Source organism: Verrucomicrobiota bacterium (genome assembly GCA_037139415.1).
Taxonomy (GTDB): Bacteria; Verrucomicrobiota; Verrucomicrobiia; order Limisphaerales; family Fontisphaeraceae; genus JBAXGN01.
In genome coordinates this window covers 1-40,833 of sequence record JBAXGN010000052.1, presented here as the reverse complement: position 1 = coordinate 40,833, position 40,833 = coordinate 1, and the positions used below count along the sequence as shown (strand labels likewise).

Below are 40,833 nucleotides of genomic sequence, written 5' to 3'. Positions count from 1 at the left end.
TGCGGACGACCAACGCAACCCTGACCGTCCCGTCCGCCGGCTTCCTGCGCATCCGTTCTGCCAAGTAACCAAGAGGTTTTGTGGTGCTTGGGAGCAGGTTTGAAGTGTTATCGAGGGGTGGCTTCCGCTTTGTGCCATCGCCATCGGTTGACACGCGATGCGTTCATGCGCCTTACCCGATAACCTGTTTTTCCACAAAACGTCTGATGACAGAAAGCTCCGCCGCTCCTGCGATGGTGTGTTCCTTGGCGAACTCATGCCATTCCACGTTGATACCCGCCTGCTTCAGGCGCTGGACTTGGCTCTGTGAGGTATTAAACGGGATAACTGGATCAAACTTGCCGTGCGTGATCAAAAACTTTTGTTTATCCGCGACCGGTGAACGTTCTTTCAACAACTGCTCGTGGTTCCACACCGCGCCGCTGATGCCAATCAGCCCCGCGAATTTCTGCGGATACCGAAGGCCGGCTTCCCAAACCATCAGGCAACCCTGGGAAAAACCAAACAGGAACGTGGATTCCGTGGGGAAACCGGCGGCGCGCTGGACGTCCAGCAGTTGGCTCAGCAACTGGTAACTGCGCTGCACGCCGGGGGTGGCGTCACCGGGGAAATCAAACCAGGAATACCCGCCGTAATACGGATCGGGCGCGTTGACCAGCAGGTAATTCAGCCAGGGGAAATTCAATTCCTCCGGCAACCAGCGATAGCCATCCATGCTATCACCCAAGCCGTGCATTACCACCATCAGCCGTTTTGAGGCGCGTTCCCGCGCGGGAATAAGCTCGGTATCCAACATAATATCAGGTTTTAAAATAATGGTTTCAGGAAGGCTATAAGCCGATTTTTGTCTGCCCCGTGTTGCCACGGGGGAGAGAATCATTTGTCTAAGCAGCCAGTACCCGGGACCCGTCTCACCGAAGTGAGACTTGGAACGGGCCGCTCCGAGGTCCCCTATTTGGCCTTGCACCCGATGGGGTTTTCCATGCCGTCCCGCTTGCGCGTGACGCGGTGCGCTCTTACCGCACCTTTTCACCCTTACCAACCCGGTTACCCGGATTTCGGCGGTATATTCTCTGTGGCACTATCCGTCAGCCGGCGTCGCCGCCAAACTGCCCGCGTGTATCCCAGCCAGGCCGGGTTACGCGGCATCGCGCCCTATGGAGTTCGGACTTTCCTCCCCCGGCTTGCGCCAGGAGCGATTCTCCGCCCTCCTGAAACCGCCGTTAACCTACTCGAACTGCGCCGCGATAACAAGCGAACATCCGGAAAAAAACAGGGGAGCCAGGGGAAATCCGAACTCCGAAGACCGCAACTCCGTTGGAGTTGGAGCGCGCATCCCAGCAGGGATGCCATACAGTAGCCGGTGAGTCAGTAAGGGAAACAGGGGCTGACCACCGGTAACGCGCCCAATTACCCGACGCATCCTGAAGGGATGACAGAAAACTACGCTCCCGCACTCACGGAATTACGAAACGATTCGTGGCGATGCCGCTGAATTGAAGTTGGCGGTTTAAGTTTGTGATTGTTAATTGCTGAACACTGCCATCCGCAAAAGCGATGTTACCGCATTGCTCATGCAATCGGTTATCCCATGCCAGCTACTTCCTTTGTTTCGCACGTTAGGAACGCCCCATCTTTCCATCTAAGCTAAAATCCGCTCGCAACGAGAATGACCCGGCCGGTCACGGCGTCAGCAGCGGCGCCAGGGCATCCGCCCAAATCCGGTACGCTTTCGGCGTGAGGTGCAGGCGATCCGGCTGGTAAAGCTCGGTGATCCGGCTCCCGTCCGCGTTCAAGAACTTATCCCCGAAATCCAGGAACCGCACGCGCTGGCCATCCGCCAATTTGGCGATCTCCGCATTGATCGCCTTGATGGTGTTGCGCACGCCATCCTGCCGGTCAAAGATGGGCAGCACGCCCAGCAGCAGGATGCGGGTCTGCGGAAGCTTTTGTGCGATGGCCTGCACGCAGGCCGTGATGCCTTTCACCGTATCCGCCGCCGAGTATCCCGGCCAGGTGTTGTTGATGCCGATCATCAGCACCACGGTTTTGGGGGCAAGGCCGTCGAGGATGCCGTGCTCGATGCGGTACAGCACCTGGGGCGTGCCATCGCCGCCGACGCCAAAGTTCACCGCGCCCAACGGCTCGAAGCGCTCTTTCCAAAGCGCCTTATCCCAGCCTTGCGTGAGGGAATCACCAATAAACAACAGGTTGACGTTGCCCTGCTTGGCGCGGTCCAACTGCCCTTGCAACACCTGGCGCCACGCTTGCGGGTAATCCGGGTAGAAGCCTTCCCCGGGACTCCAGGCATTTGCCGGTTTGGGTGGGGCGACCACTTTGGGCTTGGCCGCCGTTGTGCCCGCGCCCGCCGCATCACCGGCTGCGCCTCCGGCGGGCTCGACCGCGACATCATCCAGCCAGACCTTGCCGTCGCCCTGGATCATCAGCAGGATGCCGAAGCGCGCGGTTTTGGCTGGCAGCGTGATTTCCCCTGAGACCCTTTGCCAATCGAGTCCCGCCATGGCATTGCCCACGGCTTTAAACTCGATGCCTTTCCAATCGGCGGTGTACGATTGAATGCCGACGAGGGCATTGGCTTTGCCCGTGGCCCGCGCCCAGGCGGTCAGCCGGAAGCGGGTGCCCGCGGGCGCTTCAATGAATTGCATCGCCTGCGCCTGCGCGGCGCCGCCGATGCTTTCCACCGCCAGCGCGGCGGGGGCGGACTTGAACACCTGCGCGTCGCGGCGGATGCTGATTTTTCCCGAGGCGATCCATTTATCCGTCCAATGCTTCGGCTGCGCCTCCCCTTCCGTCATGGATGGGTTCTTCACCTTGAAGGGCAGCGCGTTGGTTTCAGGGGCAGTCTCCTTTTCGGCGGCTGCGGCATTGGCCATCACCACCGCCGAGAGCAGGGGGCCGAGAATATTGCGTAATCGTTTCATGTCGTGACCTTGTTTTTCTCCATCCACTTATCCACCTGCGGCGGATGATAACCGGCCAGGCGCTGGCGGCCCAGCACGCGGCCCAGCTCACGCGCCGCCTCCAGATAGACGGGCGCAAAACCGGGATTCGAACCGCATTGCACACACACTCGCTTCATCGGACGTCCAATATTGCGAACCCCCGGCGATTAGTCGAGGGCCATCTATGTTGACTTTCTCTATGAATCCACCGGGGAATTCTGGTTAAAATGGTTAAAAGTTTCCAACCCGCTTATTTTCAACGGGTTCGAATAAAAGGATTGCGGACACGCCATATTTAGGCCGACTGAATCGGACTCCGTTTCACCCGAAACGGACCTCAATTCACCCGAATTGGACTCCGTTTCACCCGAATTGGAGGCCAATTCCCCCGAAATGGGCTTAAATTCCCCCGAATCGGAAGCCATTTCCCCCGGAATGGACGCCGATTCCCCCGGAATGGACGCCGATTCCCCCGAATTGGAGGCTAATTCCCCCGGAATGGACTCCGTTCTACCCGGAATGGAGCCCGTTCCACCCGGAAAGTTCCGGGCATCAGGCCGAAAATAAGAAGATTGGAGTGAAGTTCTGGAAGTGCTGCCGAACACGTCATGCCATCCTTGCCGAACAAAAACCAACCTCAGGGATAAAGAAATCAGCCAATCGCCCAGGTGGATCGGAAGAATCCCAAAGGGATTCCGGACTCCAGCCCAACACCTGAGCCTGGCTGCGCAAGGGAATTTGCATAAAAGTCACCATTATTTGTTTACCGCGTAAGGGCTCTTGCGTCGAGCTAAAGCCGCCAGGTAACGTGCTTCATCATAGGGCGTGCGGGTCTGCCAGCATTTCCAGAGAATGCGAATCCATTTGAAGGCGAGCGCACGCAAGATGACTTGGCGGCGTTTGCCGTGGGCCAGCATGTGGTCATAATAAGCTTTGGCCCACGCCGAATTCGCCACGGTGTGAACCGCCCACTCGATGAACGTTTGGCGCAGAAAACGGGGGGCCCGCCAGCGCCAGTGAATCCAACACTGTTTACCGCTCTTTTCCACGACGGGCGCGACCCCCACATATTTTTGCAACGCCGCGGGATCTGGATACAGCGTGCGGTCCTCCCCAAACGCCACCAACAACCGCGGCCGGAGCGCGGGGCCAGCCCCCGGCAGATGCCGGAACAGCTCGGCTTCGGGATGCTGACTGAACCGGGCGTCAATTTGCTTTTCCATGCCCGCAATATGTTTTTGAAACACCCGCAGTTGGGCCACCAACAGCGCCAACTGCATCCGCGCCGGCTCCAGGGTGGCCAGTTCCGTCGTCAGTGGCCGCAGATTTTTATGGACCGCCAGTCGTTCATCGACCAACGCTTCCGAACGCACCGCATGCTGGTAATAGAAACTTTTCAGCGTGCTGGGGCGGGCTATTTTAAGCGCCAAGGGATCGGGCCAACGGTCCAGAAAATCCAGGGCTAGTTTGGTGGACAACTCCGGTCCGATCAAGCACAGGGCCTGGGGATAATACGATTTCAACAGGCTGGTCAGTTGGTTGAGGACTTGGGTGCGCCGATCGACCGCGTCGCGGCGTAACTCCACCATGCCCGCCAGTTGACGGGTGGCTTCCTCCTGGGGTTGGAGCGGGCGCAGTTTGGCGCGATGGAGGCGCAGCAGTTCCAATTGGATGATCGCATCCGGACGGTCATCTTTGGCACCCGAGGGCTTGAATGCAGCCCGATACTTGGCGCTGGTAGCCGGGTGAATGGGATAGATCGTCAGCCAGGGATAGGCACAGAACACATGGATCAGTGGACCACGACTGGTTTCCACGGCCAGCGCCACCGGCTGTCCTTGGAACCGCTGGCCCAGTTCTTCCAACCAGGCATGCAGCGTTTCCGGAGTATTGCTGAGGGTGCGGCACTCCATGGGCTGTTGGCCAGCCACCAAGGCCAGCTCATGTTTTTCGTCACCCCAATCGAGGCCGATGAAAGCCACGAATTCGGGGTTTTCCGCTTGGGAGAGGTGAGCTATATTTAGGTCGTTCATACGATGCCTTTCTGAGTTTGGTCACGGGTCGCAGATCGTATAGTGCTAGACGTCGGGCGTCGGCACCTGAGGATGCGTATCCGTGTCCGAGTTCCGGCTCCGGTCGAGACTTTGGGCTGAGCGCGTCGGGCGCGCAGGGTCGAATGTTCGTACCGGAGCCGGAATAAAGTTAGCATAATAAAATCGGTTTCGCGGACGGACTTATTCACCGTCCGGGCTGGGGAATGCTCTGGACGTTTCCCGCCCAGCCGGTGAATAAGTCCGGAGCAGCTATACAGGGTCGAATTGGCAGGGGCAATGGGGCCAATTCCACCTTGAGTCCCCCGTCTCCCGTGCCCGGCCAACCCCGAAGGTGGTTGCGGCAATGGGTGCGCCGAGCAAGAGGTCTGCCGAATGAAACTAGAGCGCTATCGCGGCATTTGGTGCAGCCGCTTTGTTCGCCGTATTATCGGGAACTACTGTCAATGTATGCACGACTATCCTTGCGATCGTAGGTTACAGTCACACCACCGCCGTTTGCGGCTCTCTGCGAATAAACAAGTCCATCAGTGATTACTTTCTTGTCATTCGCCCGATCTTCATGGAAAGCCCTAGCTTGAAAGACAAATGTTGAACCAGATATTGGCTGAACAGGCCAATGCTTCTCAGCGGCGAAGGAACGAAAATCAGGCTCAGTGATCTTGAAATCTGCGACGAAAATACCGCTGATATTCTTGTTCTGGTAAACCGTGATGTCCGAGGCTTTGGGAGGTAAGCCCTCGTACTGGTCAAGCCCGGTCTGGAACGAGGCATGATCTCCAAACATGCCCCAGCCCAGTAGAAACAGGCCGGAAAGACCCAGCATAAAAACCACGATAATGGCGCGCTTCATTTTGTAGGTGACCAGTCTTCTTGAACGCCCTTCCCGTTCATGGTTGCCGTTGGCCAGTTGGTTATCATGGCGCTGACATTCCACCGGAACGCCCGACCGGTCAATCGGAAAAAGGCCTTGGCATTCCTGCTCATGCGTTGTCGGCTGCTGAAACATCTGGTCCGGCCATGGGGCTGGAAATAAATCGAATCTCGTCGTTAAAACTCCTCAAAGACCACTCGGGCCAGAAGTTCAAGCCACTCGTGGCAACGTCAATGACCAAGCCCGTCTCCTCGTGGCCCCATGCTGCCATCGCCTCTGTTGAGTCGATAATAGCATGGATAGTTCCAGACTCGCGGCCTCGGTTCATGAGAACCTTGTCGCCAATGCACACCATCCTTCCGTCCGGATATGTAATCATGATCGTTAGAATTTAACTGCACTCAGCCACAAGGCGAAAGCCGCACAGCGGAGCGCAGAGCGCAATCCGGCGTCGCCTGCACGCAGGGGTTAGATATCGGGCACCACAACTCCTTTTTTTTCAAAATCATTTGGCACAGGATGCCAAGGTCTTCGGAATAGGTCCCGTTCAGGAATACCTCGTACTTTTGATCTTTCGCCAATGAATTCAATGGTGCCAACTGCTGGACAGGCCGTGACTCAATCTCATCAATAATCATCTTGTTTCCTTCGCCATAGAGCACATAGGCGACCCCGCTTGGACAAGTGGGCGTTAATCTGGGATACAGCTTCATTGCTGAAATTAGATCGCTCACACTCATCCGCTTTAATGCAGGTTGAAGCTCGCGCAGCAATTCACGGCCAATGTCGAGCTCTCGCGTCTGGCGGGAATCATTCCAGTGCATGGGTCTAGCAGTGCCCACCCCGGCAGATTTGTAAACATCACCTGGCAAGTCGAGCTCGGCCTGCTTTACTCGTTCGCTGACGCTTGGACGCGACAGAAGGGTATCGAAGATCGAGTGGCCAGAAAGACTCGGCACCACCGGAGAACTATCCCGGCTGCAACTCGCGGTCACGAGCACAAGCGCTCCGAATGACAGGATGCGTTTCATGGATGCATAACAGTATTCCTGAACGCCCTGCTCGTTCATCGTTTTCTGCAGCCAGTTTATTATCATAGCACCGACCATCCATAAAAAGGCCCCTCCGGTCAATGGGAAAAAGCCGTGGCTCCCAGCTTCCATCTTCTGGCCATAATTTTTCTGCCCAGCAATATTTCTGCAAAAGTTTCCCCATTCGCAGGCTTAGCCCAGGCTCCAGCCGTCCCGGTATTTGCGCCGCAGGAATTCGTTGGCTTCGGGGAGGTTGGTGAATTGGAGTTTCTCGGAGTTCCACAGGAGCTTGGCGCGGGTGAGGTCTTCGCGCAGTTGCACGCGCAGGGCGACGTTGCCCAGCAGCACGGCTTCGGTCAGCGGTCCGGCCCAGTCGAAGTTGGAGCCGGCGGCAGGCCCGCCCTTGCAGGCGTTGATCCATTCCAGGTGATGGCCGGGGGAGCGCGGGATGGTCTTGGCCGGTTCGGGGTATTCGGCGCGGCGTTCGAGGGGGAAGAGTTTGTTGCCCAGGATGAAGCCTTTGTCGCCGATGATCATGCGGCCGTTGTCGCCCATGAATTCGCCTTCCGGCAAGCCGTGCGGGCGCGGGGGACGCAGGCCGCCATCGTACCAGATGAGTTTGAGCGCCGGGTATTCGCCCCGGGCCGGGTATTCGTAGGTGACCATGGAGGCGGCGGGATAGGCCTCGGTGTTGACGCGGCTGGAGGAGGCCTGGACGCTGAGCGGGACTTTGAGTTTCAGGGCGCGGAAAACGGGGTCCATGGCGTGGCAGCCGATGTCGCCGAGGGCGCCGGTGCCGAAATCCCACCAGCCGCGCCATTTGAACGGCATATAGGCGGGGTTGTAGGGGCGCATGGGGGCGCTGCCGATCCAGAGATCCCAATCGAGGTTGGCGGGCGGGGGCGGGGTGTCGGCGGGTTTGTCAATGCCTTGCGGCCAGTATTCCTTGAAGAGGCCCTTGGCGGGGCGATCGGTCCAGATGTGCGCCTCGCGCGCCGGGCCGATGGCGCCATCCCAGATGAATTCGCACAGGCGCCGGGTTTCTTCGGAGGCCTGGCCCTGGTTGCCCATTTGGGTGGCGACTTTCTTGGCGCGGGCCAGCTCGGCGACTTGCCGGGCTTCCCAGACGTCGTGGGTGAGGGGTTTCTCGCAATAGACGTGTTTGCCGAGTTGCAAGGCGGCCGTGGTGGCGAACGCGTGCATGTGGTCCGGCGTGGCGACGACCACGGCGTCAATGTCTTTCTGTTCGTCGAGCAGCTTGCGGTAGTCTTTGTACTTTTTGGCGTTGGGGTTTTTCTTGAAGGTCCCCGCCGCGCGATCCCAGTCCACATCGCAGAGGGCGACAATGTTTTCGGAGGCCAACTGGGCAATGTCGCTGCCGCCCTGACCGCCGACGCCGATGCCGGCGAGGTTGAGTTTCGCGTTGGGCGCGGTGGCGCCGTTGAGGCCCAGCACGTGGCCGGGCAGGAATTGGATGGTCCCCGCGGCGGCGAGCAGGCCGGAGGCGCGGAGGAAATGGCGGCGATTGCAGGTGGTGTTCATAGAGTTGTTATGGATTCAGTTTTAGTTGTTTTTCAGGCGGTACTCGTACATGCCGTAGCCGACTTCGCGGCTGGCCTGGATGGTTTCGGGATACGGGTTATCGCAGATGTCGAGGAAGCCGATCTGGTAATTCTCGCCGTCGCTGCGACCGGTGGTGGCCTGGTCTTTGTACTGGAACCAGTGGGTGCCGACGAAGTACGGGTTGCGCAGCGCGCCCTGGACATATTCCTTGTACTTGAGGGCGCGGTCATTCTGGTTCTCGGTGCGCTTGAGGCCGGTGTGGAACATGCCGCGATCGAGCGCGCCGAAATGGAATTCACCGATGATCATGGGCAGGTCAATGCTGTCCGGCAGGTGATGCTTCTCCACGCTGTACTCGTACCGGTTGTAGCTGATGACGTCGCAATGCTTCGTCGCGGCGCGTGCGGCGATGTCGTTGACCCAGGCAAAGCGGCAGCCGAGGTAGAGGTGGTTGGGGGCGGCGCGTTTGATTTCCTCCTTCACGATCTGGAAGTAGGTCTCGGCGAGCTTCTGGTAGAACGCGCGGAGGTCGTCGCCCGCCAGCTTGACGCTCGGGGTGTTGGTGCTTTGCAGCAGGGTGTCCCAGGAGGCATGGGAAACTCCCCACGCCTGGTTCAGCGCGGCGATGGTGGTGTATTTCTTTTTCAAATCCTCAACGAACACCAGCTTGGCGGGCTGGTCCGGGGGCGAGGACAGCGCGGCGCTGGCCAGCGAGGTTTCCGAGCCCCAGCTTTCCTCGTTATGGACGTAATACCCGATGCACCACGGGTCGTTGGCGGAAGTGTCTTTTTCCTTCTCCATCGCTTTGCGGGCGTTGTCGCGGAAGGAGGTGTCAAAGACATCGAAGAACTTGCGCCAATAGCCCGAGGAACCCTGGATGGATTTGGAGCCGAAACCAATGGTGGCGGTGTACGGCGTGCGGCGCTGGTTATAGACCTTGCTGTCGGACCAGTTGGCGATCGTGTTCATGCCCCAGCTTCGCAGGCGCCGGTGGGTCATGTCCGCGAACTGGTCGGGATAGGTCTCGCCGTACTTGCGCAGCAGGTTGGCCTTGGAAAAGTCGTAGGTACGGTACTTGGGGATTTTCTCATAATAATCGTGCGCGGCAAAATTGCCGGTGCCATAGAACTTCGCGAACGGCGAGCCTTCGGCGGGGAGGTTCTGGTAATAATTCTCGCGATCCGAGATCGGCGTGCTGGCCTCCAGGCGCACGCAATCCACGCCGTGCGACCAGAAGAGGCGGCCCTCCGGGTCCACGAGCCACCATTTGCCCTGGTGCTTCTCCACGCGGAAAAAGCCGGTGGCCTTGAGCGTTGGCCCGGCGGTCCAGCCACCGTATTGATCGCGATCCTTCGGGCCGGGCTGGGCGGCCAACTCTTTGACTTCCGCTTGGCGTTTGGCGGCCATGTCCTCCAGGGAATGTGTTTTGCCCGGCCAATCAATATGCTTGAATTGACCGAACTCATCAATGAACGGGAAGAAGGTCTTGATGTCCAGGGTGGTCAAGGAGCCGGTGCCGCTGATGCGCGTCACTTCAAAGGAATGCTTCGCGGTGGGCTTGCCGATGAAGAGCAGCAGTTGCGTCACGGCGGCAGGGTCCAGCTTGTCGCTGCGGCCCGGCGCGCCGCGCATGCCGATGATCTTGATGTTTTCGGAAAGCCGCCACGGAGTGCTGTTCAGGCTGGCGCGCAGGGTGCCGCTGGCACCCGGCTCCAGCGCGAGGCCGGTGGTGATGCAGTTCTTGTTGCCATCCGCCCCCTGATTATCTACGCGGCAGGAGATGGTCACCTTCTCGGTGCCGGTATTTTTCAGCTCCACCGACACGGCTTGGCAGGCGGAGAGGTCCCATTTGCCATTCGGCGCCTTGAGGGTGATGCCGGGCCAACTGTTCTTCTGCCCGGTTTGGACGACCAGGCCCTGGCCCGCTTTCCAGGCGACGGTGGCGTCGGTGGTGCTGATGCCGGAGACATCGGTCTTGGTGGTGAAGTCAAAGAGCGTGGTCGCCTTCTCCACCGGGGCGGCCGTAGCCAGGCTGGAGACAGCAACAAAGATTGCGACAGCGGTCTGCCGCCATGTGATGGTCGTTGAATTGCTTAACATGTGAGCATTGATAGTATGGAATGCCAAACCTTTCAACAGTTATTGATGCGCCCTCGTTCTGGCGCTTGATTTTTCCAAAAAACGGGGAGCTTTCAACTTGCCACACCGTCTGCCACAAGATAGTGTGACCCAACTTTTTAGCTAGAAAGCCTTTATGAGTGAAAACAATGCCAGAACGGTAGCCGATGCATCCCTGAAAAACGGGGAGGCGGGCCAGGTATTTTCCGATCGCGATGTCGCGGCGGTGGACGAGATGCGCAAGCTCTATGGCGAACTGCGCCAGGAGATCGCCCGGGTCATCATCGGCCAGGATGAAGTGATCGAGAAACTATTAATCTGCGTCCTGTCGCGCGGACATGGTCTATTGATGGGCGTGCCCGGATTGGCGAAGACGCTGATGGTGCATTCCCTGGCCAATGTGATGTCGCTGGATTTCAGCCGCATTCAGTTTACGCCCGACCTGATGCCGTCCGATATCACCGGCACCGATATTTTGCAGGAGACCGACCAGCCCGGTCGGCGCGCCTTCGAGTTCGTGAAGGGCCCCGTGTTCGCCAACATTGTACTGGCGGACGAAATCAATCGCACGCCGCCCAAGACGCAGTCCGCCTTGCTGGAGGCCATGCAGGAATTCAAAGTCACCGCCGTCGGCAAGAACTTCCCGCTGCCGCTGCCGTTCTTCGTGCTGGCCACGCAGAACCCGATTGAGCAGGAAGGCACGTATCCCCTGCCGGAAGCGCAGTTGGACCGCTTCATGTTCTTCATCAATGTGAAGTACCCCAGCATCGAGGAAGAGCGCCGCATCGCGCGGGAAACCACCAGCGCACCGCCCGCCAAACTGCGCAAGCTGATTGATGGCGCCAAGGTGATGGAGTACCAGGAACTCGTGCAGCGCGTGCCGGTGCCGGATCATGTGTATGATTTCGTGGTGGACCTGGTGCGGATGTCCCGCCCCAAAGGCGAAAAGACGCCGGACTGGATTACCCGCTGGGTCACCTGGGGGGCCGGCCCGCGCGCGGTGCAGTATTTGATCAAGGGCGCCAAGGCGCACGCCGTGCTGAATGGCAGTTACCTGGTGCGTCTCGAAGACGTGGAAGCGGTGGCGCAGCCCGTGCTCATGCACCGTATCCTGACCAATTTCCAGGCGCAGTCCGAAGGCGTGACCAGCGAGGAAATCATCACGCGGCTCTGGGCGGAATGCGCGCAAGGCGGCAAGAAGTAAGCGAATCCCGTGCAGGCGACTAACAAGGAAAGACGCTTCCTGGACCCGAAGGTCGTGGCCCGGCTGATGCAACAGCCGCTGGGGACGCGTCTGCCCATGGTGGGCACCGTGGCGGGGCTGCACAAGAGCCCGCATCGCGGCTCCAGCGTGGAGTTTGCCGAATACCGCAAGTATGTGCCGGGGGATGACATCCGCCGGCTCGATTGGCGCGTCTATGCCCGCACCGACCGCTTCTACATGAAGGAATACGAGGCGGACACCAATCTGCGCTGTTACCTCGTGCTGGATTGCAGCAACTCCATGCGCTTCAAGAGCGCGGGCGACGCCAAGATTGATTACGCCCGCCGCCTGATTTGCAGCCTCGCCTACATGCTGATCCAGCAAGGCGACGCCGCCGGGCTGATGTGCGTGGGCAAAGAGGTGGTCCAGGATGTGCCGCCCAAGCGCAACCCGACGCATCTGCAAACCATTTTCGACATGGTCGAAACGGTGCCGGTCGGCGGCGAGACCGCGCTGGTGTCGGCGCTGCACGATTTTTCAGAGAAGATCCGCCAGCGCGCCCTGGTGGTTGTCTTTTCGGATTTCTTTTGCCCGGTGGAGCCGCTGCTGGACTGCCTCCAGCATCTGCGGTTTGAAAAACACGACGTGGCGCTGTTCCATCTGATGGACCCGATGGAGATTGATTTCCCGTTCGATCGCCCGACGCGGTTCGTGGATCTGGAATCCCCGGCCACTCTCCTGGCGGAGCCGGCGATCATCCGCGCGCAATACCAGCAGCAGCTCAAGCAGCACATGACGGCGCTGCGCGAGGGCTGCAATCGCTTCGCGGTCGAGCTCATGTCGGTGGTGACGGATCAAAGTTACGAGGCGGTGCTGCGGGAGTTCCTGAAAGGCCGCGCCATGAAGGCCAAATAGCGCATGACGTTTCTCGAACCTTTCATCCTGTGGGGCATTCCCCTGGCGCTGCTGCCGGTGATCATTCACCTGTTCAACCGGCTGCGCCATCGCTCCGTGGATTGGGGCGCGATGATGTTCCTGCTTTCCATGACCCGCAAATCGACGCGGTTCGCCAAGCTGCGGCAATGGCTCATTCTGCTGTTCCGGGTCCTGGCCCTGCTGGTGCTGATTCTGGCCGTCGCGCGGCCACTGGCCGGCGGTTGGGTGGGTTGGGCGCTGCGCCCGGCGCCGGACGCCATTCTGCTGGTGCTGGACCGCTCCACCAGCATGGAGGCCCGTCTGGCGAACGGACAAATCTCCAAGCGGGAAGACGCCTTGCGCCTGCTGGGGCAGGCCGCCAAGACGTTCCAGGATACCAGCCGCCTGGTGCTGTTTGATTCCGCCCTGCGCACGCCGCAGGAAATCGGGGACTCGTTATCCCTGCCGCAATTATCCTTGGCGGCGGCCACGGATACCGCAGCGGATTTGCCGGCGACGCTTCAGGTCGTTCTCGATTGGCTGCAGCGCAACAAGCCCGGCAACGTGGAAATCTGGATCGCCTCCGATCTGCAACGTAGTAACTGGCGGCCCGAGAGCGAGCGGTGGACGGCGCTCAGCGCGCAACTGGCGGCGTTTCCGCAGAGCGTGCGGGTGCGCCTGCTGGCGCTGGACCAACCGCCGACGGGCGAAAGCGCGAGCATCTCCGTGCTGGAGGTCAATCGCCGCTACCGTTCCCAGCCGCCGGAAGTCGAGGTGGTCCTGGATATTGAGCGCAATAACCCCGCGCCCGTCACGCTGCCGCTCGTGTTCTCGGTGGACGGAAATCGCTCGCAGACCGAACTGCAACTCCAGGGGCAGAGCTTCCGCTATCGCCACAAGATTTTGCTCGAAAACGCCCAGGCGACCGGTTGGGGCAAGGTGGAAATCCCGGCGGATGACAACCCGCGCGACAACACCGCTTATTTTGTCTATGGCCCGCCCGTGGCGGTGCGCTCGGCCGTGGTGGCCAGCGAGGACGCCGTGGGGCGTATCCTGGCGCTCGCGGCCGCGCCGATTCCTTCCGACACCAACCGCGTCGCGGATGTGCTCGCGCCTGATAAAGCGGAGAGCGTGAATTGGAACCCGTATGCCGCCGTGCTTTGGGCGGGCCCCAGCCCGTCCGAGAGCGTGGCGGCCAAGCTCATGGATTACGCCAAGGCGGGCGGCAGCGTGCTGGTCTTCCCGCCGTCCGGCCAGGGCCGGTTTGATTCCGTCCTCTGGGGGCCGGTGGAAAATGCCGAGGCCGACAAGAATTGGAAAGTGGCCCGTTGGGAAGAGAAGGAAGGCCCGCTCGTTAAAACCGAGGAAGGCCTGAGCCTGCCGCTCGGCGAATTGCTGGTGACGCGCCGCCAAACCATCGGCGGCGAGAAGGGCATCGTGGCCACGTTTGAAGATGGCAGCGCGTTCCTGACCCGGCGGGTGGTCGGGCGCGGCCAGATTCTGTTCTGCGCGACTTCGCCGCAGGGCGAATGGTCCGACCTGCGCGATGGCGTGGTGCTGGTACCGCTGGTGCAGCGCCTGGTGCAGAGCGGCGGAAGGCGCTTCACGCAGGCCAGCCTGGTGGAGTGCGGCGAGACGGGGGCCGGTGACGGCGCGGAGGCTTGGACTTCGCTGGAAGGCGTCAAGGATATCCGCGTGCAAGCCGGCGTGTACCGATCCCAGACGCGCCTGGTGGCCGTCAACCGTCCGCTCGCGGAGAATGACCCGGAGACCGTCGAGCCCTCCAAGGCGCGCGCGCTGCTCGGCTCCGTGAAGGTGCAATTGTTTTCCGAAGGCAAGCAGGGGGAAACCCGGCTGCAATCGGAACTGTGGCGGACCCTGCTTTTCCTGATGCTCGGGTTCCTGCTGGTCGAATCCATCCTGGTGCTTCCGCCCAAGCTGGCAGGCGCCAACGCCAAGGGGGAGGATTAACGCATGTTCATCGTTGCCGCCACCCACCTGGAGTTGAACGCGCCGCTCGGCATCGTCGCGCTGGGCGTGCTCCTGTGGCTCGGCGCGGGCTGGCTGAGCTTCCTGAACTGGCGTCGCCGGGGCAATCTGCGCGCCGTCGGTCTGCTGGAAGGTTTCCGCCTGCTGATTCTGCTCCTGGTCGGCTTCACGCTGCTCAAGCCGGAGTTCGTCAAGATCATCGAGGAAAAGGACCCGCCGGAAATCGCCATCCTGATGGATAAATCCGCCTCGATGACGACGCGCGATCTGACCCTGGGCGACCACACCATCGTGCGGCGCGAGCAGTGGCTGGAAAAGCAGCGCACCAACAAGTTCTGGAAGGTGCTGGAGAAGAACGCCAAGGTTTCCGTGGAGGATATGGCCACGCCCCCGGGCGAGACGGCGGCCGGCGCGGCGATTCGGGAAGTCGGCACCGATCTCAATGAGGCGCTCGACGCCTCGCTGCAGCGGCATCGCCGGCTCAAGGCGGTCCTGATGCTCACGGATGGCGATTGGAATCTGGGCGCTTCGCCCGTCAGCGCCGCCACGCGCTACCGTATGCGCGAGATTCCGGTTTATTCCGTCGCCGTCGGCAGCGAGACGCCGCTGCCCGACCTGATTCTGCAACAGGTTTCCGCGCCCGCGTACGGTCTGCTGGGCGAGCAGGTCTCCATTCCGTTCAAGATCCAGAGCTATCTGCCGCGCGAGGTGAAGACGGTCGTCACCCTGCAAAGCACGGACGGCGAGGAGGCGCGCAAGGAAGTTGTGATCCCCGCGTACACGCTCATCCAGGACACCATGGTGTGGCTGCCCAAAGCGCTGGGCGATTATAATCTGCGCATGAGCTTCCCGGTGGCCGAAGGGGAAAGCCTCGAGGACAACAATGAGCAGAAATTCCGCATCGCCATCCGCTCCGAGAAGCTCAGCGTGCTCGTCATTGACAGCCTGCCGCGCTGGGAATACCGCTATCTGCGCAACGCCCTGGAGCGCGATCCCGGCGTCGAGGTGAATTGCCTGCTCTATCATCCCGGCCAGCCCATGGGCGGCGGCACGAACTATTTGAAGGCGTTCCCGGAGACCAAGGAAGTTCTCTCCAAATACGACGTGGTCTTCCTTGGCGACGTCGGCCTTGGCGACAAGGAACTCACCGAGACGCAGGTGGCGCTGCTCAAGGGCCTGGTGGAACAGCAGGGCAGCGGACTGGTCTTCCTGCCCGGCGCGCGGGGCCGCCAGCTCACGCTCACCAACAGCGTGCTCGCCGATTTGCTGCCGGTGGTCTATGACCCGGCCAAGCCGCAGGGCATCGGGCTGCCCACCGAGTCCTCGCTGCTGCTCACCAGCGTCGGGCGCGGGCATTTCCTCACCATGCTGGCCAACGACGAGCAGCAGAACGAAGGCGTGTGGAAGAATCTGCCGGGCTTCTACTGGTGCGCGGGCGTCTTGAAGAGCCGTGCCGGGTCCGAGGTGCTCGCGGTGCATTCCGCGCTGCGCAATAACAGCGGCCGCCTGCCGCTGCTGGTCACCCGCCCGTACGGCAGCGGGGAAACCCTCTTCATGGGCACCGACGCGGCGTGGCGATGGCGGCGCGGCGTCGAGGATAAATATCATTACCGCTTCTGGGGGCAGGTCGTGCGCTGGATGTCGCACAAGCGCCACCTTGCGGCGGGGCAGAATGTGCGCCTGGTCTTCACGCCGGAGAACCCGCGCGTCGGCGACAACGTCTATCTGAACGCCACGCTGTTCGATGCGGGCGGTTTCCCGATTGAGCGCGGCACCGCCAACGCCGTGCTGGTTTCCCCCACCGGCCAGACGGAGCGGCAGGAACTCGCGATGGCTTCCGGCGGCTGGGGCGTCTTCAAGGGCGGCTTCCTGGCGCGCGAAAGCGGCAAATATAAGATCACCATTTCCAGCGATAAGATGGCGAAGAGCTTTGAGGCGGAAATCCTGGTCGCGCGCGTCCAGCGCGAGAAGCTCGGGCAGCCCGTCAACGCCTCGGTGCTGCGCGAGATTGCCGACCTGACGCGCGCCAAGACCGGCACCGTCCAGGACTTGGACGCCATTGTGAAGCAGATCAACGCCCTGCCGGAGCTGAAGCCGCTCGAGCAGCGGATCAAGCTCTGGGCCAGTCCCTGGTGGGCCGGTCTGCTCATATTATTGTTCGGTATCTATTGGACGGGGCGCAAGTTGTTCGGTATGATTTAGAGCGTTCGGAAAGATATGCATTCGCAGGCAGAACATTTGGTGCAGTTACCGCCGGAGTTGCGCGGGCAATTCGCCGTGCTCGAGCGTCGGCTCTGGCGGGTGGACACCATTATCGCCGTGGCCGGCTCCATCAGCGGCCTCGTGGTCTCCTATGCGCTGCAGTTCATCTCCGACCGCTTCTGGGATACGCCGATCTGGCTGCGCCTGGCCATCACCGCGCTCGGCCTCGCCCTCGTGGTTTATTTCACCTATAGCTGGGTGAAGCTCTGGGTCCTTAGCAAGCGCGATACCCGCGCCTTGGCGAACATCGTCCAGAAGAGTCACCGCCGCCTCGGCGACCGCCTGCTCGGCATTGTCGAGCTGGCCAATGAATCCACGCGTCCTGCGAATGTCTCCGCCGGCCTGTGCCGCGCCGCTATTGCGCAAGTTTCCTCCGAGGCGCTGAAGTTCGACTTCCGCCTCGCCGTCGCGACGCGCAAGCCCAAGATATATTCCCTGATTGCGGTGGTGCTGCTGCTCCTGATTCTCACGCCCTGCGTGCTGGTGCCGGATGCCGGCGCCAACGCCTTCGCTCGCTGGATCTGGCCCGTCAGCGCCACGCCGCGCTACACCTTTGTGACCCTTTCCGCGCTGCCGGAGAAGCTCATCGTCGCGCATGGCGAACCGTTCGAAGTCGAATGCGGGCTCATCGTTCGCTCGAAAATCCGCCCCAAGGAAGCCGCCTTCCAGTACGACCGCCAGGTGCCGATCACCTTCCCCGTTACGGGCGACAAGGTGATCTTCAAGATCCCGCCGCAGACGCAGCCGGGGAAATTGCGCCTGAGCGTGGGGGATGATCAGCGCACGGTCCAGGTCGAGCCCACCTATCGCCCCGCCTTGCGCAAGCTCACCGCCCATGTGCAGGTGCCGCCCTACCTGCATTACCCGGATCTGGACGGCGAGGTGAAGAATGGCCGTTACACCGCCGTCGAGGGTAGCAAGCTCACGCTCACTGCCAACGCCACCCGCCGTCTCGCCAGTGCCGCCATGGTGGGCGACAAGCTGGTGCCGCTGCCCGTCAAGGGCGATGAGTTCACCACGCCCGCCTTCACGCTCTCGGGGGATGTCAAGCTGCGCCTGACGTGGCGCGACGAACTGGGGCTGGAGGTCAAGGCCCCGGCGCTGCTCACGCTCGCCGCCCAGCGCGATAATCCGCCGCAAGTGGAATTCCCCGACCTTGCCCGCGCGGTCGCCGTTCTCGAGGATGAGGTCCTCGCCATTCGCGTGACCAGCCAGGACGACTACGGCGTCAAGAATATCGGCGTGCGGCTGGACATCGCGCTGCCCGCGAAGCCTGACGAAGTCGCCACCCGCGTGTTCGAGGTCAAGGCCGGCGGCTACCAGATGAAGAAGCTGGACGGCAAATACGACTTCTCGCCGCTCGTGCTCCAGTTGCCGCCCGGCACGCTCGTGGGTCTGCGCGCCACCGCCCTGGATTATCTGCCCGACCGCCAGCCTTCGGAATCCATCATGCACCGCATCTTCGTCATGAGCAAAGAGGAGCACGCCAAGATGGTGCAGGAGGAATTCGAGAAGCTTCGCGCCGCCCTCGAGGAACTGACGCGACGGCAGGAGAACCTGGCCGGGGACACCAAGCAGGTCAAGGACCTCAAGCCCGAGCAGCTCGCCAACGAGGAGACCGCCAAGCAGCTCGGCGAGCAGGCCAATGAGCAGCAGGATTACGCGCAGCAGCTCGAGCGCCTCGCGCAGGACACCCTGAAGAACACCAAGGAGGCCCTCCGCAACAAATCCATCCCCACCGACATCGTCAAGGACTGGACCGAGAACGTCGAGAAGATGCAGGACATCGCCCGCCAGAAGATGCAGCCCGCCAGCCAATCCCTCAAGAACGCCCAGGCCAAGCAGAGCCCGCAGGAGCGCAAGGAAAAGACCGACGAGGGACTCCAGCAGGAGCAGGAGGCGCTCCAGAACATGCAGGATCTGCTCAAGAAGATGGCCACGACCATGGACAAGATGCAGGCCAAGAGCCTCGCCGACCGTCTCCGCGCCCTCGGCCAGGTTGAGAAGGAAACCGGCGATGAACTCCAGAAGTCCCTCCCCGAAACCATCGGCCTCACCAAGGACCAACTGCCGCCCGTCGTCCGCAAGAATTTCGACCGCCTCTCCGGAGACCAGGAAAAGACCAGCAAACAGGTCAAGCGCGTGCAGGATGAAATCCAGCGCTTCTTTCAGCGCACCGGCATCGAGCGGCATGGCGAAGTCCACAAGGACATGGAGGAAGTCAAGGCCATCGAGGGCGTCGCGCAAGTCGGCGATCTGATCAAGGAGAACATCGGTTCCCAGGCCATGGCCCAGAGCAAGCAGCTCGCCGGGAAGTTTTTCCAATGGGCCGAGAAGCTCGACGGCGAGAAGAAGGACGATGACGGCGGCGGCGGTGGCGGCGGCGGGGATAAGAAGATGTCCGAGGAGGATTTGGAGAAGATGCTCGCCCTCCTGCGCATCCGCGAGACGCAGGAAACCCTGCGTGAACAAACCCGCCTCATGGAGCAGCTCCGCAAGGGCAAGGAAAATTACGCGCAGGACACCGCCAAGCTCGCCGACCGTCAGCAGGGGGCCAGCAAGGAACTGAAGCGCCTCAAGAAAGACCGTCTTTTCGACAAGCCCCGCGAGCGTATGAACGACGCCAACGAGGCCATGGATGACGCCGCCTCACATCTCAAGCGCCCCCGCACCGATGACCCCGCCTACAACGCGCAGAGCGACGCCATGAACCTGCTTGACGAAGCCATCAAGCAGATGATGCCGGATTCCAAGCAAGGTAAGGGCCAGGGCCAGCAGCAGGGGATGATGGCTTTCATGCAAATGCTCGCCATGGGACAAGGCAAGCCGCAGATGGGCGAGGGCAAGGATCCCAACGCCCAATCGCCCGGCGGCAACACCGGTAATTACGGCTCCGAGCGGCCCAACACGCCTTACACCGGCGACGTCCGCGGCAAGACCGGCGGCGCGCGCAAGGTGGATAAGGGCAGCGCGGGCGGCTCCGGCCGCGTGCTGCCTTCCGAGTACCGCGAGGCGCTCCAGAACTACTTCAATGCGGTGGAAAAAGTCAATTGAGCCAGCCCCGCCCATCCGCCTCCCGTTTTTCCCGGCCCCGTTCCGGCGCCCGTCTGAACCGTGTAACCCAATAATACTACTATGAAACTCCTCAAAGTGGACCTCACCAAGCAAGCCCCCCGCAGCGCGCGCGTCAAGCTCGGCGGATTCGTCATCCTCCCGCGTATGCTGGACAAATGCCGCGCCCTGCTGGGCGGCAAGATCGGCGAGTACCATTACAACTGCCCGCTGGATCAGCAGTTCCTCACCTTTGCCGGGATTGACGCCGACGCCCTCAAGGCGCAGGTCGCCACCGGCGCGGGCGATGGCGACGTGCTGGCCTGGATCATCGCTAATTCCACCGCCAAACCCAACCTTGCGGCTATCGAGGGCTGGTCTGCCAGCCAGGAACGCCGCGGTCCCATGGCCGTCGAGATGCGCGAGTTCTACCAGGAATGCCATCAGAAGCTCGCCCCCAAGCGCGAGGACCTGAGTTCCTGGTTTGAACTCCTGGACCTGGACGATTACGTCTCCTTTGGCGGTCGCGCCTGAGCCGGCGACCCGCCGCCCTAAAAATATCCCGCGCCTTTGAAAGCACTCATTGACATCGCCACGAAGCGCACGCGCCGCGTCTTCCTCATCGGGGCTGAACTCAAGGCGCGCACCGGGCTGGAGGTCAAGGATTCCCTCGCTGAACTCGCCGAGCTGGCCGTCACGGCGGGCGCGGTCGTCGTGGGGCAGGGGGCGCAGAAAATGGAGACGCCCACCAGCGGCACTTACATCGGGCGCGGCAAGGCGGAGGAATTCGCCAAGTTTTGCGAGGAGAACAACGTGGACACAATCATCTTCGACGATGAACTCAGCTCCTCCCAGGGCCGCAACCTGGAGCAGATCTTCGGCTGCAAAATCCTCGACCGCACCGCGCTGATCCTGGAGATCTTCGGCCAGCGCGCCCGCACCCGCGAGGGCAAGCTCCAGGTTGAGCTGGCGCAGTTGGAGTATCTTCTCCCGCGCCTCACCCGCTTCTGGAGCCACCTCTCCCGCCAGGCTGGGGGCATCGGCATGCGCGCGGGCGAGGGCGAGTCGCAGCTTGAATCCGACCGCCGCCGCACCCAGGAACGCATTGACACCATCCGGGAGGAGTTGGACCACGTCCGCAACAAGCGCGCCACGCAGCGGAATGGCCGCCAGCGTAATCTCTGGCCGCTCGCCTCCATTGTGGGCTACACCAACGCCGGCAAATCCACCCTGCTCAATACTCTGACGGGCGCGAGCGTGCTGGCGGAGGATAAACTCTTCGCCACGCTCGACCCCACCACGCGGCGGCTCCATTTGCCCACCAATCAGAACGTCCTCCTCTCCGATACCGTCGGCTTCATCCGCAAACTGCCGCACGGCCTCGTGCAGGCGTTCAAGGCCACCCTCGAGGAAGTCGTCCAGGCCGATCTTTTGCTGCACGTCGCCGATCTCAGCCACCCGCAGGCCAAGGAGCAAATCCTCGCCGTCAACGAAGTGCTCAACGAGATCGGCGCGGCGCACAAGCCCATCCTGATGGTCTTCAACAAACTTGATCGCTTCGAGGACCGCGGCATCTGCCAGAACTACCGCGAACTCTTTCCGAACTCCGTCTTCCTCTCCGCCAAGACCGGCGAAGGCGTCGCGGCCCTGCTCGCCGAACTGGGCATCCGCCTGCGCCCCGTGCGGCTTTATTTGGAACTCGCGATCCCGCACAGCCACGCCCACGCCATCTCCATTCTGCACCAGGCCGCCCAGATCACCGACGTTAAATACGGCGGCCCCAAGGCCCGCTTCAAGGTGCGCATCCCGCCGCATCTCCGCGCCGAATTCGAGCCCTACATCGTCAACGACCTGACCGCCACCGGCACCGCGCCGGACGCCCCCGAGAAAGCAGAGTAGGGGAAGCCGTCTCCTTTCCCCGTAGCAGACGACGTAAGGAGTCTGAATCTTTCGGCAAAAATCCCCCGCGCCCCCGCTGAAATGCAACATGGGGCGCCGGGAAGTTCCCAGCGCCCCATGGCTTGGCTTTTATACTTAATCCTTAATCCTTAATACTTTTCTTTAGGCTGAAATCGCGATCTTGGCCACGTCCGACCAATCGCCGGTGGGCTCGCCCTTATCCCAGAAGCGCACGCGGTATTCGCGGGTCTCCGCCGCGCTCGCGACCAGCAGCGGACGCTCGTCGAGGTACGGCGAATGCGTGTCAATGGCCAGGAATTCCCAAGCGCCGTTGTTCCGGCGACTCTCGATATAGACGCCCATGTGGCCGTACTTGACGAAAACCACTTTGACCAATTGGCAGGTTTGACCGGCCTGCGTCTCCAAGTGAATGGTCGGCGCGGCATGCACCGAGGTGTCTTCCGCGGCCACGATCCCGAGGTCCTTGCCGATGGCTTCCGTGTAGCCGGGCTTGGTCTTGAACTCGGCCACTTCCGCAAACAGGCGCACCAGCACGCCGGGCGGCACCGGCACCACTCCATTGGGCAGCGCGGGCGGGGTGAAGACCGGCAGCACCAGCGCGGAGGGGCCGCTGCCGTTGGCCAGCAAATCCAGCGTCTCGGTGCCGGAATGGCCAAAGGCGCGGACGGCGGGCAGCCATGCCGAGATGGCATGGGAAAGGTAGCGCACCCCGGCCACCGTGGCGTCCACGTTTGCCTGGAGCATGCCGACCTGGGGGCCACGGATGGCGTATTTGGGCCCGAAGTTATCGAGCCAAAGCACTTGGTCGCCGGCCCGCGTTGGATACCATTTTTGTTTTTTCATAGGTCCGCTTTCGAACTTCTGCATTGCGGCGGCCTGGATTTCTTCGGCGGTGGGGAACCTCCAGCCCGCGTCTAATCGGACCACACCGTCGTCGAACCGTGGCAGCCATGGGTTACTCATAGGTTTATGCGGGCTGAAATGGGGGTAAACCGCGCCGTTCCCGGTCGGAAGTGCGCGGTTGGGGGGCAAAACTGCGGTGTTGCGCCCCAAAATGTGAAATTTTTGCCTTGGCGGGCCGGGATTCCGGGCTGGAGCGGCGGGGTTCCGCCCTATTTCCTGCGAGAACTGCCGCACATCTCGGGAGTTCCGCCGCACTTCCCGAGGGTTCCGCCCTGTTTCTCCGGGGTTCTGCGGCACTTCCTGGGAGTTCTGCCGCACTTCTCGGGGGTTCCGGCATATTTCTCGGGAGAAGTGCCGCACTTCTCGGGGGTTTTGCCGCACTTCTTGGGGGTTGCGCCGTATTTCTCCGGGGTTCTACGATACTTCTTGGGAGAAATGCCGCACTTCTTGGGGGTTCCGCGATAATTCTCCGGGGTTCCGCCGCACTTCCTGGGGGTTGGACGGCAGAACTCCGGGGAGAAACGGCAGAATCTGGGAGAACTAAGGCGGAACTCCGGGGGATCAACCCAAACCCCCGGAGTTCCGGGCGAGAAATCTGACCTTGCGCCTTGGAACGGGGACGATGAGGACTGGAACTGCGCGGGAGAACCGCCCAAGGGGAGAAATGCAACGCAGCGCGGCTTGGCTCCGATCCACGAATCTCGGCCACCGAACCAAACCCTGCCGTAAAATGTCCAACCACCGACCCATAAACCCGCAATCTTAAACTTCCAACCGGCTGCGGCGTAGAGCGCTCCAAGGGCTCTTGCGTTTTGCCGCCGGACACCTGAACTACGAGCTTCATTTTTAAGGAACACGGATTCTTTACCGGAAGTGCCCGGAACGGCGCAAGAAATATTTTCAAAAATCTTTTCATGGCCATCTGGAACCGCTTAATTCCTGCATTGAAACCCGCCATAAAGCTCCAAAACCACGCGATTCCAGCCCAAAATCCACCCCTCCCAGCGCCCAAGGAAGCAAATCCGAATGTAGGTGACGACGTAAGGAGTCTCAAATATAACGGCGCGGAGGAATTTGACGGTGGGGAAATTCCCAGCGTTCCGTACCCCCTCACCTCTTTCCTCTCCCTTGGGGAGAGGAGGACCGTTCTGCGGCTGAGGGAGCGGATGATGGGTTGCTGGTGAGTCGTTGGCGTCCGGCGCAGAATACGGAAGCGGCGGGAGCGCACGGATGACATTGGGATTATCACCACGCCGCGAGCGGCATTCCCTCTCCCCAAGGGAGAGGGCTAGGGTGAGGGGGTATGGAGCTATATAACGCTCCCAACATTCAGGATTGCGCGGCGGACCTTCAGCGAGGCGATGGAATTTGACGGTGGGGAAATTCCCAGAGTTTCATACCCCCTCACCTCTTTCCTCTCCCTCAGGGAGAGGAGGTCCGTTCTGCGGCTGAGGGAGCGGATGATGGGTTGCTGGTGAGTCGTTGGCGTCCGGCGCAAAATACGGAAGCGGCGGGAGCGCACGATGCGCATTTAAGTTATCTATATTTCAGCGCGGATCGCGGGAGACCTCGATCACGCCCAGGTCGTACAAGCGCTGAATCTCTGCGGTGTACCCCTGGCGAAAGGTGGGGTATTTGAAAGGATAGCCCATCTCCATCTTAAGCCGGCGGTTGGAGACGCGCTTATGGGTGAGCCCGCGCTTCCGGGCGGCGTCCTCCTCCGCCGTGGCTTGGGGCGGGGGGTATTTGCCCAGGGTCTGGGATAGCCATTGAAAGAAATGCAACTGGGTGACCGGTTCATCATCGGCAGTATTGTAAATTTCCCCGGCGCGCCCGCTTTTCAGCGCGGCGATGATGGCGCCCACTACGTCGTCCACATGAATCATGTTGATATAGCGCTCGCCCTTGCCGTAAAGGCGCGCCTCGTTGCGCAAATATTGCAAAAACAAGTGGCCGCGCTCGGGCCCGTAAATGCCGGCGACGCGCAGGATCACGGCGGGTAGTTGCTTGAGCCGGGCGGCGGTCTGGAGCAGCCGCTCCGTCTCCAATAGCAATTGGCTGGTGGGGCTGCTCGGGCGGGTGGAACTCTCTTCCTTCACCGCCGAGCCATCGGTCTGCCCGTAAACGCTCGTGCTGCTGGTGAAGACAAATTTCTTCGGCGGCTGCGGGGCCAGCCAGGCGATCAGGTTGCGCGTGCCGTCCAGGTAAACCTGCCGATACTCGTCCACGCCGCCTTTGGTGGAAGACACGCAATTCACGACCCAGTCAAACGGACCGGGTAATTGCTGCAAATCCGCGGCGACGGAAATATCCGCCACGTGCGGCTGAATCCCGGCGGCGGTCAACGCCTCTTCGCCACCGGCGGACCGGCGCACGCCGTGGACTTCATGGCCCAACTTTACGAGGGCCGCCCCCAGCGGTAGCCCGACATAACCACAACCTATAATTAATACGCGCATGACGCACGATAACCCAAGCTTCGCGTTGCGGACACCAAATTTTTAACTTTTGTTCCGCCGGGCATCGGCTACTTTCTCCTCGCTATGTCGTTTAATGAATTTGCCGTCCGCCCGCTGAAGACGTTCGCCGATGCGCGCGGGATGTTGTTTGAACCGTTGACCGAAGAGGAAATTCGGATGCAGCGGAATGTACATGTGGTGACGTTCGAGCCCGGCACGGTTCGGGGCAACCACTATCACGTACGCGGGGCGGAAATCGCCGTGATGAACGGGCCGATGCTGGTACGGATCAAGCGCGCCGGGAAAATCGAGGATTACCAGGTGCCTGAAGGGCAGGCCTGGAAGTTTTATCTGCCCGCCGGTTTGCCGCACGCCTCAAAAAACACCGGCACGCGCGCCACTCTCTCCATCGGCTTCAACTCCGAGGCGCATGACCCCGCCAACCCCGATACGGTGCGGGAAGTATTGATCGAGAGCTGAATTTTCTCCGCCGCCAAACGTCAGTATAGCGAAGATAGACTGCACGATGTACCTATTTAATGCCATGGTGGTTGGGTTGAAGGAGATTTGGGCGCATAAATTCCGCTCACTCCTGACGATGCTGGGCATTATCCTGGGTGTCTCCAGCTTGGTGGGCATGTCGGCCATTGTCAAAGGCATGGAGAACGGCATGAAAGAGGCGCTGATCGCCATGGGCGGCTTGGATAAGGCGCTGACCCAGGATCAGGAAGTCCCCCCCTATCAGGAATACAAGGCCGACCAAGCGCCCGGGCGCACCATCCGGGATGTTTATGCCCTCAAGCGAAGCGCGCCGCTGCTGACCTGCATCTCTCCGGAAATGGCCTTGCGCGGTGCGTTGCTGACCCGCAATGGCAAATCGGTGGCCCCCAGCGAACTGGTGGGCGTCTGGCCCGCGGTGTTGGACATGAACCTGCATGTGGTTGAACACGGCCGATTTTTCACGGATCTCGATGACGAACTGGCGCAAAACGTCTGCGTGATCGGTACCGGCCTGCGGGATGAATTATTCGGCTCGCCGGAGGAGACTGGCCGGGAAATCGTGCCGCTGGGCGAGAGCGTGTTTATCAATGGCCAGCCATTTTTTATTGTCGGCATGCTTCAACTTTATGAAAGCGAGACGGATCGCAAGCTGCGGGAAATGAAGGCGCGCGGGGAGTTAGAAGAAAAACAAGCCACCGGCGTGGCGCGTCGGCGTGGCCACGGGCAGGGCGGAAGTGGCTGGGCGTTCAAACGCAAGAATTACACCGCCTATATTCCCCTGAACACCATGTGGCTGCGGTTTCGCGCCTCCACCGGCACGAATAACGTTCCCGATCCGCGCCTGACCGATATTGATATCAAGGTGGCCGGCTTGGAAAAAATGGACACCGCCTTGCAGCAGGCGCGCAACGTGATGATGCTGACCCACAGCGGCATCGAGGACTTTACCTTCCAAACGCAGGAAACCGCGGTCGAAAACATTAATATCGCCATCCGCAACGCCCGGATGAGCGGCGGCATTATTGCGGCCATCAGCCTTTTGGTGGGCGGCATCGGCATCATGAATATCATGCTCGCCAGCATCACGGAGCGGGTGCGCGAGATCGGCCTGCGCAAGGCGATTGGCGCCAGCACCTTCGCCATCTTCTCTCAAATCCTCGTCGAAAGCGTGGTCATCTCCCTCCTCGGTGGTGCCATGGGGATGGGGACATCGTACGGATTTGTCGAACTGCTGCAAATCCTGACCCCCTCCGCCAACACGCCCATCATCACCGTTGAGGCGATGCTCGTTGCGTTTGCGTTCAGCGCCATCACGGGTGTCATTGCCGGGTTGATTCCCGCGTTTCGCGCCTCACGGCTCGACCCGATTGTCGCTTTACGCTACGAGTGAAGGGCGAAGGGAGCGACGTTCTGCGGCGCAGTTCCAGCCGTCATCGGATGGAATCACCTTTGGGATGTGAAGGGCCCGCTACTTTGCCTTCAGATGCGTATCAAAAAACGCCTGCACCGCCGCCTGAATGGCTTTTTGATTTGGCTCGGCGGGGGGATCACCGGGGGCTTCTTTTAAACCGTGCCCGCCATTTTTGATGACGATCAGTTCCACCGGGGCGCCGGCTTTTTTCATCGCCGCGAACAGGCTTTCGGACTGCGCCATGGGCACCAGAGTGTCTTTATCCCCTTGCACAATCAGGCAGGGGGCGGATTTCGCGCTGGCGTAAATGATTGGACTGGCGTTGCGCCAGGTGTCCGGCATGTCCTTGAAGGTGCCGCCAAACAGTTTCACCAATACCGGCGCATCATTGGTCACCGCGCCGGTGATGCCCTGGCTGCCGCGCGTGAAATCCACCGGCCCGCAATAATCAACCACCGCTTGCACGCGGCTGCTGACACCGGCGAAACCGCCTTTGCCCTCAAGCGCGGCCTGCTCACCCATGGTTCCCAGGCAGACCGCCAAATGGCCGCCCGCGCTATGTCCCCAGCAACCGATCCGGTTTGGGTCCACGTTGTATTTGGCGGCATTCGCCCGCAGCCAGCGCACCGCCAGCTTGCAATCCTCAATCTGCGCCGGCCATTTGGCTTCGCCACTCAAACGGTACTCGATCGAGGCGGTGAAGTAACCCTTCGACGCTAGCGGGGCCGCCGGGTTGAGCCTGTGCGAACCGCTTTCCCATCCGCCGCCATGAATCCACAATACCGCGGGCGTGGGGGATACTGGCGGGTTCTTGGGGCGGGCGATCATGACCCGCAGTGGTCGGCCACCGCCGGTACCAATCTCGACATCGCGAAGGACTTCGACATTCTCGCCAAACGGAAACATCGGCGAGGGGATCGGTGGAAATTGAGGTGCCGCTGCTGCCGCGTCCCAACCACACAACGCGGACACGAACAGCCCGACTGCAATCAAGTGCTTCTTCATGACGTCTGACAGTTATTTGCAATGAACCAAGACGCGCAGCCGCTTTACCGAGTAGTTCCCCGCGTTCTTCGCAAAGGTCCAGTCTGGGTTTCCGGTGGGGGCGTTACCGATGCCCAGATCGGCACCCGGCCCGCCCCGGAAATTGTTGAAAGCGAAAATGGTCTGCTTCGCCTCGTGGTTATGAATCTGCATGGAGCCGTAGCCGTCCACCGGGTCCGTTGGTTGGTCGCCAAAATCATACAGTTGCTCCGAGGCATTGGCCACTTTCTTTGAATTAACCGGCCCATAATTGTGCGGCCAGAACTCAATATTGCCCCCCGTCAATCCGACGCCGGTCACCACGCCTTTGACATTAGACAAAACATTCATGTTGGTCAGATCTTGTTGAAAGAACGCCTTTGTCTCCGCAGTGGGCACTCCGATTTTTCCTAATTCCTTAGTGAAAGCATCCACCGAAACATAGACATACTGCACGTCGCCGCTGCCCGCTTGCAGTTCCAGGAAATAGGCAATGCGATCAAACGGCTTTGTGATCTGAGCGCGATTATCCACGGTATAGACGGTTTTGGGCCCGACCTTGGCCAGGTCCAAGTCATAGACGAGCGCGTAGTCCTTGGCCTCCGGCACCCGCTGGGTCAGAAAATCCCGTGCCGGTTCGGTTCCCGCGCGAAATTGCACGGCGGGAAGACCCTCCTTGTTCATGAGATTTGGCTCGGCCAGCTTGTGCCAGCCGAAGCGCACGGACACGGGCTTTTTTACCTCGGGCGCGGAAACCAACACGCTGGAGCCGCTGATTTCCGCCTGGGCTTTGACGAAGCCGCCTTCATCGGCGTCAATGACTTCAAACCAATTCAACGGTTTGCCATCGCGCGCGGCGAGCCCGCCGCCCACATTGTCAAAGGTTACGCGGATTTGATTACCCTCGATCGCCATCGCTTTGAAGGTCGGCCCGGAGCATACGAGGTTCGCCTGTCCGTAGGTTTTGGCCAGTGCCAACAACGCCAGGCGGCGGCCTACTTCCTGTTTGTTCTTGGGATGAATGTCTTTGAGATCGCCGACATCGTGGATCACCGCCATGCCGGTGTTGGGGATGGCCAGCGCGTTGGCCTGCTGCTCCCAGAACTCTGCGAGGACCGCCGGGTTTTCGCTGCCGTAGATGAATGGGGCGATCTGCACGTAAAAGAATGGAAACTCATCCTGGCCCCAGACCTTGCGCCAACCGGCGACCAGCGCCTTGGTTTTTTCCGCATAATCTTTTTCGGTGTGATTGGATTCGCCCTGGTACCAGATGGCCCCGCGAATTGCAAACGGCACGATGGGGTAAATCATGCCATTGTACAGCGTGGTTGGGGCGCCGGGGCCGGTTGGCATTTGCATCATTTCCGGTGGCGGAACAGGCATCGCCGGCACCATGGTTTCTTCGTTGAGCGACTTGCGCGCAGCGTCCAGCCAGCTCTCAGTTTCTTTGACCAACTGGTCCAAGCGCTGTTTGTGCAGGGTCGTGCGGGGATTACTGAGCATCACGAGGTTGTATATTTTTTGCAGCGCCGGCACCAATCCGAAACCTTCCGGCGGGGTCCAAGGTTCGATGCGTGTGCCGCCCCAGGAAGTGGCAATCAGACCAACGGGGACATTCTGTGTCTTGTGAATTTCCCGGCCAAAATAATAAGCCGCCGCGCTAAAGCCGCCCCAGCCCCCTTCCACCACTGTTTCGGGGGTGCATACTTTCCACAAGGCATCCACATCCTTGTTGGGCGTGGGGCTGGTGGTCTTGGGAATCAGGAATAACCGGATTTTGGGATAATTGGCCGCCGCGATTTCCGCCTCGGCGTTCAGGCACTGTTTGATGCCCATTTCCATGTTGGACTGTCCCGAGCAGACCCACACATCGCCCACCAACACATCTTCCAGCTTGATGGTGTTGGAACCGCTGACGGTGACTTCGAAGGGCTCGCCGATTTTCAACGGAGCGAGGGTCACTTTCCATTCGCCTTTGTCATTGGCCTTGGACACTTTCTTCTCATTGAGGATTTGCACGCTGACGGACTCACCCGGCTGTGCCCAACCCCAGATGATCACAGGTTTGTCCCGTTGCAACACCATGTGACTGGTGAAGATTTTTGGCAGACTCACCTCGGCGGCCAGCGAGCCGGCGAACAACAAACTGATGGTCCAAGCTGCCACCGTCTGGCGGGCTGTTTGGCAGATTCTTGACGCTGTCATGTATGGATAAATCATGGGCGAATTCTGGCGTTGGGAACGGTTTGTGTCAATTTATAAAGCAGAACAATGCCGAGGAAAGAACATGGCGTAAACTGGCGTGTCCTGCAAATGAGGACGCTGAGTCGGCTGGGAAAAGTCTGGCCATCTTCGTACCCGATGCAGCTGTCGTCCTTGGCGAGGCAGGCGGGTTAATCACTGATTTCGCGGCGCGATCAGCGATTGAGGCGCGGGTGTGGACGTGGGGGCCGGGGTTACGGGCGGCGCGGGTGGCGGCTGGGTCAACACGGTAGTCAGGATCGAGAGGCGGGCGTCGAGTTGATTCAGTTTATTCGTAATGCGAATGAGCTGTTCGGAGGAGGTCTGGAATTCGGCAAACAGATTGGTCATGTATTCCGTCACGGCCAGGAGGTTCGTGCGCACGTGTTCGACCTGATGATCCAAGTCCGGCTCCAGGGTCAAAAGTTTATCGTACTTTTGCAGCGCAATGCCGATTTGTTTCAGTTTCTCCTGGTAATCCTTTTGCAGCAATTGTTCGAGTTGCGCGTGGTCCTGGACGAGGTCGCGCGCCCGGGCGGTGTAGTTGGTGTCCAGTTGGGCAATTTTGTTCTGGGTGTATTCGTTGAGTTGGCGGGCGACCTGACGTTGCAATTCGAGCGAGATATTAGTGAGGCTGTTTTCCGCCGCGACGCGCATGCCGATCACGGCTTCATAATGCTTGCGCGATTCGTCCGCCCGCAGTTCGGTCTGCACCTTTAATTTGCGCACATTCTCATGAATGGTGGTGACGGTGGCCACGATCTTACTGACGTCGCTGGTGACGGTGGCGCGGTTGGAATCAATGTCGCGGCTGGCCTTCTTCACATAATCGTAAGTGAACCAGACCGTCACGCCGCAGATGGCCAGCGGCAGGAGGATCGCCAGTACGATCAGGACCGCAGACGTCTGCTTGGGTGTATCTGCGACATGCGTCGTCACGTTCCGTGGCGGCTGGGGCGTGTTCACAGCGTACGCGGCCACCGTAGCGGGCGGCTGGGGCGGCGGCGACTGGCGTTGTCCAAATGGATTCATGTTGTATGCCTGACGGATACCGGCATCCGTGGCGATGGGTGTTTCCTAGTGCTTTCGGTGCGTTGCCGCAAGGATTATTTTTTGATTACGCCTCGGCTTCGTCGCTGCCGCACTGTCCAGCCTGGCGCAACGCATGGTCAAGCAGCACCAAGGCGGTCATCGCTTCGACAATTGGCACCGCGCGCGGCAAGACACAAGGATCGTGCCGCCCCCGGCCCTTGAGCGTGGTATTCTGGAAATGCACGTCCACCGTATCTTGTTCATGCATGACGGTGGCCACCGGTTTGAACGGGACGCGAAAGATAATGGTTTCCCCATTGGAGATGCCGCCCTGGATGCCGCCGGAGAAATTCGTCGTGGTGCGCACCCGTCCGCCTTTCATGCGGAAGGGGTCGTTATGCTGCAACCCGGTGAGGAGCACCGAGCCAAACCCGGAACCAACTTCAAATCCCTTGGCGGCTGGGAGGCTCAGCATGGCTTTACCAAGATCAGCCTCCAACTTGTCAAATACCGGCTCGCCCCAACCCGCTGGTACGCCGCGCGCAATGCCTTCCACCACGCCGCCCACGCTGTCGCCGGCTTTGCGTGTACGCTCGATCAATCGAATCATCTTCTCCGCCACCGCCGGGTCCGGGCAGCGCGCAATGTTGGACTCCACGTCCGCGAAGCGTACTTTCTCCGGATCAATCTTGGCCGTGATTTTATGGACCTGCTTGACGTAAGCCAGCACCTCCACGCCATAATGTTCGCGCAACAATTTTTTGGCAATCGCACCCGCCGCAACGCGCCCGATGGTCTCTCGTGCGCTGGAACGCCCGCCCCCCTGCCAGTTGCGGATACCATACTTGGCCAAGTATGTATAATCCGCATGGGACGGGCGAAACTTGAGGGCCATCTCGGAGTATGATTCGGGCCGGGCGTCCTCGTTCTTCACCCACAGGAGGATGGGAGTACCCAGGGTTTTCCCCTCGAAGGTGCCGGAAAGGATTTGTACGGTGTCGCTCTCCTTGCGGGGAGTGACGATTGCGGATTGGCCGGGCCTACGACGGTCGAGTTCCGGTTGCACATCCGCCTCGGTGAGTTCAAGTCTCGGCGGGCATCCATCTACCACCACGCCCACCCCGCCGCCATGGGATTCACCCCATGTCGTAATCCGAAATAAATGGCCAAAAGTGTTGCCCATGCCGTTAATCTACTGCGAAACCGACCGGTTTGTCGAGCAGACTTGCAGGGCGAGTTTGTAATATTTCAATGAACGGCTGCAGCTACTCTGCAAAAAAGCGAAATTAGCCATTGGCAGCAGGCCGGGGGCGTGATAGAAGTGACCCCCGCTTTCGGATAACATGGAAGCGGTAAAATAGAAACATAGCTTATGTCGCAACATCGTAGTCTGCGCGCGGCCGCCTCAACCGGTGGCAAGCGCAATGTTCTGAAACGGTTTGAACGTGTGGAAACGCTCAAGAAACGCGGGCAATGGAAGACGGGGGACCGCGTCACCGGCTTGGTAAAAACGAAGCCGGGTGATTAGTTCCATTCGAGCATTTACGCGAAGTGCGGAAGTTTTGCAGGCGTGGTCCTGAATTCCGCACTTCGTGTTTTAACCTGCGCCATGCAGGTCCGTTTACAAAAGTTTTTAGCCGATGCCGGTGCGGTTTCCCGCCGGGCAGGCGAGCTGTGCATTCGTGAGGGGCAGGTATGCGTCAATGGCCAAGTGGTCACCGCCTTGGGTACCAAGGTGGACCCGGCGACCGACCGGGTGACCTTGGATGGCCAGCCGGTCAAGGTTCGTCGCAAGCTGTATGTGGCACTTCACAAGCCGCCCGGTTACCTCTGTACCCGCAACGATCCCGAGGGACGCTTAACCATCGGCGAGCTGTTGCCGCGCGAGTGGGATAACCTGTACAATGTCGGGCGGCTGGATCGCGAGAGCGAGGGGCTGATCTTCGTGACCAATGACGGGGACTTTTGCCTAAAGCTGACGCATCCCCGGTACGGCATTCGCAAAACGTACGAAGTTACGGTGCGGGGCCGGGTCGAGGCGTCGGTGACCGCCCGGATGTTGCATGGGGTACGGGATTGCGGGGATTTGCTCAAGGTGGAAAAGGCGCGGATTATTACGGCGAATAATTCGCATAGTTTGCTTGAAGTGGAACTGGCCGAGGGTAAGAATCGGGAAATCCGGCGTTTGCTGGCCGCGTTGGGGTTGAATGTGGCGCGGCTACGACGGGTGAAGATCGGGGCGATCAAGCTTGGCGAGTTGCCGATCGGCAAATGGCGGACATTGACTGAAACTGAGATAAAAACTCTACTCTCTTCGTTATGAAAATGACTGTTCGGCTGGCGTTAATCGCGTTTCTGGCGCACGGCCTCGGCGGGCAAGTGACGGGGGCCGAAACCAATGCAACCATCACTACCGGCATCAACGCGGTGGTGGAGAAATCGGCGCCGTTTAACGCCGTGGCCAAGGGCGCTAACATTATGGTGCGCGGTTTGCCGTCGTTGCGCGGCGACCGGCTTGGCAAGCTCAAGAAAGGGGATGCCGTCACGGTGCTGGAAACGGTCACACACACGACGACCAACAAGCATGAGCCGGCGGTCTGGTATAAAATCGCGCTGGGGACGAATTTTAACGTGTGGGTACACAGCCTGTACGTGAACACCAACGCCATGACCGTGAAGGTGAAGACCGCGTTGAACTTGCGCGCTGGTCCGGGCGAGGAGTTCAATAAGGTCGGTACAATGAAAAAAGACGCGCCGATGATCGTGCGACGCGCCAAAGAAGCCTGGCTGGAAATTGAGCCGCCAGTGGATGCGTTTGCCTATGTTGCCGCAGATTTCTTCACGGTCAAGGAAGGCGTGACACCGAGTGTTGCACCGTCCGTGCCGGTAGTGACGGAAACGCCGCCCGTTCCACCACCGGTCCCGATGCCCACTGAAGTTGTCACGCTCACAAACCAACCGCCCGTGGTGGCGATGCCGACGAATGAGCCGATGCCCGCGCCGCCAGTCGCGCCAGTCGTAACTTCTCCGCCCAAGCCGGAAGAGGTTGCCTCTGTGCCCACCCCACCGCCGGTTGCCGTGGCGCCCGTGTTGCCTAATTTGGCAGTGAACGTCACCATCGAGCCCCCCCCGCGCCGGATTGTGTTACGAGAGGGGATAGTGAAGCTTTCCATTACCCCCAATACGCCCAGCTTTTACGTCCTGAAAAGTATTGATACCGGCAAAACCATCAACTTCCTATACACCACAGATACGAACGTGGTGCTTAAGGATATGCTGGACCGCCGCGTTCTCGTTACTGGCGAGGAAGCCATTGACAAACGCTGGCCCAACCTGCCGGTGCTGGCCATCGAAAAAATCGAGTAATTGCCATGACCGCCAATAATTTGATAGACGGGCGCGCCATTGCCGAGCAAATCCACGTTGAAACGGCGCAACGTGTCGCCGCCTTGAAGGCGCGTGGCATTCAGCCGGGCTTGGTCTTTGTGCGGGTGGGGGAAGACCCGGCCTCCAAAGTCTATGTGGGCATGAAGGAGAAAACCTCGGCGCGGTTGGGGATTTCATCCACCACCCACGTACTGCCCGCTACCACCCCGGAGGCCGAACTGCTGGCGCTTATTCATAAACTGAATGCTGATCCTGCTGTCCATGGTATCCTCGTTCAGGCCCCGTTGCCGGACCAGATTCGCCAGGAAATTGTCTATGCCACGGTTGCGCCAGACAAGGATGTGGATGGTTTTCATCCGTTTAATGTCGGCAAACTCATGCTGGGTGATGCGACGGGTTTTCGCCCCTGCACCCCGGCGGGGGTTCAGGAATTGTTGATTCGTAGCGGGGTAAAGACCGAGGGGGCCGAAGCTGTCATTCTCGGGCGCGGTGAAATTGTTGGCAAACCCATGGCCGCCATTCTCTGCCAGAAGGCCAAACATGCCAATGCCACGGTGACGATCTGTCATTCGCGCACGCGCGATATTCGCGCGCATTGCCTGCGGGCGGACATCCTCATCGCCGCCATCGGAGTGGCTCATTTTGTCAAGGCGGACATGGTTAAGCCGGGGGCTGTGGTGGTGGATGTGGGCGTCAACCGGATTGCAGACCCTGCTGCCAAAGGCGGTTCGCGCTTGGTGGGCGATGTTGTCTTTGCTGATATTCAACCGATTGCCGGTAAAATTACTCCCAACCCTGGTGGCGTGGGCCCGATGACCATTGCCATACTGATGCAGAATACCGTGCGTGCCGCTGAAATTGCCACCCGCTAAATCAAGTAAACCATTTAACAATAGACGCTGGCTTTGGCTGGTGCTCCGTTAGACCAAAATGAATCTCTCCCTCACTTTCGCCCCCTTCCCGCAGTGGCTACCGTCGGGGGGAGTCACTACTAAACAAAATGAATCCCACTCGAATACTCCCTGATTTACAATGCTCCCTGCTGGTGGAGGACGTCCGCCAGGAAATCAACGGCAACATGATCCTGCTTGGGGTCGTCAACGCCATTCGCGTGCCGCAACTGCCCATTACTGCGCCGCGCCTCATGTTTTTCAACCGTTGGACGGCTGGCTTCGGACGCTTCAAAGAAACCATGCGGCTGATTGCGCCCGACCAAAATACCGTCATGGGTAAATGTGAAGTTGGGTTTGAGCTGCCTGATCCCGCCGTGCATGCCATGAACGTGGCCGTCTTTGGTAACGTCACCTTCAACACCCCGGGGGTGTATTTTGCTGAAGTCCTTGTGGATGACGTGATGAAAATCCGCTACCCCATTCATCTGGCTGTGGTGCCGCCGCCGCAACCGCCCGGCGCTCCGCCAGCCAAGGCAGCCCCGCCACAACCGCCGCAATCGGCTTAAGGGGATCGGCCCGTCTTTCTCTCCAGTTTTTTTAGCCGTGCTCTGCGCTTTGCGGTTGCACATTCACCGGGCTGCCCAGGCACAGATCCGCGTTTGGCTTGTTGAACGCCAGGTGTTCATCACTGCCAGCTGCGCCATCATTTCTTCGTTCATTTTATGGAATTGGCTTGCTAGCCGGCGGCAAATCTGTTTTCTTGTCTCCGTACGCCGAAACGAAATATAAAATAAACAGTCACCAAATTATGAACACCGTAACCTCACTCAAAACGGTTAAGAAGAACGTCAAGAAACTTGCGGAAGCCGCACTTCAGGATAGCGGCGGGCTTTTGCGCCTCGCCCCGTGCTGGGTGCCCCGCTCATTCTTGCAGCCCGGCAAACGCCTGAAGCTGCATCCCGATGATCTTTACGCTTTCGGGCTTCATCGCGGCGGCATTGATGAACGCTGGTTCGCCTCCACTACCCCGGCGGCCAATGATAACCGCACACCCGACGAAGGGTTAAGCTATGTGGTAGCCGGCGGCAACCGGTTCACTCTGGCGCAAGCCGTCGAAGAATGCGGCGCGACCCTCATCGGCGACCGCCTCTGGAAACAGTACAAGCGCTGGCCGGTCTATTCCAAATACTTCGATAACATGGGACCGATCCCGCACCACATGCACCAGAATGCCAAGCAGGCGAAACTGCTCGGTTTGGAAGGCAAACCGGAATCGTACTATTTCCCGCCGCAACACAATAACGTCGGCAACAATTTCCCGTACACGTTCTTCGGTTTGGAACCCGGCACCACCAAGGCGCAAGTGCGCAAATGCCTGGAGGATTGGAACAAGGGCGACAACGGTATCCTGGACTTGTCCAAGGCGTATCGTCTGAAGCCCGGCACCGGATGGCTCGTCGGTCCGTGCATCCTGCACGCTCCCGGTTCGCTCTGCACCTATGAGCCGCAATGGGGTTCGGACGTGTTCGGCATGTACCAATCGCTGGTCGAAGGCCGCATGGTACCGTGGGATTTGCTGGTGAAGGACGTCCCCAAGGACAAGCATCACGATCTGGATTACCTGGTCGAACAACTGGATTGGGAATCGAACGTGGATCCGGATTTCAAGGACAACCACTATCTCGAACCCGTGCCGGTGGCCGATACCCGCAGCGAAGGCTACGTGGACCGCTGGATTGTCTATGGCGATGTGGACGGCTTCCAATATTTCTCAGCGAAAGAACTGACCGTTGATCCGGGCGCCAAATGCACCATCAAGGACAACGGCGCGTATGGCATGATCTGCGTGCAAGGCAGCGGCAAGATGAACAACCTGCCCATTGATTGCCCCAAACTCATCCGCTTCCATGAAGCGACCGAGGACGAAGTGTTCTGCACGGAAGCCGCCGCCAAGGCCGGTGTCACCTTCGAAAACACCTCACCGGTAGAACCGATGGTCATGCTGCGCTACTTCGGCCCCGAGGTGAATCCCAATGCCCCGAAGATGGGCGCCTATCGCAAGAACAAATTCTAATATCCAACAAAATCTCTCCCTCCGGCAACCACGGAGGGAGAACCTGAATCATCTATGAACCGACGCGAATTTATCCAAACCTCCTCGCTGGGCGTTTCCGCCGCCGCAGTCACCGGCTGCGCCTCTGTGGGGGCGGCTAAAACCGGCCTCGCCGTGAAGAACGGACGCATCAAGCAATCCATTGTCCATTGGTGCTTTGAAGCATTTGGCGGCAAATGGGACATCGAACGCACCTGCCAGATCGCCAAGGAGCTTGGCTGCCAGAGTGTGGAGTTAATCGCCGCCCAACATTACCCGGTCTTGAAAAAATACGGGCTCACCAACGCCATCTGCCAGATTGATATGAGCCCGGCCCCGCCCTTCCTCAAGGGGTTCAATAACCCGGATCATTGGCCCCGCCTGATCCAGGCTACCACCAAGGCGATTGATGACGCCGCCACGTTCGGCTTCCCGAACGTCATCTGCTTCACGGGCTACAGCGCCCGCAATCCGGATGATCCCAAGAGCCCGCTCATTCCCAACGACGAGGGCGCCAAAAACAGCGTGGAAGGCTTGAAGAAAGTCATCGGCTACGCGGAGAAAAAGAACGTGACGCTGTGCATGGAGATCCTGAACAGTCGCGAGACCAAGCATCCCATGAAGGGCCATCCCGGCTACCAGGGCGATCATGTGGATTACTGCATAGATATCCTTAAACGCGTGGGTTCCCCGCGTATGAAGCTGCTGTTCGACATCTACCACGTGCAGATCATGGACGGCGACATCATCCGCCGCATCGGCGAAATCAAGGAATACATTGGACATGTGCATACCGCAGGCAATCCGGGCCGTGGCGAACTGGATAACAAGCAGGAGATCAATTATCCGCCCATCATGCAGGCGCTGCTGGATGTGGGCTACACCGGTTATGTCGGCCAGGAGTTCATCCCCACGCGCGACGCCTACCAGGGGCTACGCGAAGCGGTGACCTTGTGCGACGTGTAATCCTAAACAAAATCAGATTTATACAAGGCTGAAGGCGTCATGGCCTTCAGCTTTTTTATCCTCGATCAACGCAGCGGCAGCATAGGTCGTCAAAGTTTGGGCGGCTTGGCGACCGAGGCGCGGACGATCGTGATGCTGCTGAAGGCTGACCAAATCCATGCCAGGACAAAGAGCGCCACTCCGGCAAGGCCAAAACGAATTTCGCGCCCGGTGAAAGAAGGAACTTGCGTGGAGTTCAGCCATTGCAGGCAAAACCAAGCGAAGCTGATCAACACCATTACCACTCCGGCACCCGATACCCCCATTTGCACCAAACCAGTCAGACGCTTAGCCACGATGGTGCCCATCCCCGGCCAGAGCAGCAGGTTCACCGCCGCGCAGGCCCAGGCTTTGGACCGATCCAATGGATGGTCAGGATTGCGGGTTAACCACTGATTCATAAGCAATCGCAGTTGCTGCAATCATAATGGGATACGCCACCAGCGTACCCACACAGCAGGCCAGGATACCCAAACAATACACCAATACGTTCATGATCAGCAAACCCAGCAGGGGCCAGAACTGCGGCGTGCAAATCTTGCGGCTCACCTCCATCGCCTGCCAAGCATCCAGTCGTTTATCCATGATCAACGGCCATGTGAACATCCAGACCACGATCAGAAAAATTCCGGGAATGATGCAAAACAACAACCCCAGACTGACCAGTACCATCGTTAATATGCCCGCCAACAGGCTGGGCACAAACACGAAGGAAAATCCGGCAAAACCATCGCCAAACTCCGCTTTCTCGCCGCGCAACAACTTCAGGAAGAGATAGAAAAAACCGGCGTGGACCGTGCCGAATAATACGGTGCCCGCCACGGGCACATTAATGATGAGGGTCCCGACAAAGCACACCCCTACCGAAAGCCAGAAATTCTTGAAGACCAGATCCATCCCACGGCTCAGGCAATCAAAAACCTGCAATTGGCCGATCCGTGCATTGATCTGTTGCGCCATGGCCTCGACGTCAACGAACTGCGCACCGGCGGGCGGCGATAACACTGCTGGCGGACGTTGCGTGGGCGAGGTCTTGGTGGCCAAGGCGGCGGAAAATTCCGGAAAGGCGGCGAGTGGCTGCCAATCTTCAGTCCCTTCGGCCTTGGCAATCGTATTCCCATCGGCCCGCCCCTGGGTGATCCACTGGTTGATCAAGTCCGCAGTGACCGGTCCGTATTCCTGTTTATCGGCCCCGATGATTTTATACATAGGCAGCTATGGTTGACGTTCATGGCGAGCTTGCGGGGACGTTCTAGAAAATGCAAGCCAAACGATTTTGCATCAAATTCCATGAAACCCGCTGTGAATTTCCCCTTGTAAAACGTTATGCTGGCTAATACTCGGCGCGCGTTGTTTCGTCCAGGGCGTTTGGTTTGCAGGCTCATAGAACGGGATGAGCCTTGAGGATGAGCCGGAGGGCGACGTGCGGGTGGCGTGGTAAAGTTCAAAGAAGTGTGCCAAAGGCGCGGATGCGGAACGAGTAATCCTTGCCGCGCTCCAGGCCGGCAAGCTTAATTTTGTGGCAGAAGCTGTGCTGCCCGCCGAGCTTCCAATTGGCGGGCACGGACGCATCGCCCAGGCAATATTCCAACTCGAACATGCGCGCTCCGCGCGGGCTTTTGGCGCTGGCAACCACCGTGCCGGGCAACGTGCCGGCGACGATCTTTAAACTCTGCGGCGCGGCGGGCGGGTTGGGATACGGTACGCGGTCTTTGGCCAGATCATAACCGGTGCTTTCCAGGATGGTACGGTCGCCGCCGGACTTGGCCTGCAAGTACACGCCAACTTGACGGATGAGGGCCAAGAGTTCCTTGCGCAGCAAAAGCCATTGCCAATTAGTAGGTTATAGCGGATAACACAAAAGTCATAGCTGATGACGCAAAAGCCTCAGCCGATGCCGCCAAAGCCTCTGCCGATGCCGCCAAAGCCTCTGCCGATGCCGCCA

The 40,833-nt window shown here is 59.8% G+C and carries 34 protein-coding genes and 1 other RNA gene; 16 read left to right on the top strand and 19 right to left on the bottom strand.

The features are described from left to right. Positions 1-172 precede the first annotated feature (172 nt). The 10 genes from WCO56_11210 to WCO56_11165 form a co-directional block, all read right to left on the bottom strand. Positions 173-796, bottom strand: a complete 624-nt coding sequence (locus WCO56_11210) for an alpha/beta hydrolase (protein ID MEI7730132.1) — start codon at positions 794-796, stop codon at positions 173-175. Between the two features lie 21 nt (positions 797-817). After that, positions 818-1,215: RNase P RNA component class A (gene rnpB / locus WCO56_11205), an RNA gene on the bottom strand. Positions 1,216-1,682: 467 nt separating this feature from the next. Next, the gene (locus WCO56_11200; GenBank protein MEI7730131.1) at positions 1,683-2,942 is read right to left on the bottom strand and encodes a GDSL-type esterase/lipase family protein; all 1,260 of its coding nucleotides are present in this window, start codon (positions 2,940-2,942) and stop codon (positions 1,683-1,685) included. Then, the gene (locus WCO56_11195) at positions 2,939-3,100 is read right to left on the bottom strand and encodes a hypothetical protein (protein MEI7730130.1); all 162 of its coding nucleotides are present in this window, start codon (positions 3,098-3,100) and stop codon (positions 2,939-2,941) included. Before WCO56_11195 ends, WCO56_11200 begins: the two co-directional genes overlap by 4 nt. Positions 3,101-3,718: 618 nt before the next feature. Then, the gene (locus tag WCO56_11190) at positions 3,719-4,996 is read right to left on the bottom strand and encodes an IS110 family transposase (protein ID MEI7730129.1); all 1,278 of its coding nucleotides are present in this window, start codon (positions 4,994-4,996) and stop codon (positions 3,719-3,721) included. A gap of 445 nt (positions 4,997-5,441) precedes the next feature. After that, entirely contained in the window at positions 5,442-6,023 is a 582-nt protein-coding gene (locus tag WCO56_11185) for a hypothetical protein (GenBank protein ID MEI7730128.1), read from the bottom strand. Next, on the bottom strand, positions 5,998-6,267 hold the full coding sequence (locus WCO56_11180) for a hypothetical protein (protein ID MEI7730127.1): 270 nt from the start codon (positions 6,265-6,267) through the stop codon (positions 5,998-6,000). Before WCO56_11180 ends, WCO56_11185 begins: the two co-directional genes overlap by 26 nt. A 22-nt stretch (positions 6,268-6,289) precedes the next feature. Then, positions 6,290-6,919: a hypothetical protein gene (locus tag WCO56_11175; protein MEI7730126.1), complete on the bottom strand. Its 630-nt coding sequence runs from the start codon at positions 6,917-6,919 to the stop codon at positions 6,290-6,292. 192 nt (positions 6,920-7,111) lie between these two features. Then, positions 7,112-8,461, bottom strand: a complete 1,350-nt coding sequence (locus WCO56_11170) for a Gfo/Idh/MocA family oxidoreductase (GenBank protein ID MEI7730125.1) — start codon at positions 8,459-8,461, stop codon at positions 7,112-7,114. A 21-nt stretch (positions 8,462-8,482) separates the two neighbouring features. Further along, positions 8,483-10,582 carry a beta-galactosidase gene (locus WCO56_11165; GenBank protein ID MEI7730124.1) on the bottom strand — a complete coding sequence of 700 codons (2,100 nt, stop codon included), beginning with the start codon at positions 10,580-10,582 and terminating at the stop codon, positions 8,483-8,485. A 253-nt stretch (positions 10,583-10,835) separates the two neighbouring features. On the opposite strand from WCO56_11165, the gene WCO56_11160 reads away from it, so the two are divergent. The 7 genes from WCO56_11160 to hflX all read left to right on the top strand — a co-directional run bounded on the left by WCO56_11160 (position 10,836) and on the right by hflX (position 21,920). Next, positions 10,836-11,804: a MoxR family ATPase gene (locus tag WCO56_11160; protein ID MEI7730123.1), complete on the top strand. Its 969-nt coding sequence runs from the start codon at positions 10,836-10,838 to the stop codon at positions 11,802-11,804. 9 nt (positions 11,805-11,813) lie between these two features. Beyond that, a complete protein-coding gene (locus WCO56_11155) occupies positions 11,814-12,719 on the top strand; it encodes a DUF58 domain-containing protein (GenBank protein ID MEI7730122.1) in 906 nt (301 codons plus the stop codon). A 3-nt stretch (positions 12,720-12,722) separates the two neighbouring features. Then, positions 12,723-14,690: a BatA domain-containing protein gene (locus tag WCO56_11150; protein ID MEI7730121.1), complete on the top strand. Its 1,968-nt coding sequence runs from the start codon at positions 12,723-12,725 to the stop codon at positions 14,688-14,690. Positions 14,691-14,693: 3 nt separating this feature from the next. Continuing rightward, positions 14,694-16,910 carry a hypothetical protein gene (locus WCO56_11145; protein ID MEI7730120.1) on the top strand — a complete coding sequence of 739 codons (2,217 nt, stop codon included), beginning with the start codon at positions 14,694-14,696 and terminating at the stop codon, positions 16,908-16,910. A 15-nt stretch (positions 16,911-16,925) separates the two neighbouring features. After that, entirely contained in the window at positions 16,926-20,024 is a 3,099-nt protein-coding gene (locus WCO56_11140) for a hypothetical protein (protein MEI7730119.1), read from the top strand. Positions 20,025-20,105: 81 nt separating this feature from the next. Continuing rightward, positions 20,106-20,555, top strand: a complete 450-nt coding sequence (locus WCO56_11135) for a DUF5069 domain-containing protein (protein MEI7730118.1) — start codon at positions 20,106-20,108, stop codon at positions 20,553-20,555. 36 nt (positions 20,556-20,591) lie between these two features. Beyond that, the gene (hflX, locus tag WCO56_11130) at positions 20,592-21,920 is read left to right on the top strand and encodes a GTPase HflX (protein MEI7730117.1); all 1,329 of its coding nucleotides are present in this window, start codon (positions 20,592-20,594) and stop codon (positions 21,918-21,920) included. Positions 21,921-22,082: 162 nt separating this feature from the next. Here hflX and WCO56_11125 read toward each other — a convergent pair whose 3' ends face one another. After that, positions 22,083-22,784, bottom strand: a complete 702-nt coding sequence (locus WCO56_11125; GenBank protein MEI7730116.1) for a hypothetical protein — start codon at positions 22,782-22,784, stop codon at positions 22,083-22,085. 1,607 nt (positions 22,785-24,391) lie between these two features. Further along, a complete protein-coding gene (locus WCO56_11120; protein MEI7730115.1) occupies positions 24,392-25,303 on the bottom strand; it encodes an SDR family oxidoreductase in 912 nt (303 codons plus the stop codon). Between the two features lie 84 nt (positions 25,304-25,387). On the opposite strand from WCO56_11120, the gene WCO56_11115 reads away from it, so the two are divergent. Both WCO56_11115 and WCO56_11110 read left to right on the top strand, forming a co-directional pair. After that, positions 25,388-25,783: a cupin domain-containing protein gene (locus WCO56_11115; GenBank protein MEI7730114.1), complete on the top strand. Its 396-nt coding sequence runs from the start codon at positions 25,388-25,390 to the stop codon at positions 25,781-25,783. 46 nt (positions 25,784-25,829) lie between these two features. Continuing rightward, positions 25,830-27,194, top strand: a complete 1,365-nt coding sequence (locus tag WCO56_11110) for an ABC transporter permease (protein ID MEI7730113.1) — start codon at positions 25,830-25,832, stop codon at positions 27,192-27,194. Positions 27,195-27,272: 78 nt separating this feature from the next. On the opposite strand, the gene WCO56_11105 is transcribed toward WCO56_11110, so the two are convergent. The 4 genes from WCO56_11105 to aroC form a co-directional block, all read right to left on the bottom strand. Beyond that, complete coding sequence (locus WCO56_11105; protein ID MEI7730112.1) at positions 27,273-28,220, bottom strand: alpha/beta hydrolase; 948 nt, start codon at positions 28,218-28,220, stop codon at positions 27,273-27,275. A 12-nt stretch (positions 28,221-28,232) separates the two neighbouring features. Next, positions 28,233-30,443, bottom strand: coding sequence for a sialate O-acetylesterase (locus WCO56_11100; protein MEI7730111.1), 2,211 nt, complete (start codon positions 30,441-30,443; stop codon positions 28,233-28,235). Positions 30,444-30,635: 192 nt separating this feature from the next. Next, positions 30,636-31,511, bottom strand: a complete 876-nt coding sequence (locus tag WCO56_11095; protein MEI7730110.1) for a hypothetical protein — start codon at positions 31,509-31,511, stop codon at positions 30,636-30,638. Between the two features lie 85 nt (positions 31,512-31,596). Beyond that, the gene (gene aroC, locus WCO56_11090; protein ID MEI7730109.1) at positions 31,597-32,694 is read right to left on the bottom strand and encodes a chorismate synthase; all 1,098 of its coding nucleotides are present in this window, start codon (positions 32,692-32,694) and stop codon (positions 31,597-31,599) included. Between the two features lie 189 nt (positions 32,695-32,883). On the opposite strand from aroC, the gene WCO56_11085 reads away from it, so the two are divergent. From WCO56_11085 to WCO56_11055, 7 genes are all read left to right on the top strand, one after another. After that, complete coding sequence (locus WCO56_11085) at positions 32,884-33,039, top strand: small basic protein (protein MEI7730108.1); 156 nt, start codon at positions 32,884-32,886, stop codon at positions 33,037-33,039. Between the two features lie 81 nt (positions 33,040-33,120). Then, entirely contained in the window at positions 33,121-33,834 is a 714-nt protein-coding gene (locus tag WCO56_11080; GenBank protein ID MEI7730107.1) for a pseudouridine synthase, read from the top strand. After that, the gene (locus WCO56_11075; protein MEI7730106.1) at positions 33,831-34,877 is read left to right on the top strand and encodes an SH3 domain-containing protein; all 1,047 of its coding nucleotides are present in this window, start codon (positions 33,831-33,833) and stop codon (positions 34,875-34,877) included. The genes WCO56_11080 and WCO56_11075 overlap by 4 nt, the downstream gene beginning before the upstream one ends. Before the next feature lie 5 nt (positions 34,878-34,882). Next, entirely contained in the window at positions 34,883-35,770 is an 888-nt protein-coding gene (locus WCO56_11070; protein ID MEI7730105.1) for a tetrahydrofolate dehydrogenase/cyclohydrolase catalytic domain-containing protein, read from the top strand. A 128-nt stretch (positions 35,771-35,898) separates the two neighbouring features. Beyond that, complete coding sequence (locus WCO56_11065; protein ID MEI7730104.1) at positions 35,899-36,357, top strand: hypothetical protein; 459 nt, start codon at positions 35,899-35,901, stop codon at positions 36,355-36,357. 242 nt (positions 36,358-36,599) lie between these two features. Further along, positions 36,600-37,865 carry a hypothetical protein gene (locus WCO56_11060; protein MEI7730103.1) on the top strand — a complete coding sequence of 422 codons (1,266 nt, stop codon included), beginning with the start codon at positions 36,600-36,602 and terminating at the stop codon, positions 37,863-37,865. Positions 37,866-37,919: 54 nt separating this feature from the next. Then, positions 37,920-38,849, top strand: a complete 930-nt coding sequence (locus WCO56_11055) for a TIM barrel protein (protein ID MEI7730102.1) — start codon at positions 37,920-37,922, stop codon at positions 38,847-38,849. A gap of 89 nt (positions 38,850-38,938) precedes the next feature. Here the strand turns inward: WCO56_11055 and WCO56_11050 are convergent, their stop codons facing one another. The 3 genes from WCO56_11050 to WCO56_11040 all read right to left on the bottom strand — a co-directional run bounded on the left by WCO56_11050 (position 38,939) and on the right by WCO56_11040 (position 40,710). Beyond that, complete coding sequence (locus WCO56_11050; GenBank protein MEI7730101.1) at positions 38,939-39,289, bottom strand: hypothetical protein; 351 nt, start codon at positions 39,287-39,289, stop codon at positions 38,939-38,941. After that, a complete protein-coding gene (locus tag WCO56_11045; protein ID MEI7730100.1) occupies positions 39,261-40,097 on the bottom strand; it encodes a GYF domain-containing protein in 837 nt (278 codons plus the stop codon). Before WCO56_11045 ends, WCO56_11050 begins: the two co-directional genes overlap by 29 nt. A 235-nt stretch (positions 40,098-40,332) precedes the next feature. Beyond that, positions 40,333-40,710 carry a fibronectin type III domain-containing protein gene (locus WCO56_11040; GenBank protein ID MEI7730099.1) on the bottom strand — a complete coding sequence of 126 codons (378 nt, stop codon included), beginning with the start codon at positions 40,708-40,710 and terminating at the stop codon, positions 40,333-40,335. Positions 40,711-40,833: the final 123 nt, after the last annotated feature.

Bases quoted from the DNA above. Each gene is read 5' to 3' on its own strand.
- WCO56_11210 (MEI7730132.1), bottom strand. From the start codon at position 796: ATGTTGGATACCGAGCTTATTCCCGCGCGGGAACGCGCCTCAAAACGG.
- WCO56_11200 (MEI7730131.1), bottom strand. From the start codon at position 2,942: ATGAAACGATTACGCAATATTCTCGGCCCCCTGCTCTCGGCGGTGGTG.
- WCO56_11195 (MEI7730130.1), bottom strand. From the start codon at position 3,100: ATGAAGCGAGTGTGTGTGCAATGCGGTTCGAATCCCGGTTTTGCGCCC.
- WCO56_11190 (MEI7730129.1), bottom strand. From the start codon at position 4,996: ATGAACGACCTAAATATAGCTCACCTCTCCCAAGCGGAAAACCCCGAA.
- WCO56_11185 (MEI7730128.1), bottom strand. From the start codon at position 6,023: ATGTTTCAGCAGCCGACAACGCATGAGCAGGAATGCCAAGGCCTTTTT.
- WCO56_11180 (MEI7730127.1), bottom strand. From the start codon at position 6,267: ATGATTACATATCCGGACGGAAGGATGGTGTGCATTGGCGACAAGGTT.
- WCO56_11175 (MEI7730126.1), bottom strand. From the start codon at position 6,919: ATGAAACGCATCCTGTCATTCGGAGCGCTTGTGCTCGTGACCGCGAGT.
- WCO56_11170 (MEI7730125.1), bottom strand. From the start codon at position 8,461: ATGAACACCACCTGCAATCGCCGCCATTTCCTCCGCGCCTCCGGCCTG.
- WCO56_11165 (MEI7730124.1), bottom strand. From the start codon at position 10,582: ATGTTAAGCAATTCAACGACCATCACATGGCGGCAGACCGCTGTCGCA.
- WCO56_11160 (MEI7730123.1), top strand. From the start codon at position 10,836: ATGCGCAAGCTCTATGGCGAACTGCGCCAGGAGATCGCCCGGGTCATC.
- WCO56_11150 (MEI7730121.1), top strand. From the start codon at position 12,723: ATGACGTTTCTCGAACCTTTCATCCTGTGGGGCATTCCCCTGGCGCTG.
- WCO56_11145 (MEI7730120.1), top strand. From the start codon at position 14,694: ATGTTCATCGTTGCCGCCACCCACCTGGAGTTGAACGCGCCGCTCGGC.
- WCO56_11140 (MEI7730119.1), top strand. From the start codon at position 16,926: ATGCATTCGCAGGCAGAACATTTGGTGCAGTTACCGCCGGAGTTGCGC.
- WCO56_11135 (MEI7730118.1), top strand. From the start codon at position 20,106: ATGAAACTCCTCAAAGTGGACCTCACCAAGCAAGCCCCCCGCAGCGCG.
- WCO56_11125 (MEI7730116.1), bottom strand. From the start codon at position 22,784: ATGAAAAAACAAAAATGGTATCCAACGCGGGCCGGCGACCAAGTGCTT.
- WCO56_11120 (MEI7730115.1), bottom strand. From the start codon at position 25,303: ATGCGCGTATTAATTATAGGTTGTGGTTATGTCGGGCTACCGCTGGGG.
- WCO56_11115 (MEI7730114.1), top strand. From the start codon at position 25,388: ATGTCGTTTAATGAATTTGCCGTCCGCCCGCTGAAGACGTTCGCCGAT.
- WCO56_11110 (MEI7730113.1), top strand. From the start codon at position 25,830: ATGTACCTATTTAATGCCATGGTGGTTGGGTTGAAGGAGATTTGGGCG.
- WCO56_11105 (MEI7730112.1), bottom strand. From the start codon at position 28,220: ATGAAGAAGCACTTGATTGCAGTCGGGCTGTTCGTGTCCGCGTTGTGT.
- WCO56_11100 (MEI7730111.1), bottom strand. From the start codon at position 30,443: ATGACAGCGTCAAGAATCTGCCAAACAGCCCGCCAGACGGTGGCAGCT.
- WCO56_11095 (MEI7730110.1), bottom strand. From the start codon at position 31,511: ATGAATCCATTTGGACAACGCCAGTCGCCGCCGCCCCAGCCGCCCGCT.
- aroC (MEI7730109.1), bottom strand. From the start codon at position 32,694: ATGGGCAACACTTTTGGCCATTTATTTCGGATTACGACATGGGGTGAA.
- WCO56_11085 (MEI7730108.1), top strand. From the start codon at position 32,884: ATGTCGCAACATCGTAGTCTGCGCGCGGCCGCCTCAACCGGTGGCAAG.
- WCO56_11080 (MEI7730107.1), top strand. From the start codon at position 33,121: ATGCAGGTCCGTTTACAAAAGTTTTTAGCCGATGCCGGTGCGGTTTCC.
- WCO56_11075 (MEI7730106.1), top strand. From the start codon at position 33,831: ATGAAAATGACTGTTCGGCTGGCGTTAATCGCGTTTCTGGCGCACGGC.
- WCO56_11070 (MEI7730105.1), top strand. From the start codon at position 34,883: ATGACCGCCAATAATTTGATAGACGGGCGCGCCATTGCCGAGCAAATC.
- WCO56_11065 (MEI7730104.1), top strand. From the start codon at position 35,899: ATGAATCCCACTCGAATACTCCCTGATTTACAATGCTCCCTGCTGGTG.
- WCO56_11060 (MEI7730103.1), top strand. From the start codon at position 36,600: ATGAACACCGTAACCTCACTCAAAACGGTTAAGAAGAACGTCAAGAAA.
- WCO56_11055 (MEI7730102.1), top strand. From the start codon at position 37,920: ATGAACCGACGCGAATTTATCCAAACCTCCTCGCTGGGCGTTTCCGCC.
- WCO56_11050 (MEI7730101.1), bottom strand. From the start codon at position 39,289: ATGAATCAGTGGTTAACCCGCAATCCTGACCATCCATTGGATCGGTCC.
- WCO56_11045 (MEI7730100.1), bottom strand. From the start codon at position 40,097: ATGTATAAAATCATCGGGGCCGATAAACAGGAATACGGACCGGTCACT.